Raw genomic sequence first — 57,671 nt, forward strand, 5'->3', positions numbered from 1 at the left:
AAGGCCGTCTGAAACTTCAGACGGCCTTTTTATTAAATAATCGGATAATTTATATGGTGAAGTCCAGAAGGTAGAAATCTTCTTTACCTACGCCGCATTCAGGGCATTTCCAGTCGTCGGGGATGTCTTCGAACTTGGTGCCTGCCGGCAGGCCGTGTTCGGGGTCACCGACATCTTCATCGTAAATCCAGCCGCAAGGGCCGCACATATATTGAGCCATTTGGTGTTCCTTCCATTTTTAAAGGCCGTCTGAAACCGTATTTTCAGACGGCCTTTCGTGTGTCTTATTGTTGATATTTTGAATTTATTGCGCTGCTTCCAAAGCGGCGATTTCTTTGCGCAGGTGTTTGATGGCCGGTGTTACGATGGCGACGAACATGGCCTCGCGGACGCGGCGTTGTGCCGGGCTGCGCATCAGATAGCCTTTCGCGCCTGCATGCAATGCGGCAGATTGAGTGGCGTTCAATGCCAATACGGCAGCCGCTTCACGCAGTTTCAAGGTTGCCAGCGTATCGGGTTTATTGTTCCACGCATCATCGGCAAGACGTTCTGTTTCCGCCCATGCGCCGTCCAAAGCGGCTTTCAATTCATCGTAGCTGTGGTCAAGGTATGAGTTTACTTCTGCGTTCACCACATTGGCCATGCGGATAATGCCGAGCGCACCGTCAATCACACCGGCGCCGATACCCATTTGCAGCAGAATGAAACCGGCTTTAATGGTCGGGATATAAGACTGGAACTGCTCAGGCGCAGCAATCACATCTTCATCGGGAATAAACACGTCTTTAAAATTCAGGCTGTAAGTGCGCGTGCCTTCCAAACCGCAGAACTCAGGACAGTTTTGCAGGGTAACGCCTTCCCATTGGCCGCCGGTGATAAACATCACATAGCTGTCGCCGATTTGGGCGGTATTTGCCCAAATGTGGTCTTCGCCGATATTGGATACCCAAGGCAAAGCGCCGTTGATTTTGTAGCCGCCTTCGACGCGCTCGGCTTGCAGGTTGTGTTTTTCGATACCGGCAAGGTGTTTGACGGTATTGGACATGCCCGTACCGGCCAAAACTTTGCCTTGCAGAATATCGGCCAAATATTTGTCTTTAACCGCTTGGTTGGGCGATTGGTGCAGATACCACGCGCAAGCCGCCTGACACCATGCGCTGAACGAAGTCGCGCCGCATTCTTTACCGATTTCGCGCAATACGGCGATTTGCGTTGCCAAACCCAAACCGTTACCGCCTTCTTCAACCGTACCGGTCGCGGCAAAACCGCCGATTTTGCCCAATTCCAGCATAAATTCTTTCGGGTACAGGCCTTTGCGGTCGATGTCGTCCACCAATGGTTTTAATTTGCTTTTAACGAGTTCGGCAACATTGTTCAGTAAAGCTTCGCGTGTCATTTTTTTCCTCTGGATATTTTGGCGATATTAAGTTCTTTTAAGAAAGGCCGTCTGAATTTTCAGACGGCCTTTGATGGGATTAGGCAAATGCCTGCAATTCAGGGTTGATTTCGGTTTTGGCAAGGTTGTTGACGTAGTTGCACAAGGTTGCCAAAGCAACGCCCATAACGACTTCAACGGCTTGCTGTTGGTTGTAACCGGCATCGAAGAAAGCTTTCAACTCGTCGTCGGATACCGCGCCTTTTTTCGCCATAACGGCTTGGGTGAATGTCGCCAAAGCACTCAGTTTGGCATCGTCAAACTCGCCTGCAGCCAACGCGCGCGCAGCTTTAATGGATTGTTCGGAAAGCAGTTTTTTCAAGGTTGCCAGTTTAGTGTGGCCGGCAACGCAGAAGCCGCATTCATTGGTGCGCGCGGCAATGATTTGAATAACTTCGACTTCGCCGGCAGTCAGGCTGTTGGCACCATTCATTTTGCCGACTTCTTGATAAAACGCCAAAGCCTCCGGCGCATTGGCCAAAACGCCGATCAGGTTAGGAATAAAGCCGTTGTTTTTCAATACGGCTTCAACGCGTGGTTTGGCGGCTTCCGGAGCGGTTTCGACTGTGTGTATGGTTAAACGTGACATCTTTATGACCTTTTTTGTAATAAAACGAAGTGGGCATGATAAGCCATTCGTTTTTGTTAGAAAAAGATTAATTGGTTATTTACCGTAAACCAAAAGTTATAAGGCCGTCCGAACGGATTCAGACGGCCTTATCATAACGATTCAACTCATTATTTTATAAAGTTTTTCAGTAGCATAGAAGCGATGTCGTCCAAGCCGAAGCCATCCGCATCTTGAGCTGTGCCGTTAGGCGTCGCTTTATCGACCAAGTCTGGCAACACTTTTGCCAACAAATCGCCTGCCTGGCCGGCATCCACGCCGAATTTTTGCGCGATTTGGTTTACGGTATCGCTGCCCAAGGCATTTTGCAGGTCGCTGCCGGATACAGGCAGGTTGCTGGATTGGTTGGACACCCAGCTGCTCAGGGCATCACCCAAACCGCCTTGTTGCAGTTGGTTGATCAGGTTGCCCACGCCGCCTTGCTGTTTAACCAAGTCCATCGCCATATCGGTCAGAGAACCTTGTGCGCCGTTTTCACTGTTGCCGCCCAACATTTGAGTAGCCGCATTCAAAAGATTGTCCATGAGTGCCATGACTTTTTCCTTGTGTGTGTTTATGTCTAAAAAAGAAAGCGGAGTGTAGCAAAATTTATGCCGGAAAAAATCAGGCTTAACCAAACTAAACCTCTTTTATCCCAAAGCCGTAACAAAACCAAGGCCGTCTGAAATCCGGTTTCAGACGGCCTCTATAATGAATCATGTGCTATTCTTCGCGGCCATTGAAATACTCGGCCGCTCCACCTTCAAAAAAGCCTTGCAAAATCGCCTGTGCCGCTACTTGGTCAAGCACGGATTTTTGTTTTCGGCCAAATACTTGGGCTTCAGCAAGCAGGCTTTCCGCGTATAGGGAAGACATCCTTTCGTCCACCCAATAAACCGGCAAATTAAAACGTCCGTGCAAACGGCGGCCAAACTTGCGGCTCAAACGGGTCAGCTCATGCTCCGTGCCATCGGTATGCGTCGGCAGGCCGACCACAAAATACTTGGGTTGCCATTCTTTGACCAACTTGGCAATGGCCTCGAATTTTTCATCGTTGCTGTTGCCGGTTACCGTCGCCAGCGGATGGCTCATACCCAGCTCTGCCTCGCCCTGCGCAACGCCGATGCGCGCTTCGCCGAAATCAAAGGCCAAAACCGTACCTTTTGGTGCATCAGGCATGGCCGACTCCTGAAACCAAGGCGTTCGGATTGACACCCAATTTTTCAAAAGCAGCGGCATAACGGAGTTCGTAAGGGACATCAAACAGAATATGTTCGTCCGCAGGGACAGTCAGCCAAACATTTTCTGCCAGCTCGCGCTCCAACTGCCCTTTGCCCCATTTCGAATAACCGATACTGATCAAAGCCTTGTCCACCGCACCTTCTTTAGACAGGTTTTCAATCACATCACGCGAAGAAGTCAGTGCCACGTTATCGGTTACCACCATGCTGTTTTGCCAGCTGCCGATCGGCGTATGCACAACATAGCCGCGCTCAATCTGAACCGGCCCGCCCATCATCACATTTTCATGTTGCAGGCGCAACGGGATATTGCGGTCGGCGGCGGCGAAAATCATGTCCATGGTAATCGGCGAAGGCTTGTTGATGATGATGCCCAGCGCACCTTCTTCATCGTGTTCGCACACATAAATGACCGTATCCGTAAAAAACGGATCGTCCATATGAGGCATGGCAATCAGGAAATGGTTGGCTAAATTCATATTCTTCTTAATCTATTAAGCTGATTTTATTATTTTTGGCCGTCGGAAATCGGCGCGTCCACCACGCAGGCGCCATAAACCGCACCGCCTGCCGGTACCGGCGTATCGGTTTTCGCATGGGCAAAACACGATACCGCGCTCAAAGAGTTTTTCGGCGAGCCTTGAACGATTTTATCGCTGTACACCAAATAAGCGAAAGACTTACGTTTCGGATCGTAGTAACGGATAATCTGCTGGCTCTTAAATGCCATGCTGGCGCTGCGTTTGAACACTTGTCGCGGTTTCAAAACTTCAGACTCGTTATAACGGATGACTTCCGCACTTTGCACGCAGGAAACCGATGCATCGCTGGCATCTTCTTCCAGATTGACCGTTTCTTTCAAACCGCCTTTTTTCGCGTATGAAATATAGCAGGCAACCCCCTGCACATCAGGATCATCAAAACCTTCCACTTCAATACGGTCGTTTTTACCCAACATATGAAACACCGTACTGGCGCGTCCGATTTTATCGGTATCGTTACCGCAAGCCGCCAAAATCATGGCGCCCAACACTACTAATAAATATTTTTTCATAATATCCTGTCAATGCAGACTGTCAATTTCCAGTTAGGCAGAATCATATCCGCCTACTCCATCATTACTATATAAGACCGTTCGTCCATATTGCAACCCAATATTATTTTCAGACGGCCTGACAGACAGTATAATCCGTCCTATTGTTCCTACTTTAATAGCAAGATCGAACCATGCGTTACAAACCCCTCATCCTCGCCCTGCTGCTCAGCTTCTCCCTGCCAACCCATGCTGCCAAAGACGCGCCGAAAGAAAAAGCGGCCGCCGTCAAAAAAGCTGCGCCCGTGAAAAAAGAGAAAGAAGCCGCCAAGGCGGATGTCAAAAAAGAAACCCCAAAAAAACAAGCCGTAAAAGAAAAAGAGGAAGACAAAAAAGCGGTTAAAGCCAAAGCCTCCAAAGAGAAGGAAACCGCCGACAAAAACGAACGCGCTTCAGCCAAAAACAAACCGGCTAAAGCCGCCGAAGCCTCGGCTGACAATAAAAAGGCCAACCGCAAAGCAGAAGAGCCTAAAGAAACAGCCAAAGACAAAAAAGCCGCAGCCGCAAAACCCGGCAAAGCCAAAGAACAAGACAAGAAACCTGTTGAAGATAAAAAAGACAGTAAAGCCAAAGAACCTGTAAAAAAAGCAGAACCTAAAGAAACCAAAACCAAAGAGCCTGCTAAAAAAGCGGCTGAGGATAAAAAAGACCGTCAATCCAAAGAACCAGTAAAAAAAGCAGCCGAAGACAAAAAGGCCGATACCAAAGAAACCAAAGCCAAAGAGCCTGCCAAAAAAGCTGTTGAAGATAAAAAAGACACTAAAAAAGACACCAAAGCTAAAGAGCAAAACAAAAAAGACGAGCCTAAAGCTGAGCCTAAAGCCGTCTCTTCAGCCGACAACGATTTCAAAGCAGCCGTAACTGCCGCCGCCAACGAAATGGAAAGCAAAAAATCCTTTGCCAAACGCAACGAGGGTTTCATTATCCATGTTAATGCCACGCTCAAACAGCTGCAACAAACACGCAACAACCTCTCTGGCATCAACCGCAAACAACGCGACGCTTGGGAAAAATTCCAAAAACTCAATGCTGATGCCAACCAGTTGAAAGCCGAAGTTTCCAACACGCGCGCCCAAATTTCGCGCTTTGTGTCCGGCAACTATAAAAACAGCCAGCCCAACGCAGTTGCCCTCTTCCTGAAAAATGCCGATGCGGGTCAAAAAACCCGCTTCCTGCGTTACACGCGTTATATCAACAACGCCAACAACCAAGTTATGAGAGACTTGGAAAAACAACAAAAAGAGCTGGCGGCGCAAGAGCAAAAAATCAACAATGAATTGGCTTACCTGAAAAAACTGCAAGCCAATATTCAAGCCTCGTTGCGTCAACAAGGCGTGACCAATACCACCGAACAAGCCGAAAGCCGCCGTCAAAACGCGACAATGGCCAAAGAAGCGCAAAAGAAAATCAACCACAGAGAAAACGAGCAGCGCCTCAACAATCTCTTGAAAGATTTGGAAAAACGCAAAGCCGAGCAACGCAAAGCCGAAGCCGAGGCGCGTAAAAAAGCCGCCGAAGCCCGTTTGGCCGCCGCCGAAAAAGCACGCAAAGAGCAGGCTGCTGCCCAGCAAAAAGCCGAAGCCGAACGCGCCGCCATGTCCACGCTGACTGACGAAGACATGAAACTGCAAGCCCCAAATACCCAAGGCTTGACCGTCAGCAACGCCAACAGCTTCAGCCGTATGCAAGGCCGTCTGAAAAAACCGGTCAACGGCACATTGGCAGGCCTGTTCGGTCAAGACCGCGGCGATGGCGAAGTTTGGAAAGGCGTGTTCTACAATACCGTTCCTTCTCCGGTCAGCAGCATTGCCTCAGGCACAGTTACTTTTGCCGGCGAGCTTGAAGGCTACGGCAAAGTAGTCGTCCTCGACCACGGCGACGGCTATGTCAGCATTTACTCCGGCCTGAGCGAAATTGACATCGCCCAAAACTACGCTGTCAATGCCGGCAGTAAAATCGGCACCAGCGGCACTTTGCCGTCAGGCGAAACCGGCCTTTACCTTGAAGTCCGCTACAACGGACAAGTCATGAATCCGCTTTCATGGATTAACTGATGCTTCAGACGGCCTGATTGAATTTCCCCTTCAGGCCGTCTGAATTTTCATCATAAACTACAATAAACACGATTTTCACGCCTGTTCAGCACATTAAACAACAAACTTTTACCTTAAACTTATTGTTCCGAGCGTTTAAATCACATAAAGTCAACGGGTTCAGAGAAAACAAAAACCACTTTGCTTACCGTACACAAAAAGAAAGTCAAACGAATGTCAACAAAATCCACTTTGAAAAAAGTTGCAATCTACACTCTCGGCGCATTTAGCGGCATCGCCCTCAGTCTGAGTGTACAAAGTTTTGCCGCCGAAAAAGACAAAAAAGACAACGAGGCCCTGCCCGTGCAAACCATCCGCACCATGGCAGAAGTGTACGGCCAAATCAAAGCCAACTATTACCAAGATAAACCCGATGCCGAGCTCTTTGAAGGCGCAATGAAAGGCATGGTGTCCGATCTCGATCCGCATTCCGAGTATATGGACAAAAAAGGCTATGCCGAAATGAAAGAGTCCACCAGCGGCGAATTCGGCGGCTTGGGCATGGAAATCGGACAAGAAGACGGCTTTGTCAAAGTCGTTGCCCCGATTGAAGATACTCCGGCAGAACGCGCCGGCGTGAAAAGCGGCGACTTTATCGTCAAAATCGACAATACCTCTACCCGCGGCCTGACCGTCAGCGAAGCCGTCAAAAAAATGCGCGGCAAACCGGGTACAAAAATCACCCTGACCCTTTCACGCAAAAATGCCGACAAACCCATCGTCGTCAACCTGACCCGCGCCATCATCAAAGTCAAAAGCGTGCGCCATCACCTGCTTGAAAAAGACTACGGCTACATCCGCGTCTCCCAATTCCAAGAGCGCACCGTTGCCGCGCTCAACGAAGCCGCACAAGCCCTTGTCAAAGAAAACAAAGGCCCGCTCAAAGGCATCATCCTCGACTTGCGCGACGACCCGGGCGGCCTGCTCAACGGCGCAGTCGGCGTATCCGCAGCCTTCCTGCAGCCCGACGTAACCGTTGTCAGCACCAAAGGCCGCAACAAAAAAGAAGGCATGGTTCTCAAAGCAACTGCCGAAGACTACATCACCACCAGCGGCAAAGACCCGTTGGCCGGATTGCCTGCCGAGCTGAAAACCATTCCTATGACCGTCCTGATTAATGCAGGCTCTGCCTCCGCTTCCGAAATCGTTGCCGGTGCATTGCAAGACCACAAACGCGCTGTCGTCGTCGGCACACAAAGTTTCGGCAAAGGCTCAGTGCAAACCCTGATTCCGCTTTCCGGCGGCAGCGCAGTCAAATTGACCACCGCCCTTTACTACACGCCGAACGACCGCTCGATTCAGGCGCAAGGCATTGTTCCTGACGTTGAAGTCAAAGACAAAGACCGCGCCTTTGAAAGCCGCGAAGCCGATTTGGTCGGCCATATCGGCAATCCGCTGGGCGGCCAAGACGTCAACAGCAACACTGAAACGCCTGCCAACGCCGAAACCAAAGCCGATAAAGACAAGTCTAAAAAAGACAAAGACGAAGACATCTCCAGCCGCCGCATTCCAAATCCGGCCAAAGATGATCAACTCCGCAAAGCCTTGGACTTAGTGAAAAATCCAGCCGAATGGCAAAAATCTTTAGGTTTGGCAGCAAAAAAACCTGCACCGAAAAAAGATGCAGATAAAGACAGCAAAAAATAAACCTGTTATTTCTCAATAAAAAAGGTCGTCTGAAAACGATATGATTGTTTTCAGACGACCTTTTCTATGTTATTTCACTCCCCAATACACCAGTCCCTTATATGGCAACTTAATGTTAGGCAACCAAAAATCTTCTCCCTGCCAACCTTTGTCTTTATTTCCTACTACTTGATAAAGTGTAAGGAATAAATCATTGGGATATTTTTCTCCTAATTTACGGTCGTCTTCCGAAAGCATTGTGCCAGTTGCTCGAGAAAGTTTACGTCCTGTTTTGATCAAAACGTAAGTTTTAAAACTTGGACGTTGTGCCTTTAATGCTTCTATACCAGCAATAAATTTTTCCTTATTCCAGTCATCTGGGACATAATGACCCAATTTATCTAGAACCAAGAATAAATCTTCTATATCTATTTGATATAAATCAGATTGAACTTCATCTTTCAAAATAGAAGGCAAAATCTTGTTAATCTCCGACAAATTATCCTCGTTTGGGTGAAGTGGAAAATAATTCACACCACCCACAATTTGATTGATACTGTCGAATTTCAATACATTTTTTCGAGTTGGATTGATATTTTTCGGATAAATAACCTGAATATTGCCGTCTGAATTTTTTGCCTGCTCAATAATCAGATTATTTGCTTGATTGAGTTGTACAAAGAAGTAATAGACATCAAACGGAATATAAAGCCGTAATAATGATTTATCACGGTCATATCCAAAAATACGCGAATGTTGCCAGAAAGTATCTGCATTCGGTTTTTTAGCAGTGCGACTATAATAAACCGTTTGTAGTTTTGGAATAGTTAAGCCTCGTCCAATCACATTCCCACCAATAATAATGTTAAAGCCTCTTTCTAAATCAAAATCTGATTCTGTCTGCGAGTTAACGACGAGAGTATAAATTTGCTTATTTTCTAAAAGTTCTGTTAGTTTTTCATAAATTTCCTCAAAATGATGAATATCAGGCTTAGTCTTTTGTAAATCCAAATAGTCTTCTTTAAAGTTGTCTGCAAGATTCTCCCCGCTATTAATCGCTTGTACCAAATCATTCAAAAAGGCTTGGATTTTTTGAGAGAAGGCTTGATGGTCTTGGATTTTATAACTTGGATGTAAAGCAAAATTACAATTGGTTTTACCGCATAAAGCAAACTCTGCACAAGTAAGCAGAAAACTGTGCAATGCCTGTTTTACCCCTTCGGCAATTTCACCACTCGCATCTTTCATATCGTCCAATTCACTGTCAATGAAGCGAACGATATAGCTTGGAGGATCAGAGAAGACAAAGTTGCCACCGATGTATTTTTCACCAGCTTCAAAGAAATGGATAAATTCAGGTTGCCAATCAGATTCTTCATGTTGCAATAAAAGCGATTGAGGCGTGGCGGTCAACTGAATAAATAAGCTTTGACAACAGGAATTCTTAATGTCATTTAGCAGTTTATTGATAGTACTGACATCTTTATCCGGCTTATCAGCATTAGTATTTAGGCTGGCTGCATCGGCTTCATCGTCCACAATAACCAAAGGATAGCCTTTCAGGCTACTTTGACTGGCAAACAAATTACGCCAACGTTTCAATACACGGGCATTCTTTTTAATCACGACCAATATGGGATTATTTGCCTTCATTACCTGCATAAAACTTCGGTCATCATTTTCAGACAACACAATAAAATTTTTCAGATTAGCTTCGGCGCGCTTGACTGTTTGTTCCTGTAAATCTACGCTGTCAGTAGTAAGATACAAAAAAACTTTGTGGTCGCCATCATCAGCCAACGCACTTAATACACCCAAAACCTGTGCCGTTTTGCCACTTTGAACATTGCCCAGCAATAAAACATTTTGAACAATTTTCGGTTCGGTTTGTGATAATTTCCCCATAAAACCATCAACGGTATTTTTAACAGAATCAGCTAATTCAGGCGGGGTCAATTGATTCAAGTAGGTTTGCAACATTTAGTTTTTCCCCTTAAATGAGAGCAGCCAAACATCAGGATTGTCGGTTGAACGGAACTCAAAATGATCGTTACCGTATTTATGTAGAGTCTCTTCTGTGACAGGTTCCCCTGTTCTTAAACAATCAGCCGCCTCTAAACGTCCTTTAACCCATTTACCAAATATGGTTTGATCACCTTTTGAACTGAAATTTTTACCATTTTGTCCTGTGGTATTACATTCAAATTTCCAACCATCATCCGTGATGACAGTAAACTCTTTTTGTTTTGGGTATCCTTCTGCACCTAAAAATTTTGTTGATACAATCAACTCTGCTTCATACCATGGCCTAGGTAAATAAAATCCACGTTTATTTTTACGGCCTTTGGCAAAAAATCGGTTTAAACTGCTTTCTGGGAAAGTTTTAACTGGTAAATCAAAGTGATAAGTCGATATTTGTGAAAAAAGTTGCTCAAGTATAGAATCATTTACTTTTTCAACTCCCAGACAATTCTCCAAATGAACATTATGTTCTTTAAAATCAGTTGGTTTTGCTACTTGATTAATAGCCACACCCAATTGCTGGATAACCTGATCTATATTTTTATGTAATTTAGATGCCGTCTGAACATCATTCAAATGAACCATTGTTTCATAGGTTCGCTCAGTATTATCCCAAAAGCAAGTAAGATTAGCAGAACCAATCAATCCATGAGTTTCATTCTGATTCTTAAACGAATACATTTTTCCATGAAATTTCACACGTGGAGAAACGTATACTGCCCCACGTTGCTTATCTTGCAAAAAATAATTTAATTCACAAAGACTGTTGTATTGAGGACGACTAAACCCTTCTAAATAATGCATACCAACCAATAATTTGATTTTCTGGTTATGTTCGCTATCTTCTAAAATTTTATGTAACTCTTTGACTGCATCATTAGAAACATAGCCTGTTGCCATTAAAATTTCATTGGCGGACATAAATAAATCCATCCAAACTTTATTTAATGGCTTATCTGTAATTCGTGCATTAGCAATATTAGAAAAAACAGTATTCATCGTTTTCCCCCTCGAATTTTGCTTAGTCGGTCATGAAATAAAACATCCTTCTCTGCTTTCAATTTCTTATGTAAATCTACTTTTTTATAGTTACCTGAAAAAATTGGTAAGAGGGTTCTTGCCAATTCAACCACGCCTTGAGGCGGTACCGCATTGCCAATCTGACGACGTACTTCCGTCGTTGAACCAACAAACTCAAAATCATCAGGAAAACTTTGAAGCCTTGCTCGTTCCCTATTAGTAAAAGCACGCGGTTCAGGGAAGTGATAGCCCCAAGTACCACCGCCACCCGCAGCAATAATTGTTGTAGAAGGTCTATCACGGTGCATTCGCCGATAAACAAGGCTTAACATACTTTTTACATATAAAGGATGTTCTTTAGGAATATCACTATAGTTTCCTCCCTCTGGGATTAGTTCTAAACGTTTACGGGTTTGCTCACTAATTTTCAACAATTCATTATTACTGGCATTCTTGGGAATATTAGATATCGCTTGACCAGCAGTTACATATGGTTTTAAGCCATTTTCGCCAGTTTCATTGTGCGTCGGTTCTGGATGATGAAAATCAAATCCTGTATCCAAACGTACTCCGACAATTAGCACACGTTCACGAAATTGAGGTACGCCAAATTCAGCAAAGTTATACAGCTTCGCCTGAACGTAATAACCGCAATTTTCAAAGTCGGTAATAATTTGCTGGATGGCTTTTTTCTTATTGGCAGTCAACAAACCTTTCACATTCTCAGCAACAAAAACTTTCGGTTTTTTTGCATTTACAAAACGTAAAAAGCTTTTATAAAGATTGCCGCGCTCACCCTCTAAGCCCGGCTGTTTCCAAATCATGGAAAAATCTTGACAAGGGAAGCCGCCTAAAATGATGTCGCAATCGGGAATAGTTGGATCATTCGGATCAATTTGTTCAATATCACCTTCTACGATGACATCGCCGATATTTTTACGGAAACTTTCGCAAGCCCAATGGGAAAAATCGTTCGCCCAAACAGTTTCATAACCAGCTTGGTGAAAACCCAAATCTAAACCTCCACATCCTGAAAATAGAGATAGAATTCTGGGTTTATTGTCAGACGAATTAAAATTTGAGATTTTTTTAGATGACATAGGATTTCACTCCTATGCATAGATTTGATAAAAAACCTTGAAGGGATTTTAATAGAGAACTAGGCAAGGCAAGGCAAGGCAAGGCAAGGCAAGGCAAGCTTACCATCGTTATTTTGAAATAAAATCATTTTTCTAAAACTTCCATGTAAATTTTTCCTATTATGCCGCAAAAAAACAGCAAATGCCGCTGCATTAAACAAGTGATGAATACTTGAAATTATAAATAAAGTATTCATAATCCCAAGGCCGTCTGAAAACGATATGATTGTTTTCAGACGACCTTTTCACACATCAAATATTCCACAGGGAAAACACTATGGCAAAAGCCCCAAAAACCATCTACCAATGTTCTGAATGCGGCGGTACGTCCCCGAAATGGCAAGGCAAATGCCCGCATTGCGGCGAGTGGAACACGCTTCAGGAAAGCCTGGCTTCGCCCGAACCGAAAAACGCCCGTTTCCAATCTTGGGCGGCGGACACTTCGACCGTCCAATCCCTCTCCGCCGTTACCGCTACCGAAGTGCCGCGCAATCCGACCGGCATGGGAGAACTTGACCGCGTATTGGGCGGTGGTTTGGTCGATGGCGCGGTTATCCTGCTCGGCGGCGACCCCGGCATCGGCAAATCCACACTGCTGTTGCAAACCATCGCCAAAATGGCGCAAAGCCGCAAAGTGCTGTACGTTTCCGGCGAAGAATCCGCCCAACAAGTCGCCCTGCGCGCGCAGCGTTTGGAACTGCCCACAGAAGGCGTGAACCTGCTTGCCGAAATCCGCATGGAAGCGATTCAGACGGCCTTGAAACAGCATCAGCCCGAAGTCGTGGTCATCGACTCCATTCAAACCATGTATTCCGACCAAATCACTTCCGCCCCCGGCTCCGTGTCGCAGGTGCGCGAATGTGCCGCCCAACTGACGCGTATGGCGAAACAGATGGACATCGCCATGATACTGGTCGGACACGTTACCAAAGACGGCGCGATTGCCGGCCCGCGCGTGCTGGAACACATGGTCGATACCGTGCTGTATTTCGAGGGCGACCAACATTCCAACTACCGCATGATACGCGCCATCAAAAACCGCTTCGGCGCGGCAAACGAACTGGGCGTATTCGCCATGACCGAAAACGGTTTGAAAGGCGTGTCCAACCCGTCCGCCATCTTCCTCGCCAGCTACCGCGACGACACCCCAGGTTCGTGCGTTTTAGTCACACAGGAAGGCAGCCGCCCGCTTTTGGTCGAAATTCAGGCATTGGTCGATGACGCACACGGCTTCACCCCCAAACGCCTCACCGTCGGCCTCGAACAAAACCGCCTCGCCATGCTGCTCGCCGTCCTCAACCGTCACGGCGGCATCGCCTGCTTCGACCAAGATGTGTTCCTCAACGCCGTCGGCGGCGTCAAAATCGGCGAACCCGCCGCCGACCTCGCCGTCATCCTCGCCATGCTCTCCAGCTTCCGCAACCGCCCCATGCCCGAAAAAACCGTGGTTTTCGGCGAAATCGGCTTAAGCGGCGAAGTCCGCCCTGTCGCACGCGGACAAGAGCGGCTCAAAGAAGCGGAAAAACTCGGCTTCAAACGCGCCATTGTCCCCAAAGCCAATATGCCGCGCAATGCCAAAGAGTTTCCAAACCTGAAAATCTACGGCGTCAGCAGTTTGCAGGAAGCGATTGACGTCTGTCGTGACGGGGACTAAACCGTTTCGATAATCTGATTCAAAAAACAATCAGCTAAAAGGCCGTCTGAAAGTTTTCAGACGGCCTCTCTTTAAATTTAAATAATTTTGTTATATTATAACGAACGACTTTATTCTATCTTTTCTACACATCGAAAATCGGAGAGAAATCATGAAAAAAACCGCTTTGCTTATCGCATCCGCCTTCCTGTTCAGTACTGCCGCACACGCCCATCGCGTTTGGGTTGAAACCGCCCACACACATGGCGGCGAATACCTTGAAGCCGAATTGGGCTATGGCGAATTCCCGGAACTTGAACCCATCGCCAAAGACCGCCTGCACATTTTCAGCAAACCCATGCAACTGGTGACTGAAAAAGGCAAAGAAAACATGATTCAAAAAGGCACATACAATTACCAATACCGCAGCAAACTGCCGGTCAAAGACGGCAGCTACTTGGTAACCGCCGAATACCAACCGACTTTCTGGTCTAAAAACAGCGCGGGCTGGAAGCAGGCAAGCATCAAAGAAATGCCTGATGCAAGCTATTGCGAACAAACCCGTATGTTCGGCAAAAACATCGTCAATGTCGGCCACGAAAGCGCAGATACGGCCATCATCACCAAGCAAGTCGGCCAACATTTGGAAATCGTACCTTTGGACAACCCTGCCAACGTCCACGTCGGCGAACGCTTCAAAGTCCGCGTCCTCTTCAATGGCGAGCCGCTGCCGAACGCCACCGTTACCGCCACATTTGACGGCTTCGATACCAGCGACCGCAGCAAAACCCATAAAACCGAAGCCCAAGCCTTTTCCGATACTACCGATGACAAAGGCGAAGTCAGCATCATTCCATTGCGCCAAGGTTTCTGGAAAGCCAGCGTAGAATACAAAGCCGATTTCCCCGATCAAAGCGTGTGCCAAAAGCAGGCGAACTACACCACTTTGACCTTCCAAATCGGTCATTCACATCATTGATTTTTCCATAACAAAAGGTCGTCTGAATAGTTCAGACGGCCTTTATTCATCCTATTTAAGGACGATGCGGCGCAAACCGCCATTGTCCCAATTCCAAATTCAAATCAAACAGATTCAGACGGCCTATTGCCACGCGGACCAAACGTAAACACGGAAAGCCTGCTTTCGCCGTCATCCTTCGCACTTGGCGGTTTTTCCCTTCCGAAATTTTAATTTCCACCCAAAAATCAGGTACGGATTTGCGCACGCGAATCGGCGGCACGCGCGGCCATAAAACATCCGCTTCGCCCTCTTCCAATACCCTGACCTCGGCCGGACGGGTCACAAAATCGCCCAAATCTACGCCACGGCGCAACAAATCCAATTTGGCTTCATCAGGAGAACCCTCCACCTGCGCCCAATAAGTTTTGACCTGCTTGAATTTCGGGTCGGCAATCTGCGCCTGCAAACGGCCATTATTGGTCAACAGCAGCAAACCCTCACTGTCTGTATCCAAACGTCCGGCCGGATAAAATCCCGGTTTCTCGACAAAATCCTTAAGGCACGGATGTTTTTCATGTGCGGAAAACTGGCAAATCACGCCATAAGGCTTGTTTAGGATAATCAAATCGTTCATTTCACACTTTCAGACGGCCTCAGATTCCAAGCAATCCCGGATAATAAAAAAGACACCGTATAAACGGTGTCTTTCATATTTGGCGGAGTAAGAGGGATTCGAACCCTCGATGCAGGTTGACCCCACATGCTTCCTTAGCAGGGAAGTGCCTTCAGCCTCTCAGCCATTACTCCTAAGGAAGACCGCAATATACGCCCTCTGCCCTCCTTCGTCAAGCATTAGCACCTCAAACTTTCTTAACACCATGAAATCATTTAAATAAAAATATAATATTTTTTGCATCATCCTATTTTTATACGGCTTTCATATATGTTAAAATGATTTTGTTTTCTGTAAACCTTTTTTCACACCCCTTAATTATAAAGGAGTCCGTATGTTACGTTTTTCTGCTTTGGTTGCCGTATCCGCCCTGATGCTTGCCGCTTGCTCACAATCCGGCAATTCTCAACCATCTGCTTCCTCCTCTCAAACTTCTACTCAAAAAACAACTGCCGCCGGTTCTGCCTGCCGCAGCATGGGTGAAGGCCATAAAGTCAATGGCAAAGGTCAAAACGATATTTATATGTGTAAAGTCGATGTAGCTTTGAACTCTGCCGAAGCGAAATCCGCTTTGGATCCCAGCATCCGCGTTCACTACGGCAGCACATCCGGCGCGACTTTGACTTCCCGTCAAATCTCCAACTCAGTCGGCAAAACCCCTGATGAAACCTGCCAACGCGCATTCTTAAGCGCAGTTAAACGCTTCCAAAGCACTGCACATCGCAAAAAAGCCAAATCCGTTCATCTGGTTAGCTACTTTGACAAAGTAACCAAAGGCGGTAACGAGTACGAATGCCACATCGCTACATTCAACAGCCGTGTGGTTTTGAAAGGCAGCTTCCACTAAGCAATGTCAAAAATGCCGGACTTCAAGATGAAGTTTGGCATTTTTCTATTTTATGGATACGACAACCCTTCACTGCCTGCTGGCCGATCCGTCTTTTGCCGCCTGCTACGACCATGCCTCTCTAAACGCAGCCGATTCCCAACGTTTGGCTGCCACGCCGCAACTGGCGCAGCGTCAGGACTGGCAAGTCAGCCGAGCATTAAAACAGCAAACCGATTTACCGACTGTATCACTGAGCCACAGCCAAGGCTTTGCCGCTTTATTGTGTGCGCCTCATCCCTTAACAGCCGGTATCGATATCGAATTTATCCGCCCGCGCGATTTCAAAGCGCTGTCGGCTTTGGTCTGCACGCAGGAAGAGCAAGACTTTTTGGAAACGGCAAACTGGCCGTCTGAAACGTTTTACCGATTGTGGTGTTTCAAAGAAGCCCTGATTAAAGCGGCGAATTTGGATTTCCCGTCAGACATGAAATCGGTCGGCTATGTTTTCGATTCAGGACAACCCGTCGGTTTACGCGCCGGAAAGCAAACCGATTGGCGTGGCACAAGCGCGATTTTGGCGGATACGATGGCACTTGCCTGCGTTTGGCAGGGAAAAGCCGTCGCTCTGCAATGGCAGTTTTTCGGTTCACTCAAGCCCAATGATTTAACCGACCGGCAAACCATCTAATAACTGACAAAATAATAATAATCTGATTTAATTTACTGTACTTTTACTGATTCCACACACCAACAGCAGCATTTGCAAAAGGCCGTCTGAACGATGAATCTTCGCCTCCTAAACCGCCTCTATACTGCCCTTATCCTGTTTCTCACCCTGTTTTTGGTTTATGCCTTTGCTTCACAAGCACGCATCCAAACCGATTTGACCGCGTTGTTGCCGAGCGAGCAGCAACCCGATGCCTTACTGACGGCTGCGGATAAAGCCGCAGAAGCGCAGCTCAATTCGCAAATCATTTTGCTTGCCGGCAGTACCGATGCCGAAACCGCTTTTCAAACGGCCTCTCAAATTGCCGATGCATGGCGCAAGAGCGGCGTATTTGAACAAGTCGACAGCAGCATGACGCCGAATTTGGACAAGGTGCGGGCGGATATGCAGAAACTGGGCTTGGCCGTTTTGCCGCAAGACGAAATCCGCCTGCTGTTTGAGCAGCCGCAAGCCTATTTTCAAGCGCGCGCAGAAGCCGCGGCCAATCCGTTTGCCGCCCCCTCCCCTTTGTCTTTAGAACAAGACTGGCTGGGCTTCGGACGCTTTGTTGCCGACAAAGCCAATCCGCAAAGCCGTTTGCAGTGGGACATGGACAACGGCATGCTGTTTGCCGAAGACCAAGGCAAAACTTGGGTATTTTTACGCGGACGGCTCGCCGGCGGCGATCAATTTTCCGGCAACGATGCCCTCTTGCCGCTGATGGCGCAAAGCCGTCAAATCGCTTCGGAAAACGGCGCAGAAACCTTAAGCGCAGGTGGCGCATTGTTCGCCGCCGTATCCAAAGCAGCTGCAGAAAAAGAAAGCCGGCTGATGAGCATGGTCGGATTGGGGCTGACCTTTGCTCTGCTGTTGTGGGTCTTCCGCAGCGGCCGCGTATTTTTGCTGTCCTTGCCGCTGGCAGCCGGTATGTTGACCGGATTGGCAGTTGCATTATTAACCTTCGGCGAAGTGCATATCCTGACCATCGTCATCGGCACCAGCTTGGTGGGTATGTTGGTGGATTTCCCGTTGCACTGGCTTGCGCCGTCGGTATTCGGGCCGTCTGAAAAGACCGTTTGGCAGGCTGAATCGGCAATAAAACATGTCTTGCCGAGCTTTGTCGTCAGCCTGACGATTACCGTCTTGGGCTACGCGCTGCTGTGGTTCACCCCTTTGCCTGTACTGCGCCAAACCGCCGTATTTTCAGGCTTTGCCTTATTTGGCGCGTTTGGTGCCACCGTTTTATGGCTGCCGCCGCTGTTTCGCCGCTACCGTGCCAAAACCGTGCCTTTTGCCGCATTAACCGAAAAGCTCTATTCCTTGTCAGGCCGTCTGAAAAACCGCCTGCACAAACGCGGCTGGTTAATCGTGGGCGGAATTTTGCTGGCAGTCGGACTGTGGCGCAGCGACTGGCGTGACGACATCCGTCAATGGGTCAATATGCCGACCGCGATGTTGACAGAAGTACAACAAATCGGCCGGTTGAGCGGCACAGATTTTGGCGGCAAATATTTGGTGGCCGAAGCACAAAGCGAAGATGCCCTGTTGAAGAAAACCGCCGAACTCGGCCACGCCCTGCAGCCCTTAATCGCGCAAGGCAAACTTTCCGGCATCCAATCGCCCGACCAATTCATCCTGCCGACAACGGAACAGCAAAAACTGCAAAACCGCCTGCGCGAATTGACCAAGTTGCCTGATAGCTGGAAACCGCTTACCGAAATCGGTATTCCGCGCAAAACCGTGCGCGATGCCCTGCTGCAAGCCGCCGATATGCAACCATTGTCGCTTTCAGACGGCCTGAATACCGATTTGGCAGAAGCTTGGCGTTCCTTGTATTTGGGCGAAGTGGAACCAGGCCGTTTTGCTGCCGTCGTGCGTTTGAACGGCATGGCCGATGAAGCCGCCGTACGCGCCGCAGTGCAACACGTCTCCGGCATACATTGGGCAGACAAACGTGCCCACTTAAACGAGCTTTTCCACCACACGCGCAATCAGGCCGCATGGTTGAAACTGGCTTCCTATGCCTTGGCATGGCTGCTTTTATGGAAAATGTTCGGTTTCAAACGCGGCAGCAAAATCCTTGCCGTGCCGCTGGCCGCGGCCATCTGCACCGTTGCCGTACTCGGTTTGGCCGGCATTCCCGTCAGCCTGTTTGCCATGTTCGGCCTGCTTTTAGTATCCGCCATCGGCGTGGACTATGCCGTCTATGCCGCCACCGCACACCACAGCGCGCCGGCAAAATTAGGCGGCATGCTGCTTGCCGCCGCGACGACTGCCATTTCCTTTGCCCTGCTCGCCATCAGCAGCACGCCCGCCGTTGCCGCGTTCGGCATGACGGTTACCATCGGTGTGGCATTCAATATTTGGCTGGCAGGCACATTGTTGAAAAATTAGACAAAAAAATAAAGACGATTGAAATTAAGGCGATATTTTGTTTCAACTTCTATCGCCAAGCTACAAAAGGCCGTCTGAAAAACTCAGGCGACGGATTAAACATTATTTATCATTAAAATCAAAGGTATTTTAAAATGTCCGTAGAATTTGACGTTGCCGTTATCGGCGCAGGCCCTTCGGGTTCGGTTGCTTCTGCTTTGCTGAACAAACAAGGCTTTAAAGTTTGCGTATTGGAAAAACAACATTTCCCGCGCTTTGTCATCGGCGAAAGCCTGCTGCCGCATTGCATGGAAATGTTGGAAGAAGCCGGTTTTGCCGATGCCGTGCATGCCGAGCCCAGCTTTCAATTTAAAGACGGTGCTGCGTTTTCATGGGGCAGCCGTTACACAGATTTCAACTTTACTGAAAAATTTTCAGACGGCCCCGGCACCATTTATCAAGTGCGCCGCGGCATCTTCGACAAAATCCTGATTGATGAAGCGGCAAAACAAGGCGTCGATGTCCGCTTCGAACACGGCGTAACCGCGTTTGACAACAGCGGCGATGTGGCACGCTTGAGCGTTGCGACCGATACAGGCGAAAACTATGAATTGACCGCCAAATTCATTTTGGATGCCAGCGGTTACGGCCGCGTCCTGCCCCGCCTTTTGGACTTGGAAAGCCCGTCCGAGCTTCCTCCTCGCCAAGCCCACTTCACGCATATCGACGACAACATCACCAGCCCGAAATTCGACCGCAACAAAATCCTGATCAACACGCATCCTGAACATCGCGATGTCTGGATTTGGCTGATTCCTTTCGGCGACAACCGCTGCTCCATCGGCGTTGTCGGCACGCCCGACAAACTGGCCGGCGAATCAGAAGCCGTGTTGAAAAAATTTGTGTACGAATGCCCGATGCTGGCGGAAATTTTAGATAAAGCCGTTTGGGAAAACGACTTCCCGTTCCGCTCTATCCAAGGCTACTCCGCCAACGTGAAAACCTTATACGGCAAACATTTCGCCCTTTTGGGCAACGCCGCCGAATTCCTCGACCCCGTCTTCTCCTCCGGCGTAACCATTGCCCTGCACTCTGCCAAACTGGCTGCCGACTTGTTGGCCAAACAACTCAAAGGCGAAGCCGTCGATTGGCAAACTGAATTTGCCGACCAATTGATGATCGGCGTGAACGCGTTCCGCACTTATGTAAACGGTTGGTACGATTTCCGCTTTCAAAACGCCATCTATGCGCCCAACCGCAGCCCTGAAATCAGCCGCATGATTTCGTCTATTTTGGCAGGCTACGCTTGGGACACGAACAATCCATTCGTGGAAAAATCCGAGCAACGCTTGTCCACACTTGCCGCATTGGTGGGTGATTTGAAGGTAGAATAAGGAAGAATGCCTTTCAGACGGCCGCGCCTAAAAACAGAACAGGCCGTCTGAAAATCTACCCTCATCATTAAATATTTTGACCGATAGATAAAACCTTATGCGATTTATCCCTTTGCTTGCTGCACTGCTACTTTCCGCATGCGCAACCTCGCTCCCTCATCCGCAAACGCTGCCACCGCTTTCCAAAGAAGGCCAATGGTTCAAACTCGAGCAAACCAATGCGGCGGGGCAAACCGTTCAAACCAATCTCTTGGCAGTCGAACCTCATTCAGACGGCATCCGCTTTGTCCAAACCGATGCACTGGGCGCGCCGGTATCGCGTCAATCGGTCAGCACCAAAGGCTGGAAAAATGACGGCTTTGTGATGCCCAATGCCGCTTCGCGCCGACTGTTTGCCGCCCTGTTGCCGCTTTTGGCTGCTGAACACGCCGCCACGCTTTACCCTGAAGCCCGCCAACAAAACGCCACCCATCAAGGCTTCTGCCCTGACGGCAAAGGCGCGGTATTCAGCTACCGCGAGCGTGATTTGTGGTGTGTCGCCCACCATTCCGAACAATTCCTCATCGGCTTCCCCGACCAAACTTTCTGGACGGTCAGCCCGATTGCAGAAGACTAATTCATGAATACTCCTGTTTATCTCAGCCGTCCGGCACTGACCAGCGCATTGGGCAGCGGCTTGCAAGTTCATGCCGAAGCCTTACTCACGCCGTCTGAAAACACGCCCCTGACTTTTTCAGACCAATGGGTAAAAGGCAAAACGCATGCTTTCGGTGCCGTCAAAGAAACCCTGATGCCCCTGCCCGACAACATCCCCGAAGCACACCGCAGCCGCAACAACCAGCTTATCCTGCACGCGCTTTCGCAAATAGACGGACTGATTCAGACGGCCATTGCCCGTTACGGCAAAGAAAGGGTCGCTGTCGTTACCGGTACGTCCACCAGTGGCGCAGACGAAAATATCCCTTTGTTCCAACACGTTGTCCAAGGCGGTGCATGGACGAATGTTCCGTTCAAACAGCTGCAACACACCATGGCTTCGCCCTCCGAATTTATCGCCCAAGTTTACGGTCTGGACGGCTTGCGCTATACCGTTTCCACCGCCTGCACTTCCGGCGCACGCGCCCTCATCAGCGCAGCCCGGCTGCTTCGTGCCGGATTGTGTGATGCCGTGATTTGCGGCGGCGCAGATACGCTTTCTCCGCTGACGATCAATGGTTTTGCCTCTTTGGAAGTGCTTTCAGACGGCATTGCCAAGCCTTTTTCCGCCAACCGCAACGGTATCAATATCGGCGAAGCGGCCGCATTTTTCGTGATGACGCGCGATGCCGATTTTGACGGCGAAATGCAGTTGCTGGGCTACGGTGCAAGCAGCGATGCCTACCATATGTCTTCGCCCCGCCCAGACGGTTTGGGTGCAGCCCAATCCTTTCAGGCTGCTTTGGATAAAGCCGGTTTGAAAGCGGAAGACATCGGCTGGATCAATCTACACGGCACCGGCACGCAGCACAACGACAGCATGGAAAGCCGGGCCGTTGCCGAAGTATTTGGCAGCCACACCCTTTGCACCTCAACCAAGCCGTCCACCGGTCATACTTTGGGTGCAGCCGGTGCAATCGAAGCCGCGTTTGCCTGGTTGATGGTCAACCGCCAATACAATCCGGAAGGCAAACTGCCGCCCCAACAATGGGACAATGTACCCGATTCCGAGCTGCCCAACATCGCTTTGACCGACGGCAACAGCCGCTGGCCGTCTGAAAAACGCATTGCCGCCAGCTCGTCTTTTGCCTTCGGCGGCAGCAATGCCGTTTTGATTATCGGATAAGTCCTTATATTTAGGCTGTCTTTTCAGACGGCCTTTTTCTTTTCCGCAACTTAAAAAACAATAACATCAAAACAACAACCAAATCCGCCGAAATATGCCATAATAGGCTTAGCACATTTCATCTCGCGATGTGCCCGAAAAGAAAAACTTAACCTACATAGAGAATGAACCCATGACTAAATCCACCATTATCTATACCTACACCGACGAAGCTCCTGCATTGGCCACTCAATCCCTGTTGCCGATTGTGCAGGCGTTTACCCGCCACGCCGACATTGATGTCAAAACCAGCGACATTTCTCTCTCCGGCCGTATTTTGGCGGCGTTCCCCGAATACCTGACCGAAGCGCAACGCGTACCCGATGCGCTTGCCGAGTTGGGCGAACTGGTGAAACAACCCGATGCAAACGTAATCAAACTGCCGAACATCAGCGCGTCCGTACCGCAACTGACTGCCGCGATTAAAGAATTGCAGTCTAAAGGCTTTGCCGTCCCCGACTATCCCGCCGACCCGCAAACCGATGAAGAAAAAGCCGTACGCGAACGCTACGACCGCATCAAAGGCAGCGCGGTCAACCCTGTCCTGCGCGAAGGCAACTCCGACCGCCGCGCGCCTAAAGCAGTGAAAAACTTTGCGAAAAAACATCCGCACAGCATGGGCGCATGGACCAAAGATTCCAAAACCCACGTTGCCACCATGCAAAGCGGCGACTTTTTCCATAACGAACAATCCGTTACCGTACCCGATGCGACTTCCGTATCCATCGTGTTCACCGACAAACAAGGCAACAAAAAAGAGCTGCGCGAGCCTGTTGCCCTGAAAGCCGGCGAAATCATCGATGCGACCGTGATGAGCAAAAAAGCCCTGCTCGCCTTCCTTGCCGAACAAGTGAAAGACGCAAAAGCAAAAGGCGTATTGTTCTCGCTGCACATGAAAGCCACAATGATGAAAGTGTCCGACCCGATTATCTTCGGACACGCCGTCAAAGTATTCTTTGCACCTGTATTTGAAAAATTCGGCGACAAATTGGCTGCCGCAGGTGTCAACGTCAACAACGGCTTCGGCAACCTGCTTGCCAATCTGGATAAACTGGATGCGGACACCCGCGTTGCCGTCGAAGCCGAAATCGCCGCCGTTTACGCCGCCAACCCTGATTTGGCCATGGTTGATTCCGACAAAGGCATCACCAACCTGCACGTTCCTAGCGATGTCATCGTCGATGCTTCCATGCCCGCGATGATCCGCAACTCCGGCCGTATGTGGGATAAAGACGGCAAAGCGCAAGATACCAAAGCCGTCATTCCCGACAGCAGCTATGCCGGCGTTTACCAAGCAACCATCGACTTCTGTCGCGAACACGGTGCGTTTGATCCGACAACCATGGGTACCGTTCCTAACGTCGGTCTGATGGCGCAAGCAGCCGAAGAATACGGTTCACACAACAAAACCTTCGAAATCGAAGCCGACGGCCAAGTTCAAGTCATTGATGCAGCAGGTAATGTCCTGATGCAACACAATGTTGAAGCCGGCGACATCTGGCGTATGTGCCAAACCAAAGACGCGCCCGTCAAAGACTGGGTACAACTCGCCGTCAACCGCGCCCGTCTGAGCAATACACCAGCCGTATTCTGGCTCGATGAAAACCGTCCGCACGATAAAAGCCTGCTCGCCAAGGTTAAAACCTACCTTGCCGAACTAGATACCGACGGCCTCGACATCCGCGTCCTCGCGCCTGAAGAAGCCGCTAAATTCAGCTTGGGCCGTCTGAAAAACGGCGAAGACACCATTTCCGTAACCGGCAACGTCCTGCGCGACTACCTGACCGACTTGTTCCCGATTTTGGAACTCGGCACCAGTGCGAAAATGCTGTCCATCGTTCCATTGATGAACGGCGGCGGTATGTTTGAAACCGGCGCGGGCGGCTCCGCACCGAAACACGTCCAACAGTTCCTCGAAGAAAACCACTTGCGCTGGGACTCTTTGGGCGAATTCCTCGCGCTCGCCGTCTCGTTTGAACATCTGGCGCAAAAAACCGGCAACGCCAAAGCCCAAGTCCTCGCCGACACTTTGGATGCCGCCACCGAAAAACTGCTGTTGAACGACAAATCGCCCAAACGCAAAGCAGGCGAACTCGACAACCGCGGCAGCCATTTCTACCTCACCCTCTACTGGGCGCAAGAATTGGCAGCGCAAGACAAAGATGCCGAACTGAAAGCCGCATTTGCACCGTTGGCAGCCGCTTTGACTGCCGACGAAGCCAAAATCGTTGAAGAACTCTCTGCCGTACAAGGCAAAGCGGTCGACATCGGCGGCTACTACGCAGCCAATCCTGAAAAAGCCGCGCAAGCGATGCGTCCGAGCGCAACCTTTAATCAGGCATTGTCAGCCTTATAATTAAAGTAATAAAAGGCCGTCTGAACTTTCAGACGGCCTCAAACCTTATGGAAACACAATGAAAAAAACCATTCTTTCTCTTACTCTCCTCATCAGTGCTCCGGCTTTGTGGGCATTTTCCCCTGCCGAATTGGCACAAACCCTGCAAAAACCGCAAAACGTGCAAGGCAATTTTGTCCAACAACGCCAGCTCAAATCCCTCAGCAAACCCATGACCACCAGCGGCAGCTTTACCCTTGTCCCACAAAAAGGCCTGCTCTGGAAAATGCAAAAACCATTTGAAACCACCCTGCGCGTGCGTTCAGACGGCATCATGCAATGGAACGGCAGCCAATGGGTCAACCCAAATGCCAGCAAGCTCAACGGCCAAAGCCGCCAAATCAAACTTTTCCTCGACCTTTTGGGCGGCAATACTCAAGGTTTGGAAAAACAATTTGATTTGAAATTAAACGGCAACGAAAAAAAATGGACGTTGACCCTGACTCCGAAAACCGCCATTACCCGCCAAATTTTCAACCGTATCGAAATCAACGGCGATACGCTGGTGCGTAAAATCGAATTGGACGAAAAGCAAGGCGACAAAACCACCATGCAGTTCAACCAAATCCAAACCGATAAAGCTCTGGACAGCTTCAGCCGTACCGCCCTGTAATTGTCTATTCCAACAAAAGGCCGTCTGAAAATAGATTTCAGACGGCCTTTTGTATTAATCGGCTGAAGGCTGCTGCCCTTTTCGTTCCGCCTTTCTGGCTTCGCGTATGGCTTTAAGTTCGGCCTCTTTCTGCCTAGCTTTTTTCAGCCAAGCTTCCCATTGGTTTGGCGTTTCCAGCGTGATTCTGCCGATTTTTCCTTCGCGGAAATCGGTCAGTATATTTTCAGCGGCCTTTTGATAATTGATTCGTCCGCCGCTCAAAACCGCTCCGCGTTTTTTGGCAATCCACTCCAACCAAGAAGTATCGTCCCAATGGCTGCTTGGATCTTTGTCGGCTTGATAACGCTCTTGCAACAAAGCCAGATAATGGCGGCGGAGGTAATCCAAAAGCTCAAGCGCCACTTCTTCTTCGTCCAGAGCGTTACGCCCGACTGCACCGCCGGCCGCAAGGTTATAGCCGCCTTCTTCAACGATAATTTTTGGCCACAACATACCGGGGGTATCGTAAAGCCAGAAATCGTCGGCAAGGAAAAGGCGCTGTTCGGCTTTGGTAATACCGGGTTCATTACCGGTTTTGGCAGATTTTTTGCCGATCATGCCGTTAATCAAGGTGGATTTGCCGACGTTGGGAATACCGCAAATCAGAACACGCAACGGCTTCTCGATACCTTGACGATGCGGAATCATGGCGCGGCAGGCTTGGGTAATTTTTCCATGCGCGCCGGTTTCGGAAGAATCCAGCGCAATGGCGCGGGTATCTTGACGGCTGTTGTAGTGTTCGAGCCAAACTTTAGTGCGCTCAGGATCGGCGAGGTCTTGTTTGTTTAAGATTTTCAGTTTGGGCTTGCCTTTGGACAACTGGGCAAGCAAAGGGTTTTCGCTGGAAGCAGGCATACGCGCGTCCAACATCTCAATCACCATATCAACGCTTTTAATGCGTTCGGCAATGGCTTTTTTTGCCTTGTTCATGTGGCCGGGAAACCATTGGATAGCCATGTCTTTTTATTCTTTCTATTCGTATCTGAGGCCGTCTGAACAATCATTGTTTTTCAGACGGCCTCGGTATTGGGATAATCGGTCAATCAGGATTTAGAGGTTGCCATGTTCATAGCTGTAATAACCTGCTTCATCCATACATTGCTCAAACGTTTTGGATGTATTGCCACGTTTGGTTCCATTTTGAGCTTGTGATTTGCAGGTATTGATTTGGCGGGAAACTTCAGCTTCGCTCGCGCCGGTGCGGTGCCAACGGTAAGCTGTTACAGGCTCTGTTGCACAGGCGGTCAAGATAAGCAGGGATAATGCGGTCAGACTGATTTTTTTCATGGTTTCTTCCTTTGAGGCCGTCTGAAACGGCAAGTTAGCGTCCTGCCAAGCTTTGAGCCTGACGGTGGCGGACAAGGAGTTCGTAACGGCCTTTGAGGCGCTCGGCCAGTTTTTCCACAACATAAACGGAGCGGTGCTGACCGCCGGTACAACCGATGGCAATCGTCACATAACTGCGGCTCTCTTGCTGCAGACGCGGCAGCCAGCGGTTTAAGAAATGCTCAATATCATCAACCATTTCTTGAACCAAAGGCTGCTGGTCCAAATAATCTTGAATGGGTTTGTCCATACCGGTAAAGGGGCGCAATTCAGGATCGTAATACGGATTGGGCAGGCTGCGCATGTCAAACATAAAGTCGGCATTATTGGGAACGCCGTATTTGAAACCAAAGGACTCAAGAATAACCAGCAAACCGATGCGTTCAATGTTGAGCCATTGTTGAACGGCATAACGCAGCTGCTGCGCATTCATTTTGGACGTATCGATGCAATATGCAATGTCTTTGAGCGGAAAGAGCCATTCGCGTTCTTTTTGCAGGCTTTCCAACAAGGTCAGATTATGGCCGGACAAAGGATGGCCGCGGCGGGTTTCCGAGAAGCGGCGTACCAACACGCCCTCTTCTGCTTCAATAAAGAGGACTTCGACTTGATGCCCTTCATGACGCAAATATTGGATTTGCTCTTGCGCTTCCTGAATATTGATACCGGAACGGATGTCAACGCTGACACCGAGTTTGGTTTCATCGGCACGTTCGATGTGGAGCGAAACCAACGACGGAAGCATTTCCAAGGGAAGATTATCGACACAGTAATAGCCCAAATCTTCGAGCTGCTTGAGGGCTACGGATTTTCCTGAGCCGGATAAGCCGCTAATCAGGACGATTTTCATGGTTTTGTTCGTTTTCTTTGAGTTGTGTTTGATGGCGTTCGAGGAATTCTTTGGTGCTGTCTTTGCCGCGCAATTGAAGGATGTAATTGCGCACTGCAGCTTCAACCAATACTGCTAAGTTTCGACCGATTGCAACAGGCAGGGTAACGGAACGGACGCTGACGTTGAGGATAGATTCTGTTTCGGTACGGATGCTCAATCGATCGAGTTGTTTCATGTATCCGTCGTCGGCCGGAACCAAATTGATAATCAGCTGGAGGATTTTTTTCGGACGGATGGAGGTTTCGCCAAAAATATGGCGGATATTGAGTATGCCCAAACCGCGTACTTCGAGGAAATCACGCAGCATAGGCGGGCAACGGCCTTCCAGCATTTCCGGGCCGGTGCGGAAGAGTTCGACCGCATCATCGGCAATCAGGCTGTGCCCACGCGAAATCAGCTCCAATGCCAATTCGCTCTTACCCAAGCCGGACTGCCCGGTAATGAGTACGCCCACTTCAAATACATCCAAAAATACGCCGTGCTTGATGGTGGAAGTCGCCAATGTGCGTTGCAGATAAATCCGCAAAACGTCCATCAAGTGCGGGCTTTCCTGTTTGGATGTCAGTAAAGGGATACTGTTGGTATGGCAATAATCGCGCAATTTGGGCGAAACCGGCAGACCGTTGGCGACGATGACCAAAGACATGGGAATGTCGAAAAGCTCGCCGAAATCATAGTTGAGTTCGCCCGATTCCAGACGGCGTAAATATTCGGCTTCGGCTACGCCGACAACTTGAATTTGGTTGGGATGGATAAAGTTTAAGTGGCCGACCAAGGCCAAGACGGGTTTATCGGCTTCGACACCGATACGGTTGTCCGCGCCGGAATTGCCGGCAGCCCAAGCAAGTTCGAGTTTGTGCTGATTGTCGGAAAACAGGCGGCGGACGGATATGCTGGGCATGAATTACTCTTCGGTCAGGAGTGTGCGTACTTCTTCGGCAGAAGTCGCGGCCATCAATGCTTCACGGACGGCTTTTTGAGAGAATCTGCCGGCCAGTTTGGACAAGACTTCCAAATGTTCGCCGGTAGCGTTTTCAGGCACAAGCAGGATAAAAATCAGGGAAACGGGTTTGCCGTCGGGCGCATCAAAGGCGACCGGCTCTTTGGTGCGGATAAACGCACCGGTGGCTTTTTTCACGCATGCGTGACGGCCGTGGGGAATCGCCACCCCCTGCCCCAAACCGGTCGAACCGAGTTTTTCACGGGCAAACAGGCAGTCGAACACGTTGGCATTCGGTAATTCTGCTTCATTCTCCAGCAGCTGTGCGGCCTCTTCAAACAGACGCTTTTTGCTGCTGACTTCCAAATCCAAAACGATATGGGACAAAGGTAAAATTTCGCCGATCAGGCTCATATGTATCTCTTTTAAATGTCGCAAAACAATGGGATTGTACCGATTGTCGGTGCAAATCTCAATCCTGAAGGCGTAATTTACACTCGTCCCGCTAACATTTTCCATGTTGTTTTTGATATTTTTTAACGAGCCGAAAATAATCCAACCATTTGATTATAATTAATTTAAAGTAAAAATTCCATCATTGGCTAAATCGCGGTTTAAATAAAAAGGAGTATGTCCGGCATACTCCTTTTCCCTTTCTTTTCAGACGGCCCCAGCCTCGTTTTTTAAAACAATTTGGACACCAAAAACAACCAAAAATAATGGCAGACCAATCCGCAAAACCATGCCAAGCCGATGCGGTTGTTGGCCAAAAATGTTTGGAAGCACAACTGACGGTCGCGCGTACGGATGGCGGCATATTGTTGGCACTGCCAATACGCGGTTATCGGCAATACCAGCCAATACGGCCAAGTTGCGCCGATTTTGATACCCAACACCGCCATCAATACCGTAAACCAAAAATGGCAAAGCATGGTTGCGCTAATGTCGTGATGGCCAAATGTGATTGCCGAAGTTTTAATGCCGATTTTCAAATCGTCTTCTTTGTCCGCCATGGCATAAATCGTGTCGTAAGCCAGCGTCCATAAGGCATTGGCGGTAAACATCAGCCACGCTTCGGGAGGCACTCGGCCTTGCACGGCGGCAAAGGCCATGGGAATGCCGAACGAAAATGCCAGTCCCAAATAAAACTGCGGCAACGGGAAAAAGCGTTTGGTAAAGGGATATGTGACGGCCAGAAACAAGGCCGGAAGGCTCATCAGCCAAGTAAAGCGGTTGAGCGGCACCAGACACAAGGCCGCCATCAGACACAGCATGACGGTCAAAAGCAACGCTTCGGTTTTGGAAACCAAACCTTTGGCAAACGGGCGGTTTTTGGTGCGCTCTACTGCACCGTCAAAATTGCGGTCGGCAAAGTCGTTCACGACGCAACCTGCGCTGCGCATTAAAAACGTGCCTGCAGTAAAGGCAATAAAAATATCCGCGTCGGGAACGCCTTTAGACGCAATCCACAATGCCCAATAAGTCGGCCACAGCAAAAGCAGGGTGCCGATGGGTTTGTCGATGCGCATCAGTTTGGCGTATATCACCATCCGTCCGACAGCGTAACGCGGTAAAAATTGTAGGAAAAAGCGCCGTATGTTCATTGGTGTAATGTGTCGTTGTATATGTATTGATGCTGAATGAAAGGCATTTTTAGAGCCTTAGCTCTTATTATAATTTATTGCCGTCTGAAATCAAACGAATCTTAATGATTTAATTTGTTGTATTATAACAGAATTATGACAAATCTCGGCAATCGGTTTTCTTTTCAGACGGCCTTATCAGTATAAATCCATTAATTTCAATAAGAAATATTCTGTTAATTCCAATATTTCGCCGTTCCAATCGAAATACGAACGGCGCGCAGTAACAGGCCGTCTGAAAGACGGATGATCGGCATCTTTAAAACGAAGAAACTCAAAATCCGAACGTTTCAATGGCAATGTACCGTCAAACAGACGCTCTCCCAAAGGCTGCGTTCCGCAATCCAATAATTCAGTCCATAGACGGCTATCCGGCCGGCACGCGCTTCTGGCTTGTATCACTGTTTCGCCGTCCAGTTTGAGCAAAACATCGCGCACAAAGATTTCGTCTCCGTTTTCTGCTCCCTTCGTCAAACCCAAATACACCGGCTCGACTGAAAAATCCTTACCTGAAGCGCGCAACGCAGCGGTTAGCGAAGAAACGGTCAGCAAATGTTCGGCCTTAGACGGCAGAAGACTTGAAGCTTCGGCATATGAACAAAGTGTGCCACGCGGTATATCAAACGCCATTTACCACCTCTGTTTTGGCCAACTCCTGCCATTTGGCTTCGGGAAACTCATCTTTCAGACGGCCTTTAAGATATTCCAAGGTATCGCCGGCAACGGTTTCATCTTTGCTGTCGTGAATATGGTTGAAAATCAGGCTGTGCAAGCTGATACCGTATTGTTTGAGCGCGGCGAAGCTGAGCAGGGTATGGTTGATGCTGCCGAGCCGTCCGCTGGTAACGAGAATGACGGGATAAGCCTGTTGCTGAATATAATCAATGGTTAACAGGTTTTCCGTCAGAGGAACCATCAATCCGCCCGCGCCTTCGATCAATACGATTTCGTATTGTGCCGCCAATTGCTGCGTGGCGGTGCGGATTTTGTTCAAGTCCAAAGCCCTGCCGTCCAGACGGGCGGCGAGATGGGGCGAGGCGGGATAGCTGAAGATTTCGGGCATGGTCAGCCGCTGTTTGTCGGCTTCCTGCATGGGTATGCCCATGATGTTGCGGTGGACGGCGATGTCGTCGGCGATGTTTTGGCAACCGGTTTGCACGGGCTTTTGCGTGATCACGTTTTTGCCCTGCTGCAACAATTGTTTTGCCAACATGCCACTGGCGATGGTTTTGCCGATGTCCGTGTCTATGCCGCTGACGAAGTAAACGCCTTTCATTTGCTGTGTTCCTTCAAAATTTGTACGGTTTTGTCGGCAAGTTCGGTCAAGAGGCCGTCTGAAATGATGTAAGGCGGCATGAGGTACACCAGCCTGCCGAACGGGCGCACCCAAATGCCCTGCGCCACGCAGTCCGCTTGAAAACGCGCCATATCCACGCCTTTTTCCAGCTCGATCACGCCGATGGCACCCAAAACGCGCACGTCTTTCACGCCGCGAATGTCCCATGCGGTTTTCAGACGGCCTTTTAAGATGTTTTCAATGCGGCAGATATTTGCCTGCCAATCTTGGGACAAAAGCAGTTTGACCGAAGCACAGGCAACGGCACACGCCAGCGGGTTTGCCATAAATGTCGGGCCGTGCATAAACACGCCCGCTTCGCCGCGCGAAATCGTTTCGGTGACTTTTTGCGAAGTGATTGCCGCCGCCAGCGTCATATAGCCGCCGCTCAAGCCCTTGCCGATACACATAATATCCGGTACGACCTCCGCGTGTTCGCAGGCAAACATCTTGCCCGTGCGCCCGAATCCGGTGGCAATTTCATCAAAAATCAACACGATATCAAATTCGTCGCACAAATCGCGCAAACCGCGAAGATACTGCGGATGATAAAAATACATACCGCCCGCGCCCTGCACGACCGGTTCCAAAATAAAGGCGGCGATATCCGCATGATGCGCTTCAAACAAGGCGCGGACAGGCTGCAAATCCGCCTCGTCCCACTCATCGTCGAAACGGCTTTTCGGATTATTGACAAAATAACGCTGTGGCAGAGCGCTGCCGAAAATATGGTGCATCCCCGTTTCCGGATCGCAGACGGACATCGCGTTCCAAGTATCGCCGTGATACCCGCGCCGCACCGTCGCAATATTCTGCTTCGCGGTCAAACCCCGCGCCTGCTGGTATTGCACTGCCATCTTCAGCGCAACTTCTACCGAAACCGAACCCGAATCCGCATAAAAAATACGGTCCAGCCCCTGCGGCAAAATCCCAACCAATAATTTGCCCAGTTCCACCGCAGGCTCGTGCGTCAAACCGCCGAACATCACATGCGACATCTGTTTAATCTGCGCCTCAACCGCCTGATTCAAAACGGGATGATTATAGCCGTGTATCGCACACCACCAAGACGACATCCCGTCAATCAGCCGCGTACCGTCCGCCAATTCGATATGCACGCCCTCCGCACGGCGCACCGGATAAACAGGCAACGGGTCGGTCATGGACGTATAGGGATGGAGCAGATGGGTGCGGTCGAAATCGAGCAGGGAGGACGGTTCGGACATATTCTTTTTAAAGACAGATTGACAATTTTCGTTATTATATAACATCTTTACCTTTTCAGACGGCACGTCTTCCATATTGCATCAGCGCCAATCCGATTACGGCCGCCAAACAGCCGGCAACCAAGGAAACATGCAATGCCTCGCCCAAAAACCAAGCGGAACACAAAATGCCGAATACCGGCACCAAAGTGATGTACGCCGCCGCGCTGCCTGCGCCCAAAGTCTTCACGCCCTCGAAGTACCACGCATAGCTCAAGACCGTTGCACCGACAGACAAGCCAATCAAAGCAAACCAGCCCCTGCCGTCCATTTCGGCAAGCATACCAAACGGCAGGCCGTCTGAAATCAGCGCAGGCGGCAGCAACATCATTGCACCCAACCAAGCGGTGGCCACGGTAACCGTCAGCGCGTCAATCCCCTGCAACACCGCCCGGCCTATCATCGTATAAGTAACCAAGCAGCAAAGGCTGCAAAACACCAGCACTTCGCCCCACCCTATGCCGCCGCCCGACAAAAATGCCGCAATCTCGCCATGCGTGACCGCCCATATCGAGCCTGCCACTGCCAACAACATGCCCGACACAATCTTGCCGTTGAGTTTTTCGCCAAACAGCAAAGCCGCAAAAAACATCGTCAACACAGGATTGAACGTGACCAACACCGTCGCCCTTGAAGCAGGAATCCGCTGCAAACCCAGCATAGACAACACAGTAAAACCAAATACGCCGAATGCTGCCGCCAATGCCAAACCAAGCCATTGTTTACGCGACAAAACCGCCAAAGTACGCAACCGATACCGTGCAAACAGCCAACCCAAAAGCAAGATCGCCGCCGTCAAAAAGCGCAGCATACCGCCCGTTAAAGGCGGCAGCGCCTGTCCCAACATCCGCCCCATCGGCCAAGATGCGCCCCAAAACGCCGCCATGCCCAATAGTTTTAGATGGATTGCCAAATGTTTCATAATCACAATAAATGGATAACTTGGATAATCGGTTTAGAAAACGTACAAGCGCAGTTTGGAAGGATAAATTTCCTTAGCCGCCGATACTTGATAGAGTTTGCGCGGATAAAATACTACGCTGAATCATTACGGAAACAAAGGCCGTCTGAAAGACTGAAACCCAGCTTTTTCAGACGGCCTTTACTGCTCAATCAATAAGGCTTACAACTCAATGCCTTTGAGTTTTGCCACGGTATTAATGTCTTTATCGCCGCGACCGGAGAGGTTGACCAAAATCACTTGGTCTTTGCTCATTTTCGGCGCATTTTTTACCGCCCAAGCAACGGCGTGGCTGGATTCCAGCGCAGGAATAATGCCCTCGAAACGGCAGAGCAAGTCAAAGGCTTCGAGTGCTTCGTCGTCTTTGGCAACGGTGTATTCCACGCGGTTGATGTCGTTCAAATGGCTGTGTTCCGGGCCGATGCCTGGGTAGTCTAAGCCTGCGGAAACGGAGTGCGTACCCAAGACTTGGCCGTTTTCGTCCTGCATCAAATAGCTGCGGAAACCGTGCAATACGCCGATAGGGGCTTTGCTGGTAATCGGTGCGGCGTGGTCTGGCGTATCCACGCCCAAACCGCCGGCTTCTACGCCGACCAAACGCACGTTTTCTTCTTCGATATAGGGATGGAACAAACCGATGGCATTCGAGCCTCCGCCCACGCAGGCAACGGCAACATCAGGTTGGCGGCCGATGGCTTCCAACATTTGTTCTTTGGCTTCATTGCCGATCACGCATTGGAAATCGCGTACCATTTCGGGATACGGCGCCGGGCCTGCGGCAGTGCCGATGATGTAGAACGTGTCGTCCACGCGGGCCACCCATTCGCGCATGGCTTCGTTCATCGCGTCTTTCAATGTACGGCTGCCGCTGTCGACGCTGACCACGTTCGCACCCAATAATTTCATGCGGAACACGTTGGGCATTTGACGTTGGATGTCGTCCGCACCCATGTACACGTCGCAAGTCATGCCGAAGCGTGCGGCAACGGTGGCGGAAGCCACGCCGTGCTGACCCGCGCCTGTCTCGGCAATCACGCGTTTTTTGCCCATGCGGCGAGCGAGCAATGCCTGACCGATGGTGTTGTTGACTTTGTGTGCGCCGGTGTGGTTCAAATCTTCACGCTTCAGCCAAATTTGTGCGCCGCTCAAATGCTCGGACAATCGCGCGGCATGGTAAACAGGGCTGGGACGGCCGACATAGTGTTTCAAATCATGGCGGAACTCTTCCCAAAATGAAGGATCTTCTTTCGCCGCTTTATAGGCTTCTGCCAATTCTTGCAAAGCAGGAATCAGGGTTTCGGAAACATACAGACCGCCGTGTTCGCCGAAAAAGCCGTTCTCGTCGGGAGCGTGATAATTTTTCATGGGATTTTTCCTTGTTCGTTTTATGGTTTCAGACGGCCTGATTCAGTAAAAGGCCGTCTGAAAGTAAAAATTGTCAGCAATTATAGCCGTTTTCCATTCATCTTGTCGGCAACTAATTGAATAATAATATCAGCAGACAAAATAGGAACAACAGCGTACTGCTCGATGTTGCAAGCAATGCCGCACCCAACGGCGGCGCAATATATTTTTCTTCGTTTTTGTTTCTCAGGCATATTTTTAGTGCCAACATTCCCAGCCACAATGCCAGCAACCAACAACCCAGAAAGTTAAGCACAAGCAAAGCAATAATCAACTCATTGGTATTTATGGTACTTGTGTTCAAAAATATCCAATTAAGGCCGTTAACAGACATAATGACTGCAGATATTTGTATCACATACAAAAGCGTTCCGCCCAATAATATCTTGATATGCCATTGTTTGGCCTTCAGCCACACTGAGACGACATTAAAAAGCCACCACAAAGCCATAAACGTCATTAAAGAGATTTCATAACGGTCCATCGTCCTACTCCTGAAAAACAGTCAATCCAGCCGTTTCAAAAAAAGCCCGATACGCCGCCACTTTTTTCGCCAAACTCAAAGGATAGGCACGCGAAGTCGAAGGCAGGCGCGTCAAGGTCAACTCACGCCCCGCATAGGGAAACGGTACTGTTTCGCCTGTCTTCGGCATTTTCATGCCGCTGCCTTGAATCTCCAACAAAATTTCGGTTGCCTTACCGCCGGTGGTGCAAAGATGGCAGCACTCGGGCATTTGCGCCAATACTGCCGCCAAATCGACGGTTTCTATCACTTTTAAAAACTTATCCGAAGCATTGCCATGTTCGCGTATTGCCTTCAATACGGTCGGACAGGATGCAATGCCCTTCTCACTTAAAAACGCTTTGATTTTATCGGCATCAAACGCCTTTTCGCCCTGCTTTTGAAAATGCGCCGCATCGCCGAAAAACACCAGCCCGTACACGCGCCACATATCGTTTTGAAAATTCGGATAATGAAACTGCATCGCGTGTTTTTCTTCTTTAGGCGGAAACGTCCCCATCATCATGACCGTTGCCTGCGGCGGCAACAAGGCTGCGAAGGGGTGGGACTCAACGATTGGCTCTTGCATATCTGTATTCCGGTTGCTTTGAATTCAAACAAAATTTCAGACGGCCTTTACTGCCTGAATAAACGCCGCCATTTTCTCTCTGCTCTTAACCCCGCCGGAGATTTCCACGCCGCCGGACACATCCACCGCCGCCGCGCCACTGATTTTCACCGCTTCGGCAACGTTTTCCGCAGTCAATCCGCCGGCAAGTATCCACGGTTTGCCGATATTGCCGTGCAACATGGTCCAGTCGAAACTTTGTCCCGTACCGCCGTATTCGGTCGGATGATAGGCATCAAACAACAAGGCGCGGGCATTCGGAAATTTGGCACAGGCCGTCTGAATATCGGCAGCGGACTGTACACGCACGGCCTTCAAATACGGGCGGTCAAACCGACGGCAAAAATCATCGTCTTCATCGCCGTGAAACTGAATCACATCTATCGGCACCTGACGCAAAATCTCACGGATGGCTTGCTCGTTTTCATTCACAAACAAGGCCACTACCGATACAAACGGCGGCAGGTTTTTCACAACCGCCTGTGCCTGCTCAATACTCACAGCCCGTTTACTCTTGGCGTAAAACACCAGCCCGATGGCATCCGCACCCAATTCGGCCGCAGCCAGCGCGTCTTCAGGTCGGGTAATACCGCAAATTTTGGTGCGTATGGTGTTCATGGCGATGGCCTTTTTAAACAGATGGGGCGGATATTATATAGTTAACAAACACAAAGTTTAAGGCCGTCTGAACATGAAATATCAAGTTCAGACGGCCTTAAACTTCAAAACAACCATCAGCCGATAATATTGGCGGCCGTCAGCTGCGCAGCGTCTTCGTTGTAGAAGCGCAAGAACTCTGTGCTGCCTTAGGCTCTGCTTGATATACAGAATATCATACCGATAATTACTAATAACTTTGTAATTATTTTTCTCTTTTCTATTTGCCTATTATTTAATCAAATTTAGTTTATTCTTTATTATCAATAATTAAACCAAACTATCCACAATTGGATTCACACAAAATTTGGATAATGCCCGTCAATAATAAAAAAATATCAAGGCCGTCTGAAAAAGTCTTTCAGACGGCCTGTTATCCTTTTTACTCAAACGGTTTCTTCTGCCAATAAAACTTATCCTTTTTTAGGCGGCCTCGGAACACATCATCTTGCCCCAAAACAAACACCAATGCGCCTGACAAATCTGTTCTCAACAAAGTAATGCCGTGCGCACGGACACGATTTTGTACGGCAATGGTCGGATGTTTGTAGGCATTGGCATAGCCGCTGGATGCCACGGCATATTGCGGCGAAACCGTATGCAGAAAGCTGCCTGACGAAGCCGTGCTGCTGCCGTGATGTCCCAATACCAACACTTGGCTATACAACGCATTGCCGTATTTCTCAATCAAACCGGCCTCGCCCTTCACGCCCAAATCGCCGGTTATCAACAAGGCTTGGCCGTTTGCCACGACACGCAATACGCAGCTTTGATCGTTATCTTCCTTACCCGTATTTTCAGACGGCCTGAGCAACTCGAAATCTACGCCGTCCCATTGCCATTTGTCTTCTTGGCAAAACTCTGCATTCGGATAAAACTCAGGTTGTCCGGCAAGCAATTTATCGGTACCAACAGCCGCTACACTTTGAAAACCGCCGTCATGGTCAATATCATGGTGCGACAAAATCAAGCTGTCCAAACGGCGCACACCCATCGCGTTCAAACTCGGCACAATACCTGTTTGCGCCACTTGCTCCGTTCCCGTATCAAACAAAAGATTGCGGTTGCGCGTTTGTATCAACACCGACAAACCTTGCCCCGCATCCATCACCGTAACTCTTGCCACCCCCTCCTCCAACTTGGCAGGATGGTAAAACACAAAACCCAATAAAACCAAACATGCCCAAGGTTTCAAGCCCATTCCTTTAGGCAGCAATAACAGCAAAGCCGCCATCATCGCCAACACCAGCAAAGGCACGGGCGTCGCTGCAACGGCAAATTCAGGCGATACCGTAGCCAGCCATACCAAACCGCGTAAAGTATATTCCGCCAAAAATGCCGCTACCAACTGGACAGGTTCAAACGGAAAAACTGAACCCAGCAAAGCCAACGGCGTCAACACCCAAGAAAACCAAGGAATAGCCAGCGCATTAACCAAGGGACTGAGCAAAGGTAACGAAGCAAACAAATAGCCCAGCAATACCACCGACAATACCGTCGCCGCCCATTGTCCCCGTACAGCCAAACGCCAGCCCGACTCTTTCAGACGGCCTGATGAAACCCAAATCAAAGCAGCAACCAAGCCGAAAGACAACCACGTTCCCACACCCAATACGGCCAACGGGTCCAACAACAAAACAACGGCCAAAACCTGCCACCATGCCGCCCAACCCGAGCCGCTACTGCCGCGCCACCATGCCCACGCAAACGAAGCCAACATCAACACACTGCGTTGCGTCGGTACGGAAAAACCGGCCAAAAGCGCATAAAACAAAGCCCCGGCAACACCGCCGGCCAATATCCACACACGCGGTTTCGCCGGAATCCACGGCAAGTAACGGAAAACCCGCTTGATCAGCCAGGCAAACAATACCGCCACCATCGTTACATGCAAGCCCGAAATACTGACCAAGTGCGTCAGCCCCAAAGGACGGAATGCCTGCCACAAAGGCGGCCGTAACGCCGATTGCTCACCAATACTCAAAGCACGCATCAACCCTATGCCGTCTGAAAACTCAGGATATTTGTCCGCCGTTCCCTGCCAACTTCGGCTTACCGCATCACGTATATTAGCCAAACCGAAAGCACCGCCTTGCCGCACAAGTTTCCTATCGCGCCCCAAAGTACCCATGCCGTCGATACCATTGGCCAAAGCCCATGTTTCACGGTTCAAACCGCGCACATTCACTTCACCGATTACCGGCCTTACCCGCGCCGACACAGACCACCGACTGCCCACCGTCCAATCGCGCCGCTGATAATCTGACAACATCAAATCAAAAGCCTGACCACGCTCATCCCAAGCCCTTGCCGCAAACTGCACGCGCCGACCATCATCACGCGGCATATCCGCCACTTCAACCGTTAAAACTTTAGCCGCCACCTCCCCTACAGGCCATTGATCGGCCAAAACCAGCCCGGTCCGCCACACACCAAACGCCATGCCCATGCAGACGGCCAGCGCCAACCAAGCCACAGCAAATCTTCGACACAACGCAAGCGCACCCATCATTACAGACAACCAAGCCCACCATGGCGGCACAAACGGCAACGCAAACGAAAGCACTACCCCAACCACCCAAGCAGGCAACACAAACCGCCACGCCATGAACGTTTCCCTTAAATTATGATTATTAGATATGTAATAATAAATGCTTTTAGTAGATTATGACAAATGTCGATTAACCGTTATCAGATAAAAGATATGCTTAAATTATTTCAAAGCCGATAGACGCAAAAAAGCGCAATCTGAAACAGATTGCGCTTTTTTATAAACTGGCACGCCCACGGGGAATCGAACCCCGGTTACCGCCGTGAAAGGGCGATGTCCTAACCGCTAGACGATGGGCGCGGAGATTTTCTGTGGCGCACCCGGAGCGATTCGAACGCCCGACCCTCTGGTTCGTAGCCAGATACTCTATCCAACTGAGCTACGGGTGCATCAAGAAAGATTCGAATTATAGAGAGTGGACTGTTTCCTGTCAAGCGTTTTATTTGGAAAACTTGCAGACAGCGTGTAAAATGCGCATTTGCTATTGAATTTACAGAGAATAAAATGTCAGATTTCGCACGCTGGCCGCTCTTATCCGAAGCATTTTCCCGTTTGGGACGGCCTGTGGTCGTGGTGGATTTGGAGACGACCGGTGGAAATTTCTATCAAGACAGGATAACGGAAGTCGCCCTTGTTCGTTTTGAGCAAGGACGCGCCACACATTACGAGCAATTGGTCAATCCTTGCCGCAGCATTCCCGAATTTGTTGCCAGGCTGACCGGAATTCATGATGAAACGGTGAAAAACGCGCCTGTCTTTGCCGATATTGCAGCCGATTTGTTGCCACTGTTGCAAGGTGCAGTGGTTGTTGCCCACAACAGCCGCTTTGACTACACCTTCCTGCGCCACGAATTTGCCCGTATCCATACTGACTTTGCCGCACCCTCGCTCTGTACGGTTCAACTGTCGCGCCGCCTGTATCCTGAGTTTTACAAACACAGCCTCGACAGCATTATCGAACGCACCGGCATTCAGACGGCCAACCGCCACCGCGCCATGACCGATGTTGTCGCATTGTGTGATTATCTCGAATTAAGTTTGACAGAAAAAAATCACCAACAATGGGATGAACATGTCCGTGTGTTGATGAATCCGAAAATGTTGCCCACTTGGCTGCCTGATTCGCTCGCCCAACAGCTCTATACCCTGCCCGACAGTTACGGCGTATTGGTTTGGTTTGACCATTTCGGCAAAGCTCAGGCCATTGAAGCACACGAACGCGCATACAGTGAAACCGCCACCCTGCTGCACAGCAAAAAACTGCCGCCGCACATCAAAGCCGCAGCCTCCATCCGTTTTATTCCGGCAGTCGGTCAGCTCCATACATTATGGCTCAAAGCCCAGACCATGCAGGAATACCAACTGATGCCGTCTGAAAAATCCACATCGTTTTCAACCGTCCGCTTTATCGCTGATGAACACGGTAGCCTTCAAGCACGCATTGTCTTGTTAAATAGCGGCACCAGAAACTGGCGTCCATACGGTTTGTTTGCCCACAAAAAAGCAGCCAAACGCGCTTTGGCGCAATGGTCGCAAGAACACAGACTCTGCCCGGATTCGCTCAATATTTTGCCGACCAGCTACGCAAAGGGCGAACCCTGCCCTGTCGAGGCTGTCGGAAAATGCAACGGCAACTGCCGCCAGCCAAACGGTATCAAACATCAAAACCAACGCATTACCGAGCTTGCCGCCCTACTCCCTGTAACCGATTGGGGCAAAGCGCACGAAATTGAAATTACCGAAACCGACCCCCTGACCGGAAACAGCATTACCCTGCTCTGCGCCGGCGGTGCGTTGGCTTTGCCTGACGGCAGCTGGTATTTCGACAGCAGCCTGCCTATCGTGATTAAAAACAAATTCAGGCAAGACAAAGAAAATATCCGTCTGATTGCTTAAAACAAGGCCGTCTGAAAACCAAATTTTCAGACGGCCTGATGTGGATAACTTTCCGCTTTATTCTCAACACAAAAACTGCCTAAATTTTAATCAGAACTTATTTTTATAATAGCAATCAAATACTAAACCAATTTATACACAAGCTGTTCACACAATTTTCAATGAAAGCTGTGTATACCCAGCCCAACGAGTAAACCATGAACAACCCTGCAATCATCTTCTTTGACATCGACGACACCCTCTACCGCAAATACACGGATACCTTGCGCCCTTCGGTTGCCCAAGCCATGCGCGCATTAAAAGCCAAAGGCATTTTGACTGCCATTGCCACCGGCCGTCCGGAAGCCGCCTTTCCCACCAAAGTCAAAGCCTTGATTCAAGAATGCGGCATCGACATGCTCGTTACCATCAACGGCCAATATATTTCCTTTCGCGGCGAACCCCTGCAAAGTTACCCGTTGAATATTGCCGACATCGAAACCGCCATCAACCTGCTTGAACAACACAAAATAGACTACGCATTCGTCAACAACCAAGAAATTGCCGTTTCCTCCCATTCGCCGCGCGTTGTCGAAGGCTTATCACATATCTTGCCCAACTTCCTGACTGACAAAGAATATTTCCGCAAACAGCCTGTTTATCAAATGTTGGTCTTTGTGGATGAGGAAGAAGAAAAAATCCTGCAACCGCTGATTCAACAACACGGCTTCAAATCCGTCCGCTGGCATGAATATGCTGTGGACCTGCTGCGCAAAGAAGGTTCAAAAGCACGGGGCATCGCCCACGCAGTGGAAAAACTGGGAATTGATATGAGCAAAGTAATGGCGTTCGGCGACAGCTTCAACGACTTTGAAATGCTGTCAACCGTCGGCTTTGGCGTTGCCATGGGCAATGGCGAAGAAGCGGCCAAAGCCGCCGCACAATTCGTCTGCCCAAGTGTCGATGAAGATGGTGTATTGCGCGGCTTGCAAGAGTTGGGCGTAATTTAATTATCAAATCAAAAGGCCGTCTGAAAATGTTCAGACGGCCTTGTTCTATCTATAAACTTCCTGCTTATTTCGGCAATACCAAAAAGCTAATCAGCAATTCTTTGAATACAAATCCAAACACGCCCAAGCCCAAAACCAAGAAGAGCATGGCAATGCCGAATTTGCCGGCCTTGGATTCTTTACCCAAGTTCCAAACGATAAAACCCAAAAAGATAATCAGGCCGGTGAGGAGGATCTTCATTGCCCACGAGGCGAATTCTGCTTCAGACATTATTTTTTCCTTTTATTCTTAAGATGTGTGTTTGATTGCTTTCAGACGGCCTATTAAATTTTAAGGCCGTCTGAAATTTGTTTTTAGATTATTTGTTCAATGCTTGTTGCAAATCATCAATCAAATCGTCGATGTGTTCCAAACCGACAGAGAGGCGGATCAAGCCCGGGCGGATATTGGCGGCGAGTTTTTCTTCAGGCTGCATCCGGCCGTGCGTGGTTGTCCACGGATGGGTGATGGTCGAGCGCACGTCGCCGAGGTTGGCAGTACGGGAGAAAAGCTCCACACCGTCCACGACTTTCCATGCAGCTTCTTGGTCGGCGACTTCAAAGCCGATAACGATGCCGCCGCCGTTTTGCTGTTTACGGATAAGCTCTGCCTGCGGATGGTCGGGCAAACCGGTGTAGTACACGGCTTGGACTTGCGGCTGTTGTTGCAGCCATTGGGCGATTTTCAGGGCGTTGTCGAATTGTTTTTCCATACGCAGCGACAGGGTTTCCACGCCGCTCAACAACTGCCATGCGTTAAACGGAGACATTGCCAAACCGCAAGAGTTGCAATATATGGCAACTTGCGTCATCAGCTCTTCCGAACCGGCCAATACGCCACCCATCACGCGGCCGTGGCCGTCGATGGCTTTGGTTGCGGAAGAAACGGAAATATCCGCACCGTGTTTCAAAGGCTGCGAGCCGACGGGCGACAAGAGGCTGTTGTCCACCACTAAAAGCGCGCCGATACTGTGCGCCAGTTCAGCCAGCGCTTCCAAATCGGCAACTTCGCCCAATGGGTTGGACGGAGTTTCCAAGAAAAACAGTTTGGTATTGGGCTTGATGGCCGCTTTCCATTCATCTACATCAACCGGCGATACATGGCTGACTTCGATGCCGAACTTGGTAACAATGTTGTTGATGAAACCGACGGTCGTGCCGAACAGGCTGCGGCTGGAAACAACGTGGTCGCCTGCTTGCAGGAAGGTAAAAAACGCCGCCTGAATTGCGGACATACCGGTCGAAGTGGCTACCGCGCGTTCCGCGCCTTCCAATGCGGCAATGCGTTTTTCAAAAGCGGCAGTAGTCGGATTGGCTGTACGGGTATAGGTAAAGCCTTTAATTTTTTTGGAAAACAAATCTGCCGCATGTTGCGCGCTTTCCCACATGAAGCTGCTGGTCAAAAACAGCGCCTGATTGTGTTCGCGATATTCGGTCTGCTCTTTGCCGCCCCGGATGGCCAGCGTTTGCGGATGAAGTTTTTTGTTCATTTATTCTCCAATCTACTGTGTATTCCAATGGACGGAACAATATTTTTCCGTCTGTTTAACTTGTTAACATTTTGCGCCGATTTCTACCATCTTTCAAGCCGAAGGCCGTGTTTCAGGCCGTCTGAAAAAACAGGAAAACCGTTTTTACTGATAAAGGCGGCCGTCGTGTTTCAACCAGCCGTCAGTATGCCGGCCTGACGGGTCATGGTGCGTCCAATGGATAACGCCGCCCTGCTCCGACCATTCGTATTCTCCGTAAAACGCTACTTTATCGCCTTTTTTCAAACCCTTAATCTTATCGGCAAGGTCGATATTGTGGGCCACCAAAAGCGTCTGGCCGCTGGAGAGCTTCAAGATAAAGCGTTGGTGGCGCGTGCCTTTGTTGTCATCCGGCAGGGTTTTCCATACCGTGCCCTCGCCCTCAACCTGAATATCGCTTTGTTCGTTTTCAAACGCCTGTTTCAAAACCGCTTCTGCCGATTGTTTGCCCGAACCGGTTTGCTGTTGAGCCGTATCGGCATTTTCTCCGCCCGCATTGTTTTGTTTTTGAACGGCTTCTATTTTCTGCTGATGCTGCGATTGTAGCGGCTGCTTGTTTTGCATTTTTTGATAGGCAAATACGGCAACCAAAGCAATCAGCAATACAATGATTTTGTTTTTATTCATAACAATCTCAAAAAAAATGCCCGATTCTGCATCGGGCATATCAACTATTTAGAAAGGATATTTATCACGAAAACGTGAGCCGCCATTATACACGCTTCGCAAAATTTTAAGGGAAATTTATGCCAAAGGCCGTCTGAAACTTTTCAGACGGCCCGGATACTCAGCGGCGGTATTTCATTTCAACCTTCATATCGTCCAGAATACGTTTGACATTGTGTTCCAATACATCTTCCACCAAACCCGGCGCCTGCTCGTTGAGCATTTGCTGCAACTGGTAAGTGAACACGGCCATTTGTTTTTGCACGGCAATCCGAATCATGCCGTTGACCGCATCGGCCACATGGGGGCGTAAACGTTTAATCAGACGCTCGGTCAAATCTTTTTCAGAAACGCAGAATACTTCCCGACGGCCAATCGCCTGTGGGTTCAAAACATTAATATGGACATTGACGGCCGGTTCTTTTTCAGGTTCAAGGCCGTCTGAAACCGCCCCTTCAGCCGCTTGCGCATCATCATTTTCCGATTTTTCAGTTTCTTCCACTTCAGGCACATCAAAATCTACGGCACCCGATTTCGGATTCAGTCTGACGGTGCGCGTCGATTCGATATGACGGTCTGAAGCCGCAGCCTGCAACGCCGATTGCGCGCTTAACCAGTTGTCCTGCAAAACCACCATCGCATCAGTTTCCACTGCCTCGCCCTCGTCGGCAAGGGCAGTATTGTGTTCCAACTGCCAGCGGTACAAATATTCTTCCAATACTTTTTCACGATTGTCCGCATCTAATTTATATTCTTTTTTAGGCGCGGTTTTGGGCGCGACATCGACAGCGTCGTCCGATTTTTTGACCAATGGCGCATGAGTCGGCGCAGTATTGAATTGTCGTGCCTGACGCAATCTTTCCAAGCGTTTTTCCCAATTCAGGTCTTCTTCCTCGAGGGCTGTGGGGTCAAGACGGTTGTTTTCCATAATAATCTCGTTTTTTCATTTTTATTGTGAACCGTATTTCAAACCTAAAATCACTTGAAATACGGCCGATGGTTGGACATATCCGGCAAGCCGGCGCAAGCGTCACATTTTAATATTAATTCACTATATAATCACTATTTTATTTAATACACCCTCAAGGATACATCATGAGCAGCATCGAACAACGCCTCGAATACTTGGAAGAAGCCAACGACGTTTTGCGTATGCAAAACCATGTCCTCGCCACCGCCCTCAAAGGCCTCATCCGTTCCCTGCCCTCCGACATGGCCAACGATGCCGTAGAATCCATCCAGCTTGCCTTTGAAGACGCGTTGGCGGAATTGAGCTACGAAGACAGCCCGCACACCGACCTCTTCCATGACGTAACCTACGCATTTTTCCGAGAAAAAGACCACTGATTTCGGCTAGCATGTTCGCAAAATTATGCTAAACTAAGATTTTATCCGTTAACATTTTATTAAGAAAGCACATATCATGAACATAAAAAAATGGCTGGCCACTGCCCTTGCTTGTTCCGCCCTTGCCCTGACTGCCTGCGGCGGTCAAAGCAATAATGCCTCTGCTCCTGCCGATAAAGTGTACCGTGTCGGCTCCAACGCCGAGTTTGCCCCATTTGAATCTTTGGATTCTGCCGGCAAAGTAGAAGGTTTTGACGTAGATTTGATGAATGCCATGGCCAAAGCCGGCAACTTCAAAGTCGAATTCAAACACCAGCCATGGGAAAGCCTCTTCCCTTCTCTGAACAACGGCGACGTGGACATTGTTATGTCCGGCGTAACCATCACTGACGACCGCAAACAAAGCATGCTCTTCAGCGATCCATACTTTGAAATCACCCAAGTTGTCCTCGTTCCAAAAGGCAAAAAAGTAGCTTCTTCCGAAGACCTGAAAAACATGGCCAAAGTCGGCGTGGTAACCGGCTACACTGGCGACTTCTCCGTTTCCAAACTCTTGGGCAACGACAATCCAAAAATCGCCCGCTTTGAAAGCGTTCCTCTGATTATCAAAGAATTGGAAAACGGCGGTCTGGACTCCGTCGTCAGCGACAGCGCGGTTATTGCCAACTATGTGAAAAACAACCCGACCAAAGGCCTGGATTTCATCTCCCTGCCTGACTTCACCATCGAAAACTACGGTATCGCTGCACGCAAAGGCGACGAAGCAACCATCAAAATGTTGAACGATGCGCTGAAAAAAGTACGCGAAAGTGGCGAATACGACAAAATTTACGCCAAATACTTTGCTAAAGAAGGAGAAAAAACCGAAGCAGCCAAATAATCTGGTTTGACTTCCTAAACTAAAGGCCGTCTGAAAACTTTTCAGACGGCCTTTAATCTGGTTAACGCCATTAAACGCAAGCGCCCCCTATAATCCGCTTGTTTTTATCCTTCAAATGAAAGACACGCCATGATCAAACCCCTTATCCTCAGCCTCGCTGCCGCAACTGCTTTGGCCGCCTGCTCCGCTTCTGAAAAACCAGAACCCTCCAACGTCAACGTAGCCAATCCGGCTTCCGAGTTCTGCGTCAAACAAGGCGGTAAATCCGAAATCAAAAAAGACAAAGACGGCAACGAATACGGCGTGTGCCACTTGCCTGACGGTAAAGTCGTTGAAGAATGGGAATATTTCCGTCAACACAACAAATAATTGCTCAATCATATAAAAGGCCGTCTGAACCCAAGTTTCAGACGGCCTTTTCATTTAAACAGCGATTATTTTACTTCCAATTTGGTCACGCCGCCCATATACGGTTGCAACGCAGCAGGAACATTAATGCTGCCGTCGGCATTTTGATGGTTTTCCAATACTGCCACCAAAGTACGGCCGACTGCCAAGCCTGAGCCGTTCAAAGTATGTACCAAACGGTTTTTACCGTTTTCATCTTTGAAACGCGCTTTCATACGGCGTGCTTGGAAATCTTCGCAGTTGGAGCAGCTGGAAATCTCACGATAAGTATTTTGCGCAGGAACCCAAACTTCCAAGTCGTAGGTTTTGGTTGCGCCGAAGCCCATATCGCCGGTGCACAAAGTGATCACACGGTATGGCAGTTCCAACGCTTTCAAAATATTTTCAGCGTGGCCGACCATTTCTTCCAGCGCTTCGTATGATTTTTCCGGATGAACGATTTGCACCATTTCCACTTTGTCGAATTGGTGTTGGCGAATCAAACCGCGCACGTCTTTACCGTATGCGCCTGCTTCGGAACGGAAACATGGGGAATGCGCAGTCAATTTCAACGGCAAATCGCTGCCGGCCACGATGCTGTCGGCAACGGTATTGGTCAGCGTTACTTCAGCGGTCGGAATCAGATATTGCGTTTTCTTGCTCTCGTCGCCGCCGCGGGTAACGTGGAACAAATCTTCTGCAAATTTAGGCAGTTGGCCTGTGCCCTGCAAAGTGGTGTCATCCACGATATAAGGCGTGTAATGCTCGGTATAGCCGTGTTGCAGCGTGTGCGTGTCCAGCATGAATTGCGCCAGCGCACGGTGCAGACGGGCGATTTGGCCTTTCATGACTGTAAAGCGTGCGCCGGAAAGTTTCGCGCCGCCTTCAAAATCCAAGCCCAAAGGCTCGCCCAAATCAACATGGTCTTTGATTTCAAAGTCAAATTCGCGCGGCGTACCGACTTTGCGGACTTCAACGTTTTCAGTTTCATCTTTACCGGCAGGAACGCTTTCGTGCGGCAGGTTCGGAATGCTCAGCAACCAAGCATCCAATTCTTTCTGAACAGCATCCAAATCAGCGGCAGCCTGCTCCAAATCCGCCTTGATTTGGGCAACCTGATCCATTGCAGCTTGAGCCTCTTCGTGTTTGCCTTGACCTTTCAACGCACCGATTTGTTTGGAAATACTGTTGCGCGAAGCCTGCAACTCTTCTGTTTTCACTTGAACAGCTTTGCGTTGCTCTTCCAAAGCATTAAAACGCGCGGTATCAAACTCATAACCGCGTGCGGCCAAACGTTCGGCAACTGCGGCGGTATTGCTGCGGAGCAATTGGATGTCTAACATTGTTTTCTCTCGTTTAGATTCAGAATGGCATTATTGTAAACCAATTTAAAGATATTTTCACAGCGACAGGCCGTCTGAAAACAAAAAACGCCCCTGCAAAAAGCAGGAGCGTTTTTTAAGAATTTTGGCACGCCCACGAGTATAACTATCGGCACACAAAATACTTACTGGTAGTTCAAATGTTGCTTCAATTGAGCTTCCTCAAGCCATCGTAAAGCATGATGACGGTCCAGTTCTTCTCGCTCCACATTGCTATCACTACCCGCCAGGCAATGCTGACAAACGCTACCACAATCAGCTGGACAATTCAAACGGTCTAAAGCGCGACTTATGATACCGTTGATGTCATCTACAGCAGATAAAACGAAACCTGCGCCCCCTTCGGCTTTGTCGTAAATCTGAATCAAACAGCGAACGGCACCTGTTTCCAAATCTCTATCTGCTCGCACGGCATAGCCCATTTCAGTAGTTTCTATCCCCAAAAAAGCAGCAATTTCATCGCGTACAGCAACGGCAATCGTGCGGGCGGTAGTTTTATCTCCACTGCCTAGCCATGCCTTGGTTTGTGGATTTTTCAGAGCAATTTCCAATACATCGGTTGAGATATGATGGCCCAGATGGATATTGATCTGAACATTACTATTAGGACAATCTTTACTATTACTGCTAAGATCCAAACCACCACCCAAGGTTTTATGATACTCACCCAAAAATACATTAGGCAGTTCACCTACGTCAGTCATGGAATCAGCCCTACCACATCTCATGCAAACCGCAAAACCTTTTTCATGCTTGCCACTAGAGCGAAACAGTACTCTACCGTCACTACCATATCTAATTTCACCACACTCATGTTTTAGAAAGGCTACAGTTTCATCATCCAATTGTACTCTAGGAGGCTGGATAGGAACGAATGTTTGGAAGGAAACATCGTTGCTACTTTTTTCAAAAAAGTCAGTCAAAAAACCTGTTGGGGTTAGTACCGTACATTGTTCATCAAAAGGAATATTTTCACCGCAGTGAGAACATTGGATATCATTACAGCTATATTTGTAACGCGTCACGCCAGATGTACCGCAGTTTTTACAGCGCCACGCAGTATCGAAACGTTGGTCTTCGTTTTTACCTCGTTCATCCGATTTTACCCGTAGATTGATGCCAGCAGAACGGTATACGCGCCCATCTAATACAACATCCGAACCAGGTGCGTATTCACGCAGTGCAATATCCAAACTACGACTTGGGTTTTCTTTGCGGATGAACAGATTATCTTCTCGCTCCTCTCGTTCACGGCGTAAGTCTTCCATTTTACGGATTTTCATTTCTACTATGCCAGTAGGGAAACCATAACCAGGTAGAAATGCGTTTACCGCCAGATAGCCAAGCAGGTTCTCATTTTCATGTAGTTGTTTCTCGCGATTTAAGGCTTTCTTGTATGAATCGCTGTTAGTTTGCTTAATTTTATGGTTGATATTGTGAAAATCAGCCTGCCAATTCTCTGCCAATTCCAGCAGCCGCTGTTTAGCACTTGCTTTGATACGTGTCAATGGTACTCCTTCCAAAGCAGTACCTGCCGCCAGTTTACCCAAAGCTTGGTCAATAGCAGAGCATTCTGGTGAGTTCATCCAGTCGCAAAACTGCTGCCAAACAGATTGGGTTGGATTGAAAAACCAAGCAGTATTCAGCTTAGTACGGTCTTTGCCTGTATCGCTGCGCTTGGCAAGAAATGCTGCCAATAAGAGCGAATGCATATGGCGGCTGACAATTTTTTCAGAGCTTAACGATACTTTCGGAGCAGCAATAGCAGTAGTAAACGCCCATTTTGGATTGGTAAATACACGGCGATTATGAGGATCATTTTTGCATAGTGTATAAGCTATTGCAGCTGCTTCGCTACGACGGCCTGCACGACCGGCACGTTGCAGGTAATTAGCAGGGTGTGGTGGTACATTATTCATTACCACTGCTGCCATACCGCCGATATCCACACCCATTTCCATTGTAGTAGAGCAGCTCAATACATTAATTTTCCCTTCTTTGAACATCTGTTCGTATCTGTTTAATTGTGTAGATGCAATTTGTGCTGAATGTTCCGCCGCACGATAGTAGAAACCTCCTTCTACGATTTTATCGTTCAAATTGCTCCACAAACCTTCTTGGCGCAAGTGGCCTACATCTTTATCTTGCCTCAGCAAACGACGCATTTGGCTACGACGAGGTTCAGCAGTGGCATCCTGTTTAAAACGATAATAATCTGGAATCTCAGTTTTGCTGCAAAACAGTTTTTCAGACGGCATTTCCTGCCAGTTACCAGGCAAATAAGGAGACACACCGCGCAAAGTAGTATCGATCAGGCGGTGACTTTGCGGACAAATCCACATTTCTTTTTCAGGTAACTTAAACGCCATTGCTGAAAGCGGCATTTTCCAAGCATCAGCATCGGGATACAGGATATTGCTACCAGTAGTCAATTGTTTCCACGCAGTTTTCAGCCACGAATTAATTTTGTGTTTAGCCAAAGGGTTTTGAATATCCAGACCTGTAACCGCCTGCAAAATTTTGACTGCTCGAGGCTGTTGGCCTTTATCTCGAACTTGCGGCCAAGCTCGTTTACGCAAAGTTTGCTTTTCTCTGGTATCGGGCGGCAGCAGGGATTTTCCCGAAAAGCGTTTGCCCAACCATCGTTTTTTCTGCTCATCTAAATTGGTAAAGGAATTTTCACGGACATGAAAATCCAAAATCATTTTTAAAAATGCTTTCCAATCATCCAAATCCAGCGGCTTGCTTGGATTGTCTGCCTGATTTAAAACGCGTGTCTCTACCCAACCATCAGGCACTGTGCTGATTTTATCCAGACTAGGATAACAAATCATTGTCAAACCTAAGGTTTCCAAACTATTGGCATTTCTTGGGCGGCGGATAAATTCGCGTGCCAGTAGCAACTCTGCCAGCTTTTCTGCTCCGTTGCCACTAGGATCATTAAATATGCTGGGATTGGTTTCTCGATTGTAAGGCAGTAAATCTTGCGTCATTTCAGCTTTATCGCGCAGTGTACGGCACATATCATCCCAAGTAAGATGAGTTTTTTTACCACTAGAACCTTTCCATAGAATTTGTTCTGCCAAAGCAGGATTAGCTTGCATCAATGCAACCAAATCAGGATTAGCTTGCATCAGTGCAACCAACTCAGGCAACATGGCTTCTGCTTTGCCTGTTCCCTGCACCAATACATCAAACACCATACCACGCAATTTGGAATACTCTGCTTCCTGCTGCATTTTTACCGCCATTCTCGCTGTGCCTTGACGGCTGTCAGTAAAAGTAATTAATCGCCGTCCACGAGCGGGTAGCGATTGCGGATCATTTTCAGCATCACTACAAAATTCCAATACAGTCGGAACAGCGTGGGTTACATAAAACGGTGCACCCAAATATTGTCCATGATAAAACGGCATTCTTTGGTTTTCTTTGCCGCAGGCGGAACAGCAGGCCTGTAGGGAGAAATCCAAAGCCAACTCAAAAGTTTTACCTTGCTGTACGCCGATTTGCGCAGTTTCTTTATCGATTTTTTGTACCGTATAGCCTTCAGACTGCATATCGACTGGGGCTGCAAGCACTTTATTGCGGGATATGAATTGTAGACCATCTGAAATTGGGTTTGCGTCGTCACCACTGTCTTCTTCGTCATTAGCTGCAGGCTCAGGATTGAGTGCAAACTCATCGGTGATGTAGGTATCGCACTGCTGCAAAATACCGTCATGCTCCTGCGCCATCAAGTGCGGTGTACCGCAATCTTGGCACAACACTAATTCGTACACAGGAGCACCACAATCACATTTAGTTCTGCGGTTAAGATAAACCTGTCCAAATAGCCAGTCTTTAAGGTAACCTTCTTTTTTGCTGCAATGACGGTCAGCACACGCCCATAACCCGTGCAGCATTGATTGAAATAGATGCAAACGCAGTTTTAAAAATGGTTCAGCATTTTCAGACGGCTTTGTCTGAGTCATAACATCCAGCCAGTCTAAAACTTCACGCTGCTGTTCATAAAGGCTATCAGAAAGCAAATATGCTTGCGTTGCCTGTATCAATTGGTTCAACGTGTAAGGTTGGGTATTAGCTGTCAGACAATTACGCAGAGTAGTGGCCATTACACTTTGACAAAGGGCTGCAAAGCGTTCGGTTTCGTCCTTAATAGATGTGATATCTGCGATGCTCTGTCTACCATCGGCAACACTAATCGGCAAAAAATCGCGGCTTCCAGAAACTACCAGGACATGTTCCTTTGGTACCCCAGCCAAATCAGCAAGATAGCAGCGAAGTTCGTCTGCTGCTTTGTCGGAAGCAATGGTGGCTGATGTAGCAACAAAGCGTATGTCCTCGGGCTTTTTGCCGAAAGCGTGTACTACACGGCGTAATAACAGTGCAATTTCTGCCGCCTGCGATCCGATATAACTATGTGCCTCGTCTAATACTATCCAGCGCAATGAACCTGTTTGGCGAGATTTTTCCAAAATAGGGGCATCTACTTGGCGCACCAGCATATATTCCAACATAGTGGCATTAGTAAGTAGGATAGGCGGAGGCTCTTTGCGTAGCAATTCCCGTGACAAGATTTGGTTAGGTTGATCTTTGTCACGTGTTCCAGCACTTTCTTTTGTGTTACCGTTATAAAGACAAAAGCGAATTTTGTTACCAAAAGGTTTCGTCCATGCATCCAAACGTTCCTTTTGAGAATTGATTAAAGCATTAAGTGGGTAGAGAAACAGAGCCTGAACACCGATAAGTGCTGTTTTCTCCAACGTTTGGCGACGTATCAGATCTTCTAAGATCGGAATCATAAAACATTCAGTTTTACCTGATCCTGTGCCACTCGTAATGATGGCAGATTTTGGAGCATCCCCCAGAAGATGCTTCCATGCCTGCAACTGATGAGTATAAGGGCGGGCAGTTTTGGGAAAACCATATCTGTCTGCATCTGCTAACACATCTGTAAGTTTTGTAGAAAACAGGTTTTGTCTTACCAAATCTGCAAAGGTACAGTCCGCGCTTTTCCAACCAAAGGTATGTTCAACAACAGGGTCAGCAAGAAAACAGTTTTCATTACCCAATTCATTGCTAATCAATTGTCGCAGGTGACTGCGCAATTGATTATCTGTAATATCCAATACGCCAATAGTAGCTTCCTTGATACGGTTCAGACTTTGCTCTATCAATCCGGAAAGAGTTTGCATGGTGTCGGTATTCATTATGATTCACTCACTAGGTAGCAGCTCAGGGAAGCGCAGACGTAATCAAACCATTCTGCATCCAAAGCGTAAATACGATAAAAAGCATCAGCAAACTGTGCAGCAGTCATTTCTAATGGCATGATATCTGAAGGCTGCGCATTGCCTGCTTTAACACAGGCAGTAAATACTGGTAGCCAGACAACTGTACGGTCAAAAGGAACTTTGGACAGACTGCGTACTTTATTGAAAAATACATCCTGTTGTTTCTCCAACCATTTTTGCAGACCATCCGAAAGCGTTTCAGGAATACGTTGGTTTTTATTCTGACGCAATGCATTGTAATGGCGGTTATAACGTGAATCGTGCTTCTTGTCGAAAATTTCCCCAAGCGTGTTTTCCACCACTATCATTTCTATTTCTGAAAGAAATCCTTTAAATACATGATTGCGTAAAATCTCGTCATGGCACAACACACTTGTAGGAATACAGTTTTCAGACAAGGGAAAATCATCAGGATTCAAGCCTGTAGCTGCAATTTTGGTACGAATGTATGGTTTGTACGTACTTATGGCAGCAAACCAATCTTGTAGAGCTAACCACTCCCATACCACAGCTAATTCGTTACGCATCCGCTCGCAAAATACACCATCCAACCCTAAGCGTAATACCGCCAAAGCTAAGGCTTTGGGCTGTTGTACCAAGGCTTTCCATGTTTCAAATACTGACAATGGCAGATGAGAAAAATGCTGCTTTAGGCTCTCAAAATACAGCCAACCAGAATGCTCAGGATTACCCACCATTTCCGTAATGATACGGCTAATAGCTTCGGGATTGTGGTTTGGATGGAAAGCGCGTGCAGCAATATGCAGGGAATGATGTTGAAATGGTTCGATAAATTTTTCACTGCTGTTTTCAAATATAGCAGGACGGAATTGAACTGGTGATTCAGGCGCAGGGTAAATCAACCACAATCCTTCATCATATTGTTCGGACGACAGTTGATAATGCCCATTTATCCTCATTGCGCTTTCAGGCAGCCTTTGTGCACCTTTTTCAGGTGCATCCAAGCGCATGATGTTTACTACCGCTTCTCGGCAAGTCAATTCGTCTTCTGCCTGCCGTTTGATGACGAAGCTTTTTCGTAATGCATCTGTCACTGCCAGAATACCGAAACGGTAAAACTGATTATTCCACATAACTAGACCATTATAACGAGACAAGATAAGCCGTATCAAAGGGTTCTCTGAACCCATATGGCACACTGTAATTTCTACCTGGGCATCTTGACTACTGCTGCACGATAAAAGCTGCAAAAGTTGCGGTTTCCATTGATCTAAGAAAAACTGCTGCACCGAACCATCTGCTGACAAACGTTCGCTGATAGAAATGGGGCGACCATGCACATTATCCGATAATTTAAATACCAGCCTCATATCGGTCGATGCGGAGGAATATACCATTATCCACTTGCCTAGCAACTGATTGATATTCAGACGGCAATCATCAATTCTACCTTTTTCATCATATAGATACGCACCATTAAACGGTAGAGGTAGTCTTAATCGTGCAGCTTGAACAGGGTTACTTCCAACTGCAAGAATAATATGAGATGGATAATTACTATCCTCAGTTTGGCAGATAAATCTAAATCGAGAATGGATTTGTGTGATATCTAGATGCTTGGCAAAGACATCTATGAAAACCTTTTCGGAAGTATTAACATTTAAAATGGCGGGATCTTTGTTGCTTGCTGCTTGCCAAGTATAGGAAAAATCTTCAGGCAGGACAGTAATTTTACGCCGCAACAAACAAATTGCACCCTTATAGAAAGCCACCTGAAATGTACCATAATAGTTCGGGCAGATATTTGATTGGACCTCGCCGTTGATTTTGATGTGCGTCGGAGATAAGTCAGGGGGCGTTAGCAGAGTAGGAAAACCACGATACACAGGTAAACCATCAGTATTTTGGCAGTGATAAAACAGTCTCCCATGCAAAATACTCTGTTCTGTCTGATTAGCTTGCACAACAACTATTTCTCGCCCATCCGCATGACGAGCAGTCAGTCCGTCCGAACACTTAAACCACTGCCCGCCCAAATAGGAGACATTTTCATTTTCAGACAACCTAAAACCGTCTGGTAGATGAATCAAAATATCCCTATCTTTACTGCGCGTGTATTCATTAGTAGAGAACAGTTGCCAACGTTGATCTTGAGCAGAGTGAAACACCAGCGGTGCATCTTCATCAAATCCAGTATCTCCAAACAACTTGGTATAGAGCAGTCGCCCGCCAGCAAACACTCGCACAGACAAAGGTAGACTAGGTTTCTCTCGGACAAAATCAAGCTGTTTCCCAAAAGGAAGTTTGAATGTTAGCTCTCCGCCTGTATCACTAAGAGAAGCAAATACTGTTGCTCCCATTTGGGCAACTGGCTCTTCTCCTTCAAAAATTTGCCATTGTAAAACCGTTTCACCCTGATAATTCTGAATAGGGAAACTAAATTTTTCAGGTAACCCGATTTTAGCATGCAAGCACCAACCTCCCTCCTTTACATAATGCCGACAGGAGAACTCTTGCTTTTCCAATTTTTGACGTTCGTCTGCTGCATTACCCAACCAGCGGTTGATAACTGCATCTACCTGTTTCCCATCCAAAGCAAAAGGAAACTCACTGCGCCAACCACTATCTGCCTGATCTAGGTATTCAACCAAATTACGTTTATTCTTCAAGTCAAACCGCTCAGCGAGCTTGACTAGCGCTCTGACTGTATCGGCAAATAGAATAACAGCCGCAGTATCACGAAATACTTGTGCCAGTCTATACACTCTTTCAGCAATATATTCTTCTAAAGGGCGGAAAGTTTCCATACTCTCCTGATATTTTTTCAAGCCATAATCAATAATATTGCGAATAGCATTATCATCAGCTGCAAGCATTTTCAGTGGTAATCCACCTTCAGCAACTAATGTACCAAGATAACGCGTATTTTTAGCAGCGTCATATTTCCATTCTCGCCGCCAATATGCCAACCCTTTTTTCAAATATTTGTAACGTTGCTGTTCATTATCAAATTGCGTACCTATTACATTATCGAAAAATGCCCAACTCCATTCACCACCCGAATACTCACGCCGATAAGTTTCACTAACTGCCAGACAGTAACAGGCACACCATTCCTCCTGATAAACAGAACCCGATATCAAAAAAGGCTTACGATAAAACAGTGCACACAGTTCACGGTATTCATTTTCATTAACTGCATAAGTATACAGTGGCCCACCATTCGGAATAGGATTAAGTGGATCACGATTAAAAAAGAAATGTGATAACCAACTCTTAAACGGGTTTGTAAGATTTTTCATAATAAAAATTGGCAATTGACTTAGATCGAAATTATATCAGCATATAAAAAACATTTGGATTTTAAGTGCAGCACCTAGACCAATCTTACAAACCTAATATAAAAAATAGCATATCAGACGCCTACAACCCAAAAACTTACA

General features: G+C 48.4%; 51 protein-coding genes and 3 tRNA genes. 17 read left to right on the top strand and 37 right to left on the bottom strand.

Annotated features, from left to right (window positions below; genetic code table 11):
• Positions 1–49: 49 nt before the first annotated feature.
• The 7 genes from HMPREF2711_RS02410 to HMPREF2711_RS02440 all read right to left on the bottom strand — a co-directional run bounded on the left by HMPREF2711_RS02410 (position 50) and on the right by HMPREF2711_RS02440 (position 4,337).
• A complete protein-coding gene (locus tag HMPREF2711_RS02410; protein ID WP_003747315.1) occupies positions 50–220 on the bottom strand; it encodes a rubredoxin in 171 nt (56 codons plus the stop codon).
• A gap of 84 nt (positions 221–304) precedes the next feature.
• Positions 305–1,396: an acyl-CoA dehydrogenase family protein gene (locus HMPREF2711_RS02415; RefSeq protein ID WP_003747317.1), complete on the bottom strand. Its 1,092-nt coding sequence runs from the start codon at positions 1,394–1,396 to the stop codon at positions 305–307.
• Positions 1,397–1,475: 79 nt separating this feature from the next.
• On the bottom strand, positions 1,476–2,024 hold the full coding sequence (locus HMPREF2711_RS02420; protein WP_003747319.1) for a carboxymuconolactone decarboxylase family protein: 549 nt from the start codon (positions 2,022–2,024) through the stop codon (positions 1,476–1,478).
• A gap of 149 nt (positions 2,025–2,173) precedes the next feature.
• A complete protein-coding gene (locus HMPREF2711_RS02425; protein ID WP_003747321.1) occupies positions 2,174–2,596 on the bottom strand; it encodes a YidB family protein in 423 nt (140 codons plus the stop codon).
• Between the two features lie 169 nt (positions 2,597–2,765).
• On the bottom strand, positions 2,766–3,221 hold the full coding sequence (gene ruvX / locus HMPREF2711_RS02430) for a Holliday junction resolvase RuvX (protein ID WP_003747323.1): 456 nt from the start codon (positions 3,219–3,221) through the stop codon (positions 2,766–2,768).
• Entirely contained in the window at positions 3,214–3,762 is a 549-nt protein-coding gene (locus HMPREF2711_RS02435) for a YqgE/AlgH family protein (RefSeq protein ID WP_003747325.1), read from the bottom strand. The genes ruvX and HMPREF2711_RS02435 overlap by 8 nt, the downstream gene beginning before the upstream one ends.
• Before the next feature lie 29 nt (positions 3,763–3,791).
• Positions 3,792–4,337: a CreA family protein gene (locus tag HMPREF2711_RS02440; RefSeq protein WP_003747327.1), complete on the bottom strand. Its 546-nt coding sequence runs from the start codon at positions 4,335–4,337 to the stop codon at positions 3,792–3,794.
• A 173-nt stretch (positions 4,338–4,510) separates the two neighbouring features.
• Here HMPREF2711_RS02440 and HMPREF2711_RS02445 point away from each other — a divergent pair, with 173 nt between their 5' ends.
• Complete coding sequence (locus HMPREF2711_RS02445; RefSeq protein WP_003747328.1) at positions 4,511–6,430, top strand: murein hydrolase activator EnvC family protein; 1,920 nt, start codon at positions 4,511–4,513, stop codon at positions 6,428–6,430.
• Positions 6,431–6,643: 213 nt separating this feature from the next.
• On the top strand, positions 6,644–8,116 hold the full coding sequence (locus HMPREF2711_RS02450) for a S41 family peptidase (RefSeq protein WP_003747331.1): 1,473 nt from the start codon (positions 6,644–6,646) through the stop codon (positions 8,114–8,116).
• A gap of 69 nt (positions 8,117–8,185) precedes the next feature.
• On the opposite strand, the gene HMPREF2711_RS02455 is transcribed toward HMPREF2711_RS02450, so the two are convergent.
• Genes HMPREF2711_RS02455 through HMPREF2711_RS11085 form a run of 4 tightly spaced genes read right to left on the bottom strand, consistent with a single transcriptional unit; the run spans position 8,186 to position 12,473 of the window.
• Positions 8,186–10,075: a Z1 domain-containing protein gene (locus tag HMPREF2711_RS02455; RefSeq protein ID WP_003747334.1), complete on the bottom strand. Its 1,890-nt coding sequence runs from the start codon at positions 10,073–10,075 to the stop codon at positions 8,186–8,188.
• Positions 10,076–11,116: a restriction endonuclease PLD domain-containing protein gene (locus HMPREF2711_RS02460; protein ID WP_003747335.1), complete on the bottom strand. Its 1,041-nt coding sequence runs from the start codon at positions 11,114–11,116 to the stop codon at positions 10,076–10,078.
• Positions 11,113–12,237 (bottom strand): DNA cytosine methyltransferase, encoded by a 1,125-nt coding sequence (locus HMPREF2711_RS02465; RefSeq protein WP_003747338.1) that lies wholly within the window; start codon positions 12,235–12,237, stop codon positions 11,113–11,115. The genes HMPREF2711_RS02460 and HMPREF2711_RS02465 overlap by 4 nt, the downstream gene beginning before the upstream one ends.
• A 59-nt stretch (positions 12,238–12,296) precedes the next feature.
• Positions 12,297–12,473: a hypothetical protein gene (locus HMPREF2711_RS11085; protein ID WP_168162752.1), complete on the bottom strand. Its 177-nt coding sequence runs from the start codon at positions 12,471–12,473 to the stop codon at positions 12,297–12,299.
• 80 nt (positions 12,474–12,553) lie between these two features.
• Here HMPREF2711_RS11085 and radA point away from each other — a divergent pair, with 80 nt between their 5' ends.
• Both radA and HMPREF2711_RS02475 read left to right on the top strand, forming a co-directional pair.
• On the top strand, positions 12,554–13,930 hold the full coding sequence (gene radA, locus HMPREF2711_RS02470) for a DNA repair protein RadA (protein ID WP_070615372.1): 1,377 nt from the start codon (positions 12,554–12,556) through the stop codon (positions 13,928–13,930).
• Between the two features lie 151 nt (positions 13,931–14,081).
• Positions 14,082–14,888, top strand: a complete 807-nt coding sequence (locus HMPREF2711_RS02475) for a DUF4198 domain-containing protein (RefSeq protein ID WP_003747346.1) — start codon at positions 14,082–14,084, stop codon at positions 14,886–14,888.
• A 55-nt stretch (positions 14,889–14,943) separates the two neighbouring features.
• On the opposite strand, the gene HMPREF2711_RS02480 is transcribed toward HMPREF2711_RS02475, so the two are convergent.
• Together HMPREF2711_RS02480 and HMPREF2711_RS02485 are read right to left on the bottom strand one after the other, a co-directional pair.
• A complete protein-coding gene (locus tag HMPREF2711_RS02480) occupies positions 14,944–15,504 on the bottom strand; it encodes a pseudouridine synthase (protein WP_003747348.1) in 561 nt (186 codons plus the stop codon).
• 80 nt (positions 15,505–15,584) lie between these two features.
• A tRNA-Ser gene (locus HMPREF2711_RS02485) sits at positions 15,585–15,677 on the bottom strand.
• A 200-nt stretch (positions 15,678–15,877) separates the two neighbouring features.
• Between HMPREF2711_RS02485 and HMPREF2711_RS02490 the strand changes: the two genes are divergently transcribed.
• The 8 genes from HMPREF2711_RS02490 (at position 15,878) to HMPREF2711_RS02525 (ending at position 25,714) form a co-directional block, all read left to right on the top strand.
• Positions 15,878–16,390 carry a hypothetical protein gene (locus tag HMPREF2711_RS02490; RefSeq protein ID WP_003747350.1) on the top strand — a complete coding sequence of 171 codons (513 nt, stop codon included), beginning with the start codon at positions 15,878–15,880 and terminating at the stop codon, positions 16,388–16,390.
• A 52-nt stretch (positions 16,391–16,442) separates the two neighbouring features.
• On the top strand, positions 16,443–17,060 hold the full coding sequence (locus HMPREF2711_RS02495; protein WP_003747351.1) for a 4'-phosphopantetheinyl transferase family protein: 618 nt from the start codon (positions 16,443–16,445) through the stop codon (positions 17,058–17,060).
• A 93-nt stretch (positions 17,061–17,153) separates the two neighbouring features.
• A complete protein-coding gene (locus tag HMPREF2711_RS02500) occupies positions 17,154–19,472 on the top strand; it encodes an MMPL family transporter (protein ID WP_003747353.1) in 2,319 nt (772 codons plus the stop codon).
• A 134-nt stretch (positions 19,473–19,606) separates the two neighbouring features.
• Entirely contained in the window at positions 19,607–20,845 is a 1,239-nt protein-coding gene (locus tag HMPREF2711_RS02505) for an NAD(P)/FAD-dependent oxidoreductase (protein ID WP_070615375.1), read from the top strand.
• Between the two features lie 97 nt (positions 20,846–20,942).
• The gene (locus HMPREF2711_RS02510; RefSeq protein WP_003747357.1) at positions 20,943–21,461 is read left to right on the top strand and encodes a hypothetical protein; all 519 of its coding nucleotides are present in this window, start codon (positions 20,943–20,945) and stop codon (positions 21,459–21,461) included.
• A 3-nt stretch (positions 21,462–21,464) separates the two neighbouring features.
• Complete coding sequence (locus HMPREF2711_RS02515) at positions 21,465–22,667, top strand: beta-ketoacyl-ACP synthase (protein WP_003747360.1); 1,203 nt, start codon at positions 21,465–21,467, stop codon at positions 22,665–22,667.
• A 172-nt stretch (positions 22,668–22,839) separates the two neighbouring features.
• On the top strand, positions 22,840–25,062 hold the full coding sequence (locus tag HMPREF2711_RS02520) for an NADP-dependent isocitrate dehydrogenase (protein ID WP_070615378.1): 2,223 nt from the start codon (positions 22,840–22,842) through the stop codon (positions 25,060–25,062).
• Between the two features lie 58 nt (positions 25,063–25,120).
• On the top strand, positions 25,121–25,714 hold the full coding sequence (locus HMPREF2711_RS02525; protein WP_003747363.1) for a LolA family protein: 594 nt from the start codon (positions 25,121–25,123) through the stop codon (positions 25,712–25,714).
• Between the two features lie 54 nt (positions 25,715–25,768).
• Here HMPREF2711_RS02525 and ylqF read toward each other — a convergent pair whose 3' ends face one another.
• The 17 genes from ylqF to HMPREF2711_RS02610 all read right to left on the bottom strand — a co-directional run bounded on the left by ylqF (position 25,769) and on the right by HMPREF2711_RS02610 (position 40,247).
• The gene (ylqF, locus tag HMPREF2711_RS02530; protein ID WP_003747365.1) at positions 25,769–26,710 is read right to left on the bottom strand and encodes a ribosome biogenesis GTPase YlqF; all 942 of its coding nucleotides are present in this window, start codon (positions 26,708–26,710) and stop codon (positions 25,769–25,771) included.
• Between the two features lie 93 nt (positions 26,711–26,803).
• A complete protein-coding gene (locus HMPREF2711_RS02535; protein WP_036493731.1) occupies positions 26,804–27,040 on the bottom strand; it encodes a protocatechuate 3,4-dioxygenase in 237 nt (78 codons plus the stop codon).
• Between the two features lie 34 nt (positions 27,041–27,074).
• A complete protein-coding gene (gene rapZ / locus HMPREF2711_RS02540; RefSeq protein WP_003747370.1) occupies positions 27,075–27,929 on the bottom strand; it encodes an RNase adapter RapZ in 855 nt (284 codons plus the stop codon).
• Positions 27,910–28,872: an HPr(Ser) kinase/phosphatase gene (gene hprK / locus HMPREF2711_RS02545; RefSeq protein ID WP_003747372.1), complete on the bottom strand. Its 963-nt coding sequence runs from the start codon at positions 28,870–28,872 to the stop codon at positions 27,910–27,912. The genes rapZ and hprK overlap by 20 nt, the downstream gene beginning before the upstream one ends.
• A 3-nt stretch (positions 28,873–28,875) precedes the next feature.
• Positions 28,876–29,325: a PTS IIA-like nitrogen regulatory protein PtsN gene (gene ptsN, locus HMPREF2711_RS02550; RefSeq protein WP_003747374.1), complete on the bottom strand. Its 450-nt coding sequence runs from the start codon at positions 29,323–29,325 to the stop codon at positions 28,876–28,878.
• 269 nt (positions 29,326–29,594) lie between these two features.
• Positions 29,595–30,515, bottom strand: coding sequence for a 4-hydroxybenzoate octaprenyltransferase (gene ubiA, locus HMPREF2711_RS02555; protein ID WP_003747377.1), 921 nt, complete (start codon positions 30,513–30,515; stop codon positions 29,595–29,597).
• 177 nt (positions 30,516–30,692) lie between these two features.
• On the bottom strand, positions 30,693–31,184 hold the full coding sequence (locus HMPREF2711_RS02560) for a chorismate--pyruvate lyase family protein (protein ID WP_003747379.1): 492 nt from the start codon (positions 31,182–31,184) through the stop codon (positions 30,693–30,695).
• On the bottom strand, positions 31,174–31,830 hold the full coding sequence (bioD, locus tag HMPREF2711_RS02565; protein WP_003747381.1) for a dethiobiotin synthase: 657 nt from the start codon (positions 31,828–31,830) through the stop codon (positions 31,174–31,176). Before bioD ends, HMPREF2711_RS02560 begins: the two co-directional genes overlap by 11 nt.
• Positions 31,827–33,116 (bottom strand): adenosylmethionine--8-amino-7-oxononanoate transaminase, encoded by a 1,290-nt coding sequence (gene bioA / locus HMPREF2711_RS02570; RefSeq protein ID WP_070615381.1) that lies wholly within the window; start codon positions 33,114–33,116, stop codon positions 31,827–31,829. The genes bioD and bioA overlap by 4 nt, the downstream gene beginning before the upstream one ends.
• 55 nt (positions 33,117–33,171) lie before the next feature.
• Positions 33,172–34,077, bottom strand: coding sequence for a DMT family transporter (locus HMPREF2711_RS02575; protein WP_003747385.1), 906 nt, complete (start codon positions 34,075–34,077; stop codon positions 33,172–33,174).
• A gap of 201 nt (positions 34,078–34,278) precedes the next feature.
• Positions 34,279–35,481 carry a tryptophan synthase subunit beta gene (gene trpB / locus HMPREF2711_RS02580; RefSeq protein ID WP_003747387.1) on the bottom strand — a complete coding sequence of 401 codons (1,203 nt, stop codon included), beginning with the start codon at positions 35,479–35,481 and terminating at the stop codon, positions 34,279–34,281.
• Between the two features lie 112 nt (positions 35,482–35,593).
• The gene (locus HMPREF2711_RS02585) at positions 35,594–36,004 is read right to left on the bottom strand and encodes a hypothetical protein (protein WP_003747389.1); all 411 of its coding nucleotides are present in this window, start codon (positions 36,002–36,004) and stop codon (positions 35,594–35,596) included.
• A gap of 4 nt (positions 36,005–36,008) precedes the next feature.
• Positions 36,009–36,611 carry a hypothetical protein gene (locus HMPREF2711_RS02590; RefSeq protein ID WP_003747391.1) on the bottom strand — a complete coding sequence of 201 codons (603 nt, stop codon included), beginning with the start codon at positions 36,609–36,611 and terminating at the stop codon, positions 36,009–36,011.
• A gap of 36 nt (positions 36,612–36,647) precedes the next feature.
• The gene (locus HMPREF2711_RS02595) at positions 36,648–37,268 is read right to left on the bottom strand and encodes a phosphoribosylanthranilate isomerase (RefSeq protein ID WP_003747392.1); all 621 of its coding nucleotides are present in this window, start codon (positions 37,266–37,268) and stop codon (positions 36,648–36,650) included.
• 421 nt (positions 37,269–37,689) lie between these two features.
• The gene (locus tag HMPREF2711_RS02600; RefSeq protein ID WP_003747394.1) at positions 37,690–39,915 is read right to left on the bottom strand and encodes a DNA internalization-related competence protein ComEC/Rec2; all 2,226 of its coding nucleotides are present in this window, start codon (positions 39,913–39,915) and stop codon (positions 37,690–37,692) included.
• Between the two features lie 168 nt (positions 39,916–40,083).
• Positions 40,084–40,158 (bottom strand) — tRNA-Glu (locus HMPREF2711_RS02605).
• Positions 40,159–40,170: 12 nt separating this feature from the next.
• Positions 40,171–40,247 (bottom strand) — tRNA-Arg (locus tag HMPREF2711_RS02610).
• Positions 40,248–40,362: 115 nt separating this feature from the next.
• Here HMPREF2711_RS02610 and HMPREF2711_RS02615 point away from each other — a divergent pair.
• The gene (locus tag HMPREF2711_RS02615) at positions 40,363–41,754 is read left to right on the top strand and encodes a 3'-5' exonuclease family protein (RefSeq protein ID WP_003747397.1); all 1,392 of its coding nucleotides are present in this window, start codon (positions 40,363–40,365) and stop codon (positions 41,752–41,754) included.
• 197 nt (positions 41,755–41,951) lie between these two features.
• A complete protein-coding gene (locus HMPREF2711_RS02620; RefSeq protein ID WP_003747399.1) occupies positions 41,952–42,743 on the top strand; it encodes a Cof-type HAD-IIB family hydrolase in 792 nt (263 codons plus the stop codon).
• 64 nt (positions 42,744–42,807) lie between these two features.
• On the opposite strand, the gene HMPREF2711_RS02625 is transcribed toward HMPREF2711_RS02620, so the two are convergent.
• From HMPREF2711_RS02625 to HMPREF2711_RS02640, 4 genes are all read right to left on the bottom strand, one after another.
• The gene (locus HMPREF2711_RS02625) at positions 42,808–43,014 is read right to left on the bottom strand and encodes a DUF2788 domain-containing protein (RefSeq protein ID WP_003747401.1); all 207 of its coding nucleotides are present in this window, start codon (positions 43,012–43,014) and stop codon (positions 42,808–42,810) included.
• An 88-nt stretch (positions 43,015–43,102) separates the two neighbouring features.
• Entirely contained in the window at positions 43,103–44,272 is a 1,170-nt protein-coding gene (gene metZ, locus HMPREF2711_RS02630) for an O-succinylhomoserine sulfhydrylase (RefSeq protein ID WP_070615385.1), read from the bottom strand.
• A 144-nt stretch (positions 44,273–44,416) separates the two neighbouring features.
• Positions 44,417–44,977: a DUF3465 domain-containing protein gene (locus tag HMPREF2711_RS02635; protein ID WP_003747405.1), complete on the bottom strand. Its 561-nt coding sequence runs from the start codon at positions 44,975–44,977 to the stop codon at positions 44,417–44,419.
• Positions 44,978–45,098: 121 nt separating this feature from the next.
• Positions 45,099–45,905 (bottom strand): hypothetical protein, encoded by an 807-nt coding sequence (locus HMPREF2711_RS02640; protein WP_070615389.1) that lies wholly within the window; start codon positions 45,903–45,905, stop codon positions 45,099–45,101.
• Positions 45,906–46,072: 167 nt separating this feature from the next.
• Between HMPREF2711_RS02640 and HMPREF2711_RS02645 the strand changes: the two genes are divergently transcribed.
• The 3 genes from HMPREF2711_RS02645 to HMPREF2711_RS02655 all read left to right on the top strand — a co-directional run bounded on the left by HMPREF2711_RS02645 (position 46,073) and on the right by HMPREF2711_RS02655 (position 47,573).
• Positions 46,073–46,324: an NGO1151 family protein gene (locus HMPREF2711_RS02645; protein ID WP_070588139.1), complete on the top strand. Its 252-nt coding sequence runs from the start codon at positions 46,073–46,075 to the stop codon at positions 46,322–46,324.
• 76 nt (positions 46,325–46,400) lie between these two features.
• Complete coding sequence (locus HMPREF2711_RS02650) at positions 46,401–47,204, top strand: basic amino acid ABC transporter substrate-binding protein (RefSeq protein WP_070615391.1); 804 nt, start codon at positions 46,401–46,403, stop codon at positions 47,202–47,204.
• A 129-nt stretch (positions 47,205–47,333) separates the two neighbouring features.
• Positions 47,334–47,573: a putative hemolysin gene (locus tag HMPREF2711_RS02655; RefSeq protein WP_070615394.1), complete on the top strand. Its 240-nt coding sequence runs from the start codon at positions 47,334–47,336 to the stop codon at positions 47,571–47,573.
• A 65-nt stretch (positions 47,574–47,638) separates the two neighbouring features.
• On the opposite strand, the gene serS is transcribed toward HMPREF2711_RS02655, so the two are convergent.
• The 3 genes from serS to HMPREF2711_RS02670 all read right to left on the bottom strand — a co-directional run bounded on the left by serS (position 47,639) and on the right by HMPREF2711_RS02670 (position 57,530).
• Positions 47,639–48,934 carry a serine--tRNA ligase gene (gene serS / locus HMPREF2711_RS02660; protein ID WP_070615397.1) on the bottom strand — a complete coding sequence of 432 codons (1,296 nt, stop codon included), beginning with the start codon at positions 48,932–48,934 and terminating at the stop codon, positions 47,639–47,641.
• 164 nt (positions 48,935–49,098) lie between these two features.
• Entirely contained in the window at positions 49,099–54,183 is a 5,085-nt protein-coding gene (locus HMPREF2711_RS02665) for a DEAD/DEAH box helicase (protein ID WP_003747430.1), read from the bottom strand.
• On the bottom strand, positions 54,183–57,530 hold the full coding sequence (locus tag HMPREF2711_RS02670; RefSeq protein ID WP_003747431.1) for an STY4851/ECs_5259 family protein: 3,348 nt from the start codon (positions 57,528–57,530) through the stop codon (positions 54,183–54,185). The genes HMPREF2711_RS02665 and HMPREF2711_RS02670 overlap by 1 nt, the downstream gene beginning before the upstream one ends.
• Positions 57,531–57,671 lie beyond the last annotated feature (141 nt).

Source organism: Neisseria sp. HMSC070A01 (assembly GCF_001810165.1).
Lineage (GTDB): Bacteria > Pseudomonadota > Gammaproteobacteria > Burkholderiales > Neisseriaceae > Neisseria.

Excerpts from the sequence above, each read along its gene's own strand:
- HMPREF2711_RS02595 (WP_003747392.1), bottom strand. The coding sequence starts at position 37,268 with ATGAACACCATACGCACCAAAATTTGCGGTATTACCCGACCTGAAGAC.
- HMPREF2711_RS02650 (WP_070615391.1), top strand. The coding sequence starts at position 46,401 with ATGAACATAAAAAAATGGCTGGCCACTGCCCTTGCTTGTTCCGCCCTT.
- HMPREF2711_RS02515 (WP_003747360.1), top strand. The coding sequence starts at position 21,465 with ATGAATACTCCTGTTTATCTCAGCCGTCCGGCACTGACCAGCGCATTG.
- HMPREF2711_RS02500 (WP_003747353.1), top strand. The coding sequence starts at position 17,154 with ATGAATCTTCGCCTCCTAAACCGCCTCTATACTGCCCTTATCCTGTTT.
- HMPREF2711_RS02575 (WP_003747385.1), bottom strand. The coding sequence starts at position 34,077 with ATGAAACATTTGGCAATCCATCTAAAACTATTGGGCATGGCGGCGTTT.
- HMPREF2711_RS02615 (WP_003747397.1), top strand. The coding sequence starts at position 40,363 with ATGTCAGATTTCGCACGCTGGCCGCTCTTATCCGAAGCATTTTCCCGT.
- ptsN (WP_003747374.1), bottom strand. The coding sequence starts at position 29,325 with ATGAGCCTGATCGGCGAAATTTTACCTTTGTCCCATATCGTTTTGGAT.
- HMPREF2711_RS02560 (WP_003747379.1), bottom strand. The coding sequence starts at position 31,184 with ATGGCGTTTGATATACCGCGTGGCACACTTTGTTCATATGCCGAAGCT.
- HMPREF2711_RS02415 (WP_003747317.1), bottom strand. The coding sequence starts at position 1,396 with ATGACACGCGAAGCTTTACTGAACAATGTTGCCGAACTCGTTAAAAGC.
- HMPREF2711_RS02490 (WP_003747350.1), top strand. The coding sequence starts at position 15,878 with ATGTTACGTTTTTCTGCTTTGGTTGCCGTATCCGCCCTGATGCTTGCC.
- radA (WP_070615372.1), top strand. The coding sequence starts at position 12,554 with ATGGCAAAAGCCCCAAAAACCATCTACCAATGTTCTGAATGCGGCGGT.
- rapZ (WP_003747370.1), bottom strand. The coding sequence starts at position 27,929 with ATGAAAATCGTCCTGATTAGCGGCTTATCCGGCTCAGGAAAATCCGTA.
- HMPREF2711_RS02420 (WP_003747319.1), bottom strand. The coding sequence starts at position 2,024 with ATGTCACGTTTAACCATACACACAGTCGAAACCGCTCCGGAAGCCGCC.
- HMPREF2711_RS02620 (WP_003747399.1), top strand. The coding sequence starts at position 41,952 with ATGAACAACCCTGCAATCATCTTCTTTGACATCGACGACACCCTCTAC.
- HMPREF2711_RS02655 (WP_070615394.1), top strand. The coding sequence starts at position 47,334 with ATGATCAAACCCCTTATCCTCAGCCTCGCTGCCGCAACTGCTTTGGCC.
- HMPREF2711_RS11085 (WP_168162752.1), bottom strand. The coding sequence starts at position 12,473 with ATGAATACTTTATTTATAATTTCAAGTATTCATCACTTGTTTAATGCA.
- HMPREF2711_RS02600 (WP_003747394.1), bottom strand. The coding sequence starts at position 39,915 with ATGGCGTGGCGGTTTGTGTTGCCTGCTTGGGTGGTTGGGGTAGTGCTT.
- ubiA (WP_003747377.1), bottom strand. The coding sequence starts at position 30,515 with ATGAACATACGGCGCTTTTTCCTACAATTTTTACCGCGTTACGCTGTC.
- metZ (WP_070615385.1), bottom strand. The coding sequence starts at position 44,272 with ATGAACAAAAAACTTCATCCGCAAACGCTGGCCATCCGGGGCGGCAAA.
- HMPREF2711_RS02635 (WP_003747405.1), bottom strand. The coding sequence starts at position 44,977 with ATGCCCGATGCAGAATCGGGCATTTTTTTTGAGATTGTTATGAATAAA.
- HMPREF2711_RS02450 (WP_003747331.1), top strand. The coding sequence starts at position 6,644 with ATGTCAACAAAATCCACTTTGAAAAAAGTTGCAATCTACACTCTCGGC.
- HMPREF2711_RS02465 (WP_003747338.1), bottom strand. The coding sequence starts at position 12,237 with ATGTCATCTAAAAAAATCTCAAATTTTAATTCGTCTGACAATAAACCC.
- HMPREF2711_RS02585 (WP_003747389.1), bottom strand. The coding sequence starts at position 36,004 with ATGGACCGTTATGAAATCTCTTTAATGACGTTTATGGCTTTGTGGTGG.
- HMPREF2711_RS02505 (WP_070615375.1), top strand. The coding sequence starts at position 19,607 with ATGTCCGTAGAATTTGACGTTGCCGTTATCGGCGCAGGCCCTTCGGGT.
- HMPREF2711_RS02475 (WP_003747346.1), top strand. The coding sequence starts at position 14,082 with ATGAAAAAAACCGCTTTGCTTATCGCATCCGCCTTCCTGTTCAGTACT.
- hprK (WP_003747372.1), bottom strand. The coding sequence starts at position 28,872 with ATGCCCAGCATATCCGTCCGCCGCCTGTTTTCCGACAATCAGCACAAA.
- HMPREF2711_RS02425 (WP_003747321.1), bottom strand. The coding sequence starts at position 2,596 with ATGGCACTCATGGACAATCTTTTGAATGCGGCTACTCAAATGTTGGGC.
- HMPREF2711_RS02435 (WP_003747325.1), bottom strand. The coding sequence starts at position 3,762 with ATGAATTTAGCCAACCATTTCCTGATTGCCATGCCTCATATGGACGAT.
- bioA (WP_070615381.1), bottom strand. The coding sequence starts at position 33,116 with ATGTCCGAACCGTCCTCCCTGCTCGATTTCGACCGCACCCATCTGCTC.
- HMPREF2711_RS02480 (WP_003747348.1), bottom strand. The coding sequence starts at position 15,504 with ATGAACGATTTGATTATCCTAAACAAGCCTTATGGCGTGATTTGCCAG.
- HMPREF2711_RS02495 (WP_003747351.1), top strand. The coding sequence starts at position 16,443 with ATGGATACGACAACCCTTCACTGCCTGCTGGCCGATCCGTCTTTTGCC.
- bioD (WP_003747381.1), bottom strand. The coding sequence starts at position 31,830 with ATGAAAGGCGTTTACTTCGTCAGCGGCATAGACACGGACATCGGCAAA.
- serS (WP_070615397.1), bottom strand. The coding sequence starts at position 48,934 with ATGTTAGACATCCAATTGCTCCGCAGCAATACCGCCGCAGTTGCCGAA.
- trpB (WP_003747387.1), bottom strand. The coding sequence starts at position 35,481 with ATGAAAAATTATCACGCTCCCGACGAGAACGGCTTTTTCGGCGAACAC.
- HMPREF2711_RS02670 (WP_003747431.1), bottom strand. The coding sequence starts at position 57,530 with ATGAAAAATCTTACAAACCCGTTTAAGAGTTGGTTATCACATTTCTTT.
- HMPREF2711_RS02460 (WP_003747335.1), bottom strand. The coding sequence starts at position 11,116 with ATGAATACTGTTTTTTCTAATATTGCTAATGCACGAATTACAGATAAG.
- ruvX (WP_003747323.1), bottom strand. The coding sequence starts at position 3,221 with ATGCCTGATGCACCAAAAGGTACGGTTTTGGCCTTTGATTTCGGCGAA.
- HMPREF2711_RS02525 (WP_003747363.1), top strand. The coding sequence starts at position 25,121 with ATGAAAAAAACCATTCTTTCTCTTACTCTCCTCATCAGTGCTCCGGCT.
- HMPREF2711_RS02520 (WP_070615378.1), top strand. The coding sequence starts at position 22,840 with ATGACTAAATCCACCATTATCTATACCTACACCGACGAAGCTCCTGCA.
- HMPREF2711_RS02665 (WP_003747430.1), bottom strand. The coding sequence starts at position 54,183 with ATGAATACCGACACCATGCAAACTCTTTCCGGATTGATAGAGCAAAGT.
- HMPREF2711_RS02535 (WP_036493731.1), bottom strand. The coding sequence starts at position 27,040 with ATGAAAAAAATCAGTCTGACCGCATTATCCCTGCTTATCTTGACCGCC.
- HMPREF2711_RS02410 (WP_003747315.1), bottom strand. The coding sequence starts at position 220 with ATGGCTCAATATATGTGCGGCCCTTGCGGCTGGATTTACGATGAAGAT.
- HMPREF2711_RS02590 (WP_003747391.1), bottom strand. The coding sequence starts at position 36,611 with ATGCAAGAGCCAATCGTTGAGTCCCACCCCTTCGCAGCCTTGTTGCCG.
- HMPREF2711_RS02445 (WP_003747328.1), top strand. The coding sequence starts at position 4,511 with ATGCGTTACAAACCCCTCATCCTCGCCCTGCTGCTCAGCTTCTCCCTG.
- HMPREF2711_RS02640 (WP_070615389.1), bottom strand. The coding sequence starts at position 45,905 with ATGGAAAACAACCGTCTTGACCCCACAGCCCTCGAGGAAGAAGACCTG.
- ylqF (WP_003747365.1), bottom strand. The coding sequence starts at position 26,710 with ATGGCTATCCAATGGTTTCCCGGCCACATGAACAAGGCAAAAAAAGCC.
- HMPREF2711_RS02645 (WP_070588139.1), top strand. The coding sequence starts at position 46,073 with ATGAGCAGCATCGAACAACGCCTCGAATACTTGGAAGAAGCCAACGAC.
- HMPREF2711_RS02625 (WP_003747401.1), bottom strand. The coding sequence starts at position 43,014 with ATGTCTGAAGCAGAATTCGCCTCGTGGGCAATGAAGATCCTCCTCACC.
- HMPREF2711_RS02510 (WP_003747357.1), top strand. The coding sequence starts at position 20,943 with ATGCGATTTATCCCTTTGCTTGCTGCACTGCTACTTTCCGCATGCGCA.
- HMPREF2711_RS02440 (WP_003747327.1), bottom strand. The coding sequence starts at position 4,337 with ATGAAAAAATATTTATTAGTAGTGTTGGGCGCCATGATTTTGGCGGCT.
- HMPREF2711_RS02455 (WP_003747334.1), bottom strand. The coding sequence starts at position 10,075 with ATGTTGCAAACCTACTTGAATCAATTGACCCCGCCTGAATTAGCTGAT.